At 73.2% G+C, this 46,659-nt stretch carries 49 protein-coding genes, 1 pseudogene and 1 riboswitch; of the genes and pseudogenes, 20 read left to right on the top strand and 30 right to left on the bottom strand.

Annotation, left to right across the window (positions count from 1 at the left end):
* Window positions 1–171: 171 nt before the first annotated feature.
* The 13 genes from ACWCYO_RS27995 to ACWCYO_RS27935 form a co-directional block, all read right to left on the bottom strand.
* Entirely contained in the window at window positions 172–483 is a 312-nt protein-coding gene (locus ACWCYO_RS27995) for a hypothetical protein (RefSeq protein WP_449785734.1), read from the bottom strand.
* A complete protein-coding gene (locus tag ACWCYO_RS27990; RefSeq protein WP_449785733.1) occupies window positions 467–1,987 on the bottom strand; it encodes a WXG100-like domain-containing protein in 1,521 nt (506 codons plus the stop codon). Before ACWCYO_RS27990 ends, ACWCYO_RS27995 begins: the two co-directional genes overlap by 17 nt.
* Window positions 1,988–2,020: 33 nt before the next feature.
* Window positions 2,021–2,350, bottom strand: a complete 330-nt coding sequence (locus tag ACWCYO_RS27985; protein ID WP_449785732.1) for a WXG100 family type VII secretion target — start codon at window positions 2,348–2,350, stop codon at window positions 2,021–2,023.
* Window positions 2,351–2,444: 94 nt separating this feature from the next.
* Entirely contained in the window at window positions 2,445–3,026 is a 582-nt protein-coding gene (locus ACWCYO_RS27980) for a hypothetical protein (protein WP_449785731.1), read from the bottom strand.
* A complete protein-coding gene (locus ACWCYO_RS27975) occupies window positions 3,023–3,700 on the bottom strand; it encodes a hypothetical protein (RefSeq protein ID WP_449785730.1) in 678 nt (225 codons plus the stop codon). Before ACWCYO_RS27975 ends, ACWCYO_RS27980 begins: the two co-directional genes overlap by 4 nt.
* Window positions 3,690–5,021, bottom strand: coding sequence for a putative T7SS-secreted protein (locus tag ACWCYO_RS27970; protein ID WP_449785729.1), 1,332 nt, complete (start codon window positions 5,019–5,021; stop codon window positions 3,690–3,692). The genes ACWCYO_RS27975 and ACWCYO_RS27970 overlap by 11 nt, the downstream gene beginning before the upstream one ends.
* Entirely contained in the window at window positions 5,018–5,317 is a 300-nt protein-coding gene (locus ACWCYO_RS27965; protein WP_449785728.1) for a hypothetical protein, read from the bottom strand. The genes ACWCYO_RS27970 and ACWCYO_RS27965 overlap by 4 nt, the downstream gene beginning before the upstream one ends.
* 175 nt (window positions 5,318–5,492) lie before the next feature.
* On the bottom strand, window positions 5,493–5,813 hold the full coding sequence (locus tag ACWCYO_RS27960) for a DMT family transporter (RefSeq protein WP_270143214.1): 321 nt from the start codon (window positions 5,811–5,813) through the stop codon (window positions 5,493–5,495).
* A 7-nt stretch (window positions 5,814–5,820) separates the two neighbouring features.
* Window positions 5,821–6,543: an HAD family hydrolase gene (locus ACWCYO_RS27955; RefSeq protein WP_449785727.1), complete on the bottom strand. Its 723-nt coding sequence runs from the start codon at window positions 6,541–6,543 to the stop codon at window positions 5,821–5,823.
* 45 nt (window positions 6,544–6,588) lie between these two features.
* Window positions 6,589–7,686: an ABC transporter ATP-binding protein gene (locus ACWCYO_RS27950; RefSeq protein ID WP_449785726.1), complete on the bottom strand. Its 1,098-nt coding sequence runs from the start codon at window positions 7,684–7,686 to the stop codon at window positions 6,589–6,591.
* 43 nt (window positions 7,687–7,729) lie between these two features.
* A complete protein-coding gene (locus ACWCYO_RS27945; RefSeq protein WP_449785725.1) occupies window positions 7,730–8,551 on the bottom strand; it encodes an ABC transporter permease in 822 nt (273 codons plus the stop codon).
* On the bottom strand, window positions 8,539–9,525 hold the full coding sequence (locus tag ACWCYO_RS27940; protein WP_449785724.1) for an ABC transporter permease: 987 nt from the start codon (window positions 9,523–9,525) through the stop codon (window positions 8,539–8,541). Before ACWCYO_RS27940 ends, ACWCYO_RS27945 begins: the two co-directional genes overlap by 13 nt.
* 6 nt (window positions 9,526–9,531) lie before the next feature.
* Complete coding sequence (locus ACWCYO_RS27935) at window positions 9,532–10,704, bottom strand: ABC transporter substrate-binding protein (RefSeq protein WP_449785723.1); 1,173 nt, start codon at window positions 10,702–10,704, stop codon at window positions 9,532–9,534.
* A gap of 340 nt (window positions 10,705–11,044) precedes the next feature.
* On the opposite strand from ACWCYO_RS27935, the gene ACWCYO_RS27930 reads away from it, so the two are divergent.
* A complete protein-coding gene (locus ACWCYO_RS27930) occupies window positions 11,045–11,830 on the top strand; it encodes a GntR family transcriptional regulator (protein ID WP_270143203.1) in 786 nt (261 codons plus the stop codon).
* A gap of 22 nt (window positions 11,831–11,852) precedes the next feature.
* Here ACWCYO_RS27930 and tmpA read toward each other — a convergent pair whose 3' ends face one another.
* From tmpA to ACWCYO_RS27910, 4 genes are all read right to left on the bottom strand, one after another.
* Complete coding sequence (gene tmpA, locus ACWCYO_RS27925; protein WP_270143201.1) at window positions 11,853–13,430, bottom strand: 2-trimethylaminoethylphosphonate dioxygenase; 1,578 nt, start codon at window positions 13,428–13,430, stop codon at window positions 11,853–11,855.
* A 168-nt stretch (window positions 13,431–13,598) separates the two neighbouring features.
* Window positions 13,599–13,808 carry a hypothetical protein gene (locus tag ACWCYO_RS27920; RefSeq protein ID WP_270143199.1) on the bottom strand — a complete coding sequence of 70 codons (210 nt, stop codon included), beginning with the start codon at window positions 13,806–13,808 and terminating at the stop codon, window positions 13,599–13,601.
* Window positions 13,808–14,011, bottom strand: a complete 204-nt coding sequence (locus tag ACWCYO_RS27915; protein ID WP_270143198.1) for a hypothetical protein — start codon at window positions 14,009–14,011, stop codon at window positions 13,808–13,810. Before ACWCYO_RS27915 ends, ACWCYO_RS27920 begins: the two co-directional genes overlap by 1 nt.
* Window positions 14,008–14,367 (bottom strand): hypothetical protein, encoded by a 360-nt coding sequence (locus ACWCYO_RS27910; RefSeq protein ID WP_270143196.1) that lies wholly within the window; start codon window positions 14,365–14,367, stop codon window positions 14,008–14,010. Before ACWCYO_RS27910 ends, ACWCYO_RS27915 begins: the two co-directional genes overlap by 4 nt.
* 105 nt (window positions 14,368–14,472) lie before the next feature.
* Between ACWCYO_RS27910 and ACWCYO_RS27905 the strand changes: the two genes are divergently transcribed.
* The 3 genes from ACWCYO_RS27905 to ACWCYO_RS27895 all read left to right on the top strand — a co-directional run bounded on the left by ACWCYO_RS27905 (window position 14,473) and on the right by ACWCYO_RS27895 (window position 17,320).
* Window positions 14,473–15,306, top strand: coding sequence for a helix-turn-helix domain-containing protein (locus ACWCYO_RS27905; protein WP_449785722.1), 834 nt, complete (start codon window positions 14,473–14,475; stop codon window positions 15,304–15,306).
* Window positions 15,293–15,502 carry a DUF397 domain-containing protein gene (locus tag ACWCYO_RS27900; protein ID WP_449785721.1) on the top strand — a complete coding sequence of 70 codons (210 nt, stop codon included), beginning with the start codon at window positions 15,293–15,295 and terminating at the stop codon, window positions 15,500–15,502. The genes ACWCYO_RS27905 and ACWCYO_RS27900 overlap by 14 nt, the downstream gene beginning before the upstream one ends.
* A gap of 177 nt (window positions 15,503–15,679) precedes the next feature.
* A complete protein-coding gene (locus tag ACWCYO_RS27895; protein ID WP_270143193.1) occupies window positions 15,680–17,320 on the top strand; it encodes an APC family permease in 1,641 nt (546 codons plus the stop codon).
* A gap of 55 nt (window positions 17,321–17,375) precedes the next feature.
* On the opposite strand, the gene ACWCYO_RS27890 is transcribed toward ACWCYO_RS27895, so the two are convergent.
* Window positions 17,376–18,455 carry a pyridoxal-phosphate-dependent aminotransferase family protein gene (locus ACWCYO_RS27890; RefSeq protein ID WP_270143191.1) on the bottom strand — a complete coding sequence of 360 codons (1,080 nt, stop codon included), beginning with the start codon at window positions 18,453–18,455 and terminating at the stop codon, window positions 17,376–17,378.
* Between the two features lie 329 nt (window positions 18,456–18,784).
* Here ACWCYO_RS27890 and ACWCYO_RS27885 point away from each other — a divergent pair, with 329 nt between their 5' ends.
* From ACWCYO_RS27885 to ACWCYO_RS27860, 6 genes and pseudogenes are all read left to right on the top strand, one after another.
* On the top strand, window positions 18,785–19,876 hold the full coding sequence (locus ACWCYO_RS27885; protein WP_270143189.1) for an amidohydrolase family protein: 1,092 nt from the start codon (window positions 18,785–18,787) through the stop codon (window positions 19,874–19,876).
* Window positions 19,877–19,996: 120 nt separating this feature from the next.
* Window positions 19,997–20,674: a uracil-DNA glycosylase gene (locus tag ACWCYO_RS27880; protein WP_270143187.1), complete on the top strand. Its 678-nt coding sequence runs from the start codon at window positions 19,997–19,999 to the stop codon at window positions 20,672–20,674.
* 210 nt (window positions 20,675–20,884) lie between these two features.
* Complete coding sequence (locus tag ACWCYO_RS27875) at window positions 20,885–21,829, top strand: SCO1860 family LAETG-anchored protein (RefSeq protein ID WP_270143185.1); 945 nt, start codon at window positions 20,885–20,887, stop codon at window positions 21,827–21,829.
* 250 nt (window positions 21,830–22,079) lie between these two features.
* Complete coding sequence (gene glnII / locus ACWCYO_RS27870; protein WP_270143183.1) at window positions 22,080–23,102, top strand: glutamine synthetase; 1,023 nt, start codon at window positions 22,080–22,082, stop codon at window positions 23,100–23,102.
* A gap of 114 nt (window positions 23,103–23,216) precedes the next feature.
* Window positions 23,217–23,753, top strand: coding sequence for a hypothetical protein (locus ACWCYO_RS27865; protein ID WP_270143181.1), 537 nt, complete (start codon window positions 23,217–23,219; stop codon window positions 23,751–23,753).
* Window positions 23,747–23,848, top strand: a pseudogene (locus ACWCYO_RS27860) (MOSC domain-containing protein); the annotation flags it as partial. The gene ACWCYO_RS27865 and the pseudogene ACWCYO_RS27860, both read left to right, overlap by 7 nt.
* Window positions 23,849–24,094: 246 nt before the next feature.
* On the opposite strand, the gene cobC reads toward ACWCYO_RS27860, so the two are convergent.
* Both cobC and ACWCYO_RS27850 read right to left on the bottom strand, forming a co-directional pair.
* The gene (gene cobC, locus ACWCYO_RS27855) at window positions 24,095–25,141 is read right to left on the bottom strand and encodes an Rv2231c family pyridoxal phosphate-dependent protein CobC (protein WP_449785720.1); all 1,047 of its coding nucleotides are present in this window, start codon (window positions 25,139–25,141) and stop codon (window positions 24,095–24,097) included.
* Window positions 25,138–26,541 (bottom strand): cobalamin biosynthesis protein, encoded by a 1,404-nt coding sequence (locus ACWCYO_RS27850; RefSeq protein ID WP_449785719.1) that lies wholly within the window; start codon window positions 26,539–26,541, stop codon window positions 25,138–25,140. The genes cobC and ACWCYO_RS27850 overlap by 4 nt, the downstream gene beginning before the upstream one ends.
* A 242-nt stretch (window positions 26,542–26,783) precedes the next feature.
* Here ACWCYO_RS27850 and ACWCYO_RS27845 point away from each other — a divergent pair, with 242 nt between their 5' ends.
* The 4 genes from ACWCYO_RS27845 (at window position 26,784) to ACWCYO_RS27830 (ending at window position 31,032) form a co-directional block, all read left to right on the top strand.
* The gene (locus tag ACWCYO_RS27845; protein ID WP_449785718.1) at window positions 26,784–27,719 is read left to right on the top strand and encodes an alkaline phosphatase family protein; all 936 of its coding nucleotides are present in this window, start codon (window positions 26,784–26,786) and stop codon (window positions 27,717–27,719) included.
* Between the two features lie 5 nt (window positions 27,720–27,724).
* Window positions 27,725–29,053 carry an MFS transporter gene (locus ACWCYO_RS27840; protein WP_449785717.1) on the top strand — a complete coding sequence of 443 codons (1,329 nt, stop codon included), beginning with the start codon at window positions 27,725–27,727 and terminating at the stop codon, window positions 29,051–29,053.
* A gap of 2 nt (window positions 29,054–29,055) precedes the next feature.
* Window positions 29,056–30,081 carry a TolB family protein gene (locus ACWCYO_RS27835; protein WP_449785735.1) on the top strand — a complete coding sequence of 342 codons (1,026 nt, stop codon included), beginning with the start codon at window positions 29,056–29,058 and terminating at the stop codon, window positions 30,079–30,081.
* A 96-nt stretch (window positions 30,082–30,177) separates the two neighbouring features.
* Window positions 30,178–31,032 (top strand): hypothetical protein, encoded by an 855-nt coding sequence (locus tag ACWCYO_RS27830; RefSeq protein WP_270143171.1) that lies wholly within the window; start codon window positions 30,178–30,180, stop codon window positions 31,030–31,032.
* Between the two features lie 284 nt (window positions 31,033–31,316).
* Here ACWCYO_RS27830 and ACWCYO_RS27825 read toward each other — a convergent pair whose 3' ends face one another.
* Window positions 31,317–32,237 (bottom strand): EamA family transporter, encoded by a 921-nt coding sequence (locus tag ACWCYO_RS27825; RefSeq protein WP_449785716.1) that lies wholly within the window; start codon window positions 32,235–32,237, stop codon window positions 31,317–31,319.
* A gap of 129 nt (window positions 32,238–32,366) precedes the next feature.
* Between ACWCYO_RS27825 and ACWCYO_RS27820 the strand changes: the two genes are divergently transcribed.
* Window positions 32,367–32,879: a MarR family winged helix-turn-helix transcriptional regulator gene (locus tag ACWCYO_RS27820; RefSeq protein ID WP_270143167.1), complete on the top strand. Its 513-nt coding sequence runs from the start codon at window positions 32,367–32,369 to the stop codon at window positions 32,877–32,879.
* 177 nt (window positions 32,880–33,056) lie between these two features.
* Window positions 33,057–33,509 (top strand): hypothetical protein, encoded by a 453-nt coding sequence (locus ACWCYO_RS27815; protein ID WP_270143165.1) that lies wholly within the window; start codon window positions 33,057–33,059, stop codon window positions 33,507–33,509.
* A 7-nt stretch (window positions 33,510–33,516) separates the two neighbouring features.
* Here the strand turns inward: ACWCYO_RS27815 and ACWCYO_RS27810 are convergent, their stop codons facing one another.
* Window positions 33,517–34,179: a class I SAM-dependent methyltransferase gene (locus tag ACWCYO_RS27810; protein ID WP_449785715.1), complete on the bottom strand. Its 663-nt coding sequence runs from the start codon at window positions 34,177–34,179 to the stop codon at window positions 33,517–33,519.
* 75 nt (window positions 34,180–34,254) lie between these two features.
* On the opposite strand from ACWCYO_RS27810, the gene ACWCYO_RS27805 reads away from it, so the two are divergent.
* Entirely contained in the window at window positions 34,255–34,434 is a 180-nt protein-coding gene (locus ACWCYO_RS27805) for a hypothetical protein (RefSeq protein WP_270143162.1), read from the top strand.
* A gap of 249 nt (window positions 34,435–34,683) precedes the next feature.
* Here the strand turns inward: ACWCYO_RS27805 and ACWCYO_RS27800 are convergent, their stop codons facing one another.
* The gene (locus tag ACWCYO_RS27800; RefSeq protein WP_449785714.1) at window positions 34,684–35,859 is read right to left on the bottom strand and encodes an FAD-dependent monooxygenase; all 1,176 of its coding nucleotides are present in this window, start codon (window positions 35,857–35,859) and stop codon (window positions 34,684–34,686) included.
* Between the two features lie 149 nt (window positions 35,860–36,008).
* Between ACWCYO_RS27800 and ACWCYO_RS27795 the strand changes: the two genes are divergently transcribed.
* Window positions 36,009–36,602 carry a TetR/AcrR family transcriptional regulator gene (locus ACWCYO_RS27795; RefSeq protein ID WP_449785713.1) on the top strand — a complete coding sequence of 198 codons (594 nt, stop codon included), beginning with the start codon at window positions 36,009–36,011 and terminating at the stop codon, window positions 36,600–36,602.
* Between the two features lie 81 nt (window positions 36,603–36,683).
* Window positions 36,684–37,376: a serine/threonine-protein kinase gene (locus ACWCYO_RS27790; RefSeq protein WP_449785712.1), complete on the top strand. Its 693-nt coding sequence runs from the start codon at window positions 36,684–36,686 to the stop codon at window positions 37,374–37,376.
* 3 nt (window positions 37,377–37,379) lie between these two features.
* Here the strand turns inward: ACWCYO_RS27790 and ACWCYO_RS27785 are convergent, their stop codons facing one another.
* From ACWCYO_RS27785 to ACWCYO_RS27755, 7 genes are all read right to left on the bottom strand, one after another.
* Complete coding sequence (locus ACWCYO_RS27785; RefSeq protein ID WP_270143154.1) at window positions 37,380–37,850, bottom strand: OsmC family protein; 471 nt, start codon at window positions 37,848–37,850, stop codon at window positions 37,380–37,382.
* A gap of 66 nt (window positions 37,851–37,916) precedes the next feature.
* Window positions 37,917–38,459, bottom strand: a complete 543-nt coding sequence (locus ACWCYO_RS27780; RefSeq protein WP_270143152.1) for a chloramphenicol phosphotransferase CPT family protein — start codon at window positions 38,457–38,459, stop codon at window positions 37,917–37,919.
* Window positions 38,460–38,468: 9 nt separating this feature from the next.
* Window positions 38,469–39,872: a cobyrinate a,c-diamide synthase gene (locus tag ACWCYO_RS27775; protein ID WP_449785711.1), complete on the bottom strand. Its 1,404-nt coding sequence runs from the start codon at window positions 39,870–39,872 to the stop codon at window positions 38,469–38,471.
* A 4-nt stretch (window positions 39,873–39,876) separates the two neighbouring features.
* Entirely contained in the window at window positions 39,877–40,482 is a 606-nt protein-coding gene (cobO, locus tag ACWCYO_RS27770) for a cob(I)yrinic acid a,c-diamide adenosyltransferase (RefSeq protein ID WP_270143148.1), read from the bottom strand.
* Between the two features lie 5 nt (window positions 40,483–40,487).
* Window positions 40,488–42,575, bottom strand: a complete 2,088-nt coding sequence (locus ACWCYO_RS27765; RefSeq protein WP_449785710.1) for a putative cobaltochelatase — start codon at window positions 42,573–42,575, stop codon at window positions 40,488–40,490.
* On the bottom strand, window positions 42,572–44,110 hold the full coding sequence (locus tag ACWCYO_RS27760) for a cobyric acid synthase (protein ID WP_449785709.1): 1,539 nt from the start codon (window positions 44,108–44,110) through the stop codon (window positions 42,572–42,574). Before ACWCYO_RS27760 ends, ACWCYO_RS27765 begins: the two co-directional genes overlap by 4 nt.
* 150 nt (window positions 44,111–44,260) lie before the next feature.
* Window positions 44,261–45,370: a cobalamin biosynthesis protein gene (locus ACWCYO_RS27755; protein ID WP_449785708.1), complete on the bottom strand. Its 1,110-nt coding sequence runs from the start codon at window positions 45,368–45,370 to the stop codon at window positions 44,261–44,263.
* Between the two features lie 55 nt (window positions 45,371–45,425).
* Window positions 45,426–45,553, bottom strand: a riboswitch (cobalamin riboswitch).
* Between the two features lie 250 nt (window positions 45,554–45,803).
* On the opposite strand from ACWCYO_RS27755, the gene ACWCYO_RS27750 reads away from it, so the two are divergent.
* Window positions 45,804–46,457: a transcriptional regulator gene (locus ACWCYO_RS27750; RefSeq protein ID WP_449785707.1), complete on the top strand. Its 654-nt coding sequence runs from the start codon at window positions 45,804–45,806 to the stop codon at window positions 46,455–46,457.
* The last annotated feature ends 202 nt before the right edge of the window (window positions 46,458–46,659 follow it).

The following is a 46,659-nucleotide window of genomic DNA, read 5'->3' as shown; positions in this document are numbered from 1 at the left end:
CTGTGGGAACCACCTTGCACGGGGGTACTGACAACGCCGGACGGACAGTCAGCCGATGTCAGTACCCCCGCCTACCGTCGGTCGCATGGAGGGGCGTGGCCGGAGCCGCCCACCCGCGCTGAAACGTCTGTCCGCGGTTCCAGGAGTTCTCCCGTGTGCACGTGGAGGACGCTACCGGCCCGCATCGCGTTCGCTCGTCCTGCGCTGCATGTCCATCAGCATGGCCAGAGTCTCGGGGTGGACCGTGCTCTCCCCCGCGTCCAGATCGTCGTCCAGGTCGTCATCGTCGTCGGCGTCCTGCGGGTTCTGCCGTGCCTGCGGGAGCAGTTCGTCGTAGCGGGGGTCCCCGGGCTCGAACTTGTGCCACCCGTCGTAGTGGTACCCCTCCGGGGTCCTGCCGCCGTACTTCTGCCAGATGGTGACGCCGTCGGCGTCGAGCATCGGGTGCCCGGTGACCTCGTAGCTCTCAGAATGCTCGCTCAAAGTACTCCTCCAGAATCTTCGCCGCCTGGCGGTCGCCGAATGTGAATTTCTTCAGCTTGTTCGCGGTCCAGTGGTTGAACGCCTCCGCGAAGAACTCGTGCGGCTGGCGGGTGTAGGCGTCCAGTTTCGGATTGCCGCCGATCCGGTCGAGGACCTGCTGCTGCACATGCTGCCACTCCGGCTGGCGGCTCTTGAAGCCGTAGGCCTCGTCGACCGCGTGCCCGAACTCGTGGACGGCAACGCTGCTGGGCGTCTTGACGTTCGAGTTGATGAGGAGCCTGCGCTCCAGGGGCAGGTACATGCCTTCGACGAGTTCTGCCGGTCTGCTGCCTCCCACTGGTTTGACGCCGGCGAGGTGGAAACCGCCCGGAAGCTCGGTGATGGGCCTGGGACCGATGCTGATCCCGCCGCCAGGGACGGCCTTCAGGTAGTCCCAGACCCTGTTGAACACCTTGGGTGGCACGCGTGCCAGCTCCGTGGTCACCTTCGCGACGCTCGGGTGGGCCTCGACGTACTCGCGCGGGGGCTGCCTGCCGGGCATCGGCAGCTCGACCGGTTTGGCGTGCTTGGGCACGTACGGGGCGCTCTCGGTGGAGCGCGCGCGGGGCCCGGCGGCGCTGCCGACGGCGCCGAGGACGAGGTCGAGGGGCATGACGGGACCGGTCTTGAACGCGGCGTCGTAGCCGTAGCTGAGGCCTGCGCCGGTGATCATGCGGCCGGGGACGGTGTCGGCGGCGTTGGCGACCTTGGCGAGGCCGGCGAGGGCGACGGAGGCGCTCTCGGCGCCTTCGGCGGCGGTGGTCACGACGCGGGCGCCGGCGCCGAGGCCGCCGCCGGCGCCGCCCATGATGCCGCCGGTCTGGGCGGAGTCGACGGCTTCGGTGAGGCTGTAGCCGCCGTCGCCGAAGAGCTCGACGCGGATGGGCTGGGCGACGGCGAGGTCGACGGTGATGGCCTCGACGGCGCCGAAGGCGGCGCCGACCAGGACGGTGGCGGCGATGGTGGCGATGGCCTCGGAGACGGCGACGCCGACCGATGCGGCGGTGGCGACGATGCCCGCGGCGGTGGCGGCGGCGATGTCCGCCGAGATGCTGAAGGTGACGATGGCCAGGGCCGTGCCGACGACGAGGGTGCCGCCGACGATCGCGGCCTCCTCCTCCAGCTTCTTGACGGCCTTGTCGACCTCGTGGGCGAAGTCGCGCAGCGCCTTGGCCAGGGCACGGCAGGCGTCGGCGGTCTCGGGTAACCAGCCCTTGCCCTTGCCGGCGCTGTCCTTGCCGCCGTAGTACCGGCTCCAGAACTTGCCGAAGGCGTCGATCGCGGGGCCGTGGTTGTTGGCGACGATGGCGGCGGCGGCCTGGTTGGTGGGGACGGTGACGTTGTCGATGGCGGTGGCCATCGCCTCCCACGCGTCGGCGACCGTGCGGAGCTTGTCGGGGTCGGCGTCGGGCCACCACATGCCGGTGACCTTCTGGACGGCCTTCGCTGCCGCGGACTCACCCATGCGTCACCCCCGACCGGTACGGGCCGCCGGTCATCAGGTTAGGTCCTTTCGGGCCTTCGCGTCCGCGTCGGTGTGGTTGTCGGCGTGGGCGACCAGCCCGTCGTGGATGCTGGTGAGCCCCTGGACCAGGATGTCCAGCCCGGAGAGCACCGTGTCGTGCGGGCCGTTGTAGGCCGCCGCGAACTCGTTGCCCTGCTTGTCGCTTCCCCACGGACTGCCCGCGTCGGCGAGGCTGTGCCTGAGCTTGTCGAGCGCCTCCTTGAGCGCCTTGCTCTGGTTCTCGAAGGTCGGTGCGGCGTCCTTCAGTTGCCCCGGCCGGATCTTGAACTCCGGGCCGCCGGCTTTCGCTGCGTCATCGCCCATGGTGTCGTCCCCCGTACTGTCCGTCCATCAGGAAGCGCGAAGAATAGGACGGCAGGATAGCTGACGGAGCTTCAGGCCGGTGATGTGGCATGGATCATGTGCGGCGGGCGCGGAGGCCGATGCCGGTGACCGCGGCGGAGGAGGCGAGCAGGACGGCGGCGGCCCAGAGGAGGTCGGTGCTGAGGTCGATCTCGTCGGGGCGCTTGGGGCGGGCGGTGCCGTCGGGGTCGATGCGGACGGTGACCTGGTCGCCGATCCGCAGGGCCTGGGTGCGCTGGTTGAGGCGGCCGCCGGGGACGGGGGCGCCGTCGGCGGTGACCAGGCCGTAGTCCCAGGAGGGGTCGCGGTTGCCGGGGGTGCGTTCCACGTCGACGACCCGGGCCGTCACGGTGGGGCCGGCGCTCAGCACCACGTCGTCGCGCACGTTGCCCGACGCTGCGGCCGCGACGAGCAGGGCGAGCGGGGCGATCAGGGCCGCGAGGCAGCCGAGCGTGCCGCCGGCCATGCGGCCGAGGCCGGCCGACAGGACGGCGGTGCTGAGCACCAGCAAGCCCAGACCGGCCGGCCAGCCGTAGGAGCCGTAGGCCGCGGAGAGGCCGACGATGGAGAGCGGTGCGGCGAGCGCGAGGGCGATGGTCAGCGGGATCGAGCCACGGCGGGGAGCGGTGACGGTCATCCGAAGGCCTTTCGGACCGGGTCCCACTGGTCGGGCGGGAGGTGGTCGAGGCTCTCGTCGCGGGGCGGGTGGAAGGCGATGCCGCGGAAGGCGGTGGCGAGCAGGGGGAGCCACTCGTCCCAGTGGTCGATGTCCTCGGTGGTGAAGACGGCGGCGACCACGTGGGGGCTCCACGGGTGGGGGATGAGGAGTTCCAGCTGGCGCACGGTGCTGACGGTGGACTCGGGCACGCCCCACACCGCGCCGGGGACCGGGACGGTGAGGTCGCGGGCGGCGAGGGTGGCGCGGCCGAGGGGGTGGTCGACCACGCCGACGTCGGCGTCGGGCCAGGCTGCGGCCAGTTCCTCGGCGGTGCGGTCGGGGTAGCTGCCGCGGGGGTCGAGTTCCTGGGGGCGGACGAAGACGGCGAGCATGCCGTGGATCGGCTCGCCGTCCTCGGCCCGGACCAGGCAGCTGGACAAGTGGACGGCGCCCTCGCGCAGTTGGGCCTGGAGAGCGGTCTCGGCGGCGATCACGGCGCTGAGCTTCTGCTCGGGGAGGGTGTCCGGGAAGAGCGCGTCCAGGCTCTCGGCGGCGCGGGCCATCCGGTTGCCGAGGTCCTCGTCCAGGTCGACGGCGGTGAAGCCCGCGGGCAGGGTCAGCCAGAGCGTGGGAATGGCGGTCTCAGTGGGCATAGCCGGTCGCCCATCCCGTCACGCCGAACAGGTTGCCGAGGGTGGACACGGTGCCGACGATGGCGTTGGCCTTGCCGCCGCCGAACGCGACGCCGCCGGAGCCGAGGAGGTTGTTGGCGCCGGTGGTGTAGTTGACCGCGCTGGTGAGGCCGTCGCTCGGGTTGTCCTGGGTGAGGGCGTACGCGGTCGGGGCGTTGAGCCCGGCGGTGGTGACGGCCTGGACGCCGTCGGAGACGTCCATCGCGGTGGCCTTGGAGAGCCCGAGCTTGATCGCGGGCTTCTCGATCGCGGTGGTGAAGAGCGGGTTGGCCGGGTCGACGGCGCGGGCGGCGCTGCGGACCTCGGTGGTGCCGGCGGCGAGGGCTCCGCGCACGCCGGAACCGGCGGCGCTGGCCTCCCGTGCGGCGGTGACGCCCTTGGCGGCGACGCCCACCCCGGGGATGGCGCCGAGGACGTCGCCGCCCAGGGTCAGCCAGTTGCCGATGTTCTTCTGCGGGGGCCACAGTTGGCCCTTGGCGGCGTACTGGGTGGCGTGCGCGCCGGCGGCCGCGGCGCTCAGCAGGATCGCGGGCAGGGCGAAGGCCGGGAAGAAGATCGCCGCGACGCCGCAGACGCCCGCGGCCACCGTCAGCAGGTCGGCGCCGTGGTTCTTCAGCCAGTTGCCGACCTTGCTGAGCCAGCCCGGCTCCGGCGGGGCCTTGCTGTCGGCGGCCTTGCGGATGGCGGTGGCGGTGGTGTGGGCGTCGGACTTGTGGCCCGCGGCGAGTTCGTGGGCCTGATTGCGCAGGCCGGTGAGGGTGGTGGTGGCGCTGTTGACGAGTTCGGCGGCCGCGTCGAGGTGGGTCTTGGCGGCGGTGTAGCGCTTTTCGGCGGCGGCGAGGGAGACGTCGTCGGGGAAGCTCTTGCCGGCCAGTTGGAGGTCGGGGGCGGCGGCCGCGGTGGCGTGGGCCTGTTCGGCCTGGTCCATCTTCTGCTTGGCGGCGAGCGCGGCGTGGGCCAACTCGACGGCCTTGGGCTGGTGTTCGTTGAGTGACTTGTACCAGGAGTCGAGTGCCTGGTAGGCGGCGGTGATCGAGTCGGCGGCGTCCTGGAGGTAGCCGGGGAGCTTGCCGAACTGGGCGGCGAAGGCCTTGGCGGCGTCGCCGGTCCACTGGCCCTGGTTGTCGGAGATCTGGGACAGCGTGGTGTGGACGCCGGTCAGGTGCTGGGAGACCCGGCGCAGGCTGCTGCTGAGGCCGGCCACGGCGGTGGGGTCGCCGGGGGCCGGGTTGAAGCCGAGGCCGGACCAGTCGGGCTCGGGCTTGGACTTGGGGTCGGTCATGACTGCCCCTGCGCGGGAGTGAGGGCCTTGGTGATGTTCTGCTCGGCGCCCGCGTAGGACTGCTGCACCTTCTCCAGGCCCTCGTCGAGCACCTTGACGCACTCGCGGACCTTCTTCAGGCCGTACTCCCACTTCTCCTGGAAGTGCTGGCCGGCCTCCTCCAGGAAGTCGAAGCCGAGCCCGTCGCGGCTCGCTCCCTTGAGCGCCTGCAGCCCCTGGTCGAGTTCGTCGCCGCAGCCCTTGAGGTCCTTGGCCAGTTTGGCGAGGAATTCGGGACTGACCGTGAAATCGGCCACTTTCTCCCCCGATGCGTCGGTTGTCGGACCGGGCGAGCATAACCCCGGTTCACAGCCGGACGATCCGGGAGGTCCGGGTGCCTTCGGGGAGGACAGGGTAGCGAACGGGCCGGAGCGGGTCGTCGGCGCGTCCGACGTCCCACTCCGGCCCGGGGCCTGGAGAACTGACGAGGCGTTAGTGACTGCCCTTGAGGTTGAGCACGACCACCCCGACGATGATCAGCGCGATCCCCAGGACCTGCAGCTTTCCCAGCGACTCGCCGAAGGCGACCACGCCGATCCCGGCGACGGCCGCCGTTCCGGCCCCCGACCAGACCGCGTACGCGACCGAGACCGGTATGTGCTTGAGCGCGCGGCCGAGCAGGAAGAAGGACAGCGCGTAGCCGATGCCCACCCCCAGGCTGGGCCAGAGACGGGTGAACCCCTCGGTGAGTTTGAGGCAGCTGGTGGCGCAGACCTCGCTCAGGATGGCGAGGGTGAGCAGAACGTAGGGCATGTCGCTGTCAAACGGCCGGGGCGGCGCAGAGCTTCCCCAGCAGCGCGAGGTCGGCCCGTTCCAGGCTGTCCAGCAGGGTGATCCGCTCGCCGTCGGGCATCGGGACGGCGGTGGACGGCACGGCGAGCACCGCGCACCCGGCCGCGGCGGCGGAGGCGACCCCGGTCGGGGTGTCCTCGACGGCGACGCAGACGGCCGGGTCCAGGCCGAGCCGCTCGGCGGCGGCCAGGTACGGGTCCGGCGCGGGCTTGGTGCGGGCGGTGTCCTCGGCGGCCAGGGTGACGGCGAACCAGTCGCGGCCGATCGAGGCGAGGACGAGGTCCACCACCTGGCGCGGGGAGGCGGAGACCAGCGCGGTGGGCACCCGGGCCTCGCGCAGGGCGGCCAGCAGGGCGAGCGCGCCGGGGCGGGGCACCGTCTCGGCGGCGACCTTGCCGGCGAAGGACTCGCCCAGCCGGGCGGCGAGTTCGGCCTCGGGGCGGGTGGTGCCGCTGACCCTGTGGAGGTGGGCGGCGGTGTGCTCGACGGCCTGGCCGAGCACCTCGGGGGCGTCCCGGTCGGTGAGCGGGTGGTCCAGCTCCTCGGCGAGTTCGGCGGCGGCCTGCCACCACAGTTGCTCGGTGTCGACCAGGGTGCCGTCCATGTCGAAGAGGACGGCGGAGGGGAGCAGGGGGGAGGGGAGTACGGCGGGTTCGGGCACGGCGGATTCAGGCATGGCGGATTCAGGCATGGCGGTACCTTCGGTGGTTCTTCGGTCGGTGCGGGGAAGAGGTTCTCAGGCGGCGCGGCGGTCCACCAACACCGGGCGCTCCGGCAGCGTGAGCGCGGCGCGGGAGCCGGCCGGCAGAGCGGCGGCGGCCTCGGTGGGCAGGTCGGCCTTGACCTCGGTGCCGTCGTCCAGGCGGACGGTGAGCCGGGTGACGGCGCCCAGGAAGGACGCGGTGACCACCAGCGCGGGGCCGGCCTCGTCCGGGCTGAGCAGGACGTTCTCCGGGCGGACCAGCACCTGCAGCTCGCCGTCGGCCGGAACCTCGCCGTCGACCGCGTGCCGGCGGCCGAGCACCTCGACGCCGTCCGAGCTACGGGTGCACGGGATGCGGCTCATGGTGCCGACGAACTCGGCGACGAACGCGGTGGCCGGCCGGCCGTACAGCTCGGACGGGGTGGCGCACTGCTCCAGCTTCCCGGCCCGCAGCACGGCGACCCGGTCGGCCATCGACAGCGCCTCCTCCTGGTCGTGGGTGACGAACAGGGTGGTGATGCCCAGCTCCTGCTGCAGTCGGCGGATCTCCTCGCGCAGCTGGAGGCGGACCTTGGCGTCCAGCGCGGACAGCGGCTCGTCCAGCAGCAGCACGCGCGGCTGCAGGGCGAGCGCGCGGGCGAGCGCGATGCGCTGCTGCTGGCCGCCGGACATCTGGTGCGGGTAGTGCTCGGCGCGGTGCGGCAGGCCGACCAGCTCGAGCAGCTCGTGGGCGCGCTTGCGGCGCTCGGCCTTGCCGGTGCCGCGCATCCGCAGCCCGAAGGCGACGTTGTCCAGCGCGGTCAGGTGCGGGAAGAGGCTGTACGACTGGAACACCATGCCCGCGTCGCGCTTGTGGGCGGGGATCGCGGTGATGTCCTGGCCGTCGACCAGCACCTCGCCGGAGTCGTGCTGCTCGAAGCCGGCCAGGATGCGCAGCGCGGTGGTCTTGCCGCAGCCGGACGGGCCGAGCAGGGCGAGCAGCTCACCGGGCTGGACGGTCAGGTCCAGGCCGTCGAGGGCGGTGGTGGCGCCGAACGCGCGGCGCAGCGAGCGGAACTCGACGGTGGCGCTGCCCGAGGTGCTTCCGGGGGCGAGCGGGGGGCCGTCGACGAGGGCGGTGGCCGTGGTCATGGCTGGTAACTCCTGGAAAGCGTTGGGTGGTTCAGGACCGGGTTCAGGGCCGGACGGCCTTGCGGCCGCGGCCGACGGCGGACATCAGCAGCAGGACGAGCCAGACGATCAGCAGGCTGAGCATCGAGACCGCGACGGACATCTGGCCGTCGCTCTTGCCGTTGGAGTTGATCCACACCGAGAAGGGGGAGAAGCCGAGGATGGAGGCGGTGGTGAACTCGCCGAGCACCAGGGCGACGGTGAGCACGGCGGCGTTCAGCAGCGAGCTGCGCAGGTTGGGCAGGACGACGGTGAACACCGCGCGCAGCCAGCCGGCCCCGCAGTTGCGGGCGGCCTCGACCAGGGTGACCACGTCCACGCCGCGCAGGCCGGCGTCGATCGCCCGGTAGGCGAACGGCAGCGCCATCAGCACGTACGCGATGACCAGGACGATCGGGAAGTTCGGGTCCTGGATGGCCACGATGGTCTGGAAGAAGGGGGTGTCCTGGAGGTGGTCCGGGCCCCAGCGCAGCACGCCGATGATGCCGGTGGTGAGCGCGACGACCGGGACGACCAGCGGCATCGAGCACATGATCTCGATCACCGGCCGCAGCTTCGGCGCGCCGAGCCGGGCGGCGAGCACCGCCGGGACGAGCAGGAGCAGCAGCACGACCACGGTGACGACGGCCAGTTCGAGGCTCAGCACCAGGCTGTCGGTGAAGCCGGGGGCGTTCAGCAGCTCGGTGTAGGCACGGAAGGTGGTGCCGCCCTTGTTGTCGTCGACGCTGAACCACAGCGAGGCGGCCAGCGGCACCGCGAAGTAGGTCCCGCAGATCAGCAGGACCAGGCCGCGGCCGAAACGGATGCGATCGATCAGGCGAGCCACTTGGCACTCCGGCGCTGAAGGGGCAGGTACAGGGCCATCACCAGGCAGGCGACCACGATCATGTCGAGGCCGAGGGCGAGGGCGAGGTTGCCCTGGCCGACCAGGACGTTGCCGGACAGCGCGTCGCCGATCTGCATCGAGATCAGCGGCACCGAACTGCCCACCATGGCCTCGGCGGTGGCGTACGCGGCGAAGGAGGCGCCGAACAGCAGCACGAAGCCGCCGAGCAGCGAGGGCAGCAGGACGGGCAGGGCCACGTGCCGCCAGTACTGCGGCGAGGTGGCGCCGTTGTTGGCGGCGGCCTCGCGCCACTGGGCCTTCAGGCCCTCCAGGGCCGGGGTGATGGTGATGACCATCAGCGGCACCAGGAAGTAGAGGTAGACCACCGACAGGCCGGAGAAGGTGTAGAGGTTCCAGCCGTGCTTGGTCAGGCCGAGCTTCTTGGTGACCTCGCCGGAGTTGCCGAGGGTGGCGACGAACATGAAGGCCAGCGGGACGCCGCCGAAGTTGGCGAGCACGCCGGAGGCGGACATCACGGCCTCGCGGAAGGCCCGGAACCGGGAGGTCGCCACGGCCTGGGCCAGCGGCAGGCCGACCACGGTGGCGATCAGCGCGGTCAGCAGGGAGAGCTTCACGCTGCCCCACAGGGCCGTCCAGTACGCGCCCTGGAGGGAGCCGGTGAGGTTGTCGGTGGTGAAGGTGCCGCCGCCGTCGGGGGCGTCCGAGGAGGTGGTGAAGGCGCCGATGGCGATCGCGACGGCGGGCAGGCCGAAGCCGATCACGAAGAAGAGCACCAGGGGGAGGGCGGCGAGCCAGGCGCGGCTGCCGCGGGCCCGGCGCCCGGCCGGGCGGGGGGCCTCGGTCCGCGCAGCCGTGACGGCCGGGGCGGTGGGGGAGAAGACGGGGCCGGGGGCGCCCCCGCCGCGCTGGGCGGCGGAGGCGGTGGCCGGCACCGGGGTGGGAGCCGTGGTCATCTCAGGTCAGCCCGCGATCGCCTTGGCCCAGTTCTCGGTCACGACCTTCTTGGCCGCCGTGGTCTGGTCGTCGGTCGGGAAGGTGGTGAAGGGCTTCTCGACGGCCGGCAGCTTGGCGGCGGTGGCCGCGTCCAGGGTGCCGGCGGTCTTCATGGCGTCGAACAGGGCCGGGGTGGCGTAGCCGCCCAGGAAGCCGTTCTGGCCCTCCGCGCTGTAGAGGTACTCCTCCCACAGGCGGGCGGCGGCCGGGTGCGGCGCGTCCTTGTTGATGGCCTGGTTGTAGAAGTTGGCGTAGATGCCGTCGGACGGGATGCTGACCTGCCAGTCGATGCCCTTGTCCTTGAACTTCTCGGCGTAGCCGGCGTTCAGGTAGGACCAGTCGATGGTGATCGGGGTCTCGCCCTTCTCGATGGTCGCCGGGGTGACCTCGACCGGGTTGAAGTTGCCGGCCTGCTTCAGCTTGCCGAAGAAGTCGATGCCGGGCTGGATGTTGTCCAGCGAACCGCCGTTGGCCAGGGAGGCGGCCATGACGGCGCTGTACGCGGCGTTCGCCTTGGTCGGGTTGCCGTTGAGCGCGACCATGCCCTTGTACTCGGGCTTCATCAGGTCGGCGAAGGTCTTCGGGCAGGCCGAGACCTTCTTGGTGTCGCAGGCGATCGAGATGTAGCCGCCGTAGTCGTTGTAGCGCAGACCATCGGCGTCCTTCATGGTGTCCGGGATCTTGGCGAAGTCGGCGACCTTGTACGGGGCGAACAGGCCCTGCTTGGCGCCGGAGGTGGCGAACGCGGCACCGAGGTCGACGACGTCGGGGGCGCGGTCCTGGCCCTTGCGGGAGGTGATCGCGTTGATCTCGTCCTGGCTGGAGCCGTCCGGGTTCTCGTCCTCGATGTCGATGCCGTACTTCGCCTTGAAGTCGTCCATCAGCTTGCCGTAGTTCGCCCAGTCGCGCGGCAGCGTGATGGCGTGCAGCTTGCCCTCCTTCTTGGCGGCGGCGACCAGCGCGTCCATGCCGCCGAAGTCGGCGACCGAGGTGGCGGTCTTGGCGCTCTTGCCGCCCGGGAGGTCGTTGCTGCCGGCCTTCGCGGCCGAGGAGCCGGCGGAACCGCAGGCGGTGAGGGAGAGCGCGGCGGCGGTCAGGACGGCCGCGAAGGCGGCGGAGCGGGCGCGGTGCACGGACACGGGTCAGTCTCCTGAGACGGGGGAACTGCAAGCGGGTGTCTTGAACGGGTCTTGAACGGGGGATCAGACGAGTGGCGGTCCGGAGCCGTCCGGGAGGAGTCCGGAATGAGTTCGGAACCGTCCGAGTTGACTAGCCAACTTCGCTGACGGGGGTAAGTAACCCGAAGTTCGGTGACGGGAAGGTGAACGGACGGCCCAGAGCCGGGGTCGGCTGCGGGAACGGTCGAATCCGGCCATCGGAGCGTGATCCGTTCGGTGCGATGCTCGAATCGCGCAGCGGGATAAGGTCGGGCTGTCCGCGCCGGTACGGCTGCGCAGGACTACGCCCCAGGAGGGATCGATGACGGACGTGGCGGTAGAGCCGGAGCGACCGGTCGAGCGTGCCGGCGCCCTGTACCGCAAGGTGGCCGCCGATCTGCGCGAGGCCATCACCACCGGCGCGTACGGCGAGGCGGGCCGACTGCCGGCCGAGGGCGCGCTGGCCGAGCAGTACGGGGTCTCCCGCGGCACCGTCCGCCAGGCGCTCGCCGTGCTGCGCTCGGACGGACTGGTCACCTCCCGCCGCGGCACCCGCCGGGTGGTGCTCGGCGGCGCCCGGGTGCAGAGCTTCTCCGAACTGCTCAGCTTCACCCACTGGGCGTACTCGATGGGCGAGGAGCCCGGCGGCATCCTGGACTCCCTGGTGCGCCGCCCGGCCGACGCCGCCGAGCGCGAGCAACTGCGCCTGGAGCCGGGCGCGGAGGTGTACGTGACGGTCCGCCTGCGGACCCTGTCCGGCACCCCGGTGATGGTCGAGCGCACCATCTACCCGCCGCGGGTCGGCGAGATCGTCGCCGAACTGCCGCCGGACGTGGTCTCCCACACCGAGGTGCTGCGCGAGCACGGCATCCTGTTCACCGACGCCGACCACACCATCGACATCGTCGCGGCCAACGCCGAGGACGCCCGGCTGCTCGGCTGTCGCCGCGGCGGCCCGCTGCTGCGCGAGCGGCGGCGGACGACCGATCCGACCGGCACGCCGGTGGAGTGGTCCCAGGACCGCTACCTGCCCGGGACGGTGGCCTTCAGCGTCCACAACTCGCTGGCCACGTCGGCGCTTTCGCGGCACGCCCGGGAGCTGGACTGAACTCCCGGGCGCTGTTCGGGTACTAACGCATCAGCGAGGCGAGCAGCGGGCGGTAGTGCTCGAAGTCCGGCGTCTGCGCGCCGGGCTCCTTCGCCTGCTCGTCCCAGCGGCGGACGGCCACCGCGTCGGCGGCGCCCGGGAGTTGGGCGAAGGCGGCGGCCTCGCGCTCGTCCATCGGGCCGCCCTGGACGGTGAGGGTGTACTCGGAGGCGGCGGAGAGTCCGGCGCGGTAGTCGGGCTCGACGGTGCACAGGTAGCGCTTGGCGGCGACGTGCAGCCGGACCGGCTCGGTGACCTCCGGGCCGAACCAGCGGGCCAGCCAGGCGGCGCCGGTGTCGCTGTGGCGGTTGTCCTGACCTTGCATCAGATCTCGCCCGTGCAGGGCGCCCTGGAAGTGGCCGACGTCGTGCAGCAGCGCGGCGGCGACGAGGTGGCCGGGGGCTCCGGCCGCCTCGGCAGCGGCGGCGGCCTGCAGCATGTGCTCGGCCATGGTGACCGCCTCGCCCAGGTACTCCCCGGCGCCCTCGCCCGCGAACAGCTCGGCGAGCTCGTCCAGGGCGGCCGTGCGGCGGTGCAGCACGGCGAGGGTGGAGGCGAGGGAGTCCAGGTCGGCGTAGCAGCCCTGGAGGTGGCGGTGGCCGTCCTGCTCGAAGGCGGTGCGGGCGTGCAGGAGGCGGGTGTTGTCGAAGATCAGACAGTCGCCGGGGTTCAGGCGGAAGGTGAGCTGGAGCTCGGGGCGCAGGGTGATCGCGGCGAAGCGGCGGTAGGCGGCGTAGAAGGCCTCGCGGTTGGTTCCCCGCAGGGTGGCGATCGAGCGGTTGTTGCACCTGACCTCGCGGATGCGGTCCAGCGGGTCCAGGCCGATCAGCGGACGGTCGGCGCGCAGTTCGGTGCGGCGGTCGCGGAAGACGAAGGGGACGGGGGTGCGAGTGAGGGTCTCGAAGTCTTCGGGGGACTCGTCGCGGAGGATTGCGGCGGCTTTGAAGCCGTCCACGAGGCCGGAGTCGCCGCCGGTCGCCGAGTTCTCCAGGCAGTGCAGCAACTGGAGGGTGGGCACCGGGTCCCGGTACGGGTTGTCGGTGTGCGGGGCGATGGCTCTGTCGGTGAACGCGAGGTTGTTCGGGTCGGGCTCGACCCGGACGTCGAACAGCTCGCCGTAGTTGGTGACCCGGACGTAGCCGAAGCTCTCGGCCACCCGCAGCACCTGGCGCTCCACGGCCGGCACCCCGCGCAGCACCGCGAAGCCGCTGCGGCGTACGGCGGCGAGGACGGCGGTCTGCTCGGACGGGTCGGTGAGGTAGGCCTCCCAGTCGGCCTCGGGGAGGCCGCGCGCGAAGTCGGCTGCTGTCCAGAGCCGCTTGCCCTGTTCGGTGCGTCCGTCGCCCTCGTCGGTGTCGAGCAGCCAGGCGAGCGGGTAGCGGGAGCGGTGCCCGTCCGACCAGAGCACCTCCAGGTTGCCGTCCAGCTCGCACTGCGCGGCGATGGTGAGGTCCGGCGGCAGGTCGCCGATCTGGAACCGCTTCTGCCCGTTGCGCGGGTCCCGGCACTCGGCGCACGGGCAGTTGTCGCGCAGCCAGTAGGGCGGCGGTTGCTCGGTCATGGGTCTCCTCCTCGGCGCGAGTTGTCTAGCCAACTTCAGCTCTGGGCGGAGCTTGCCGGTCCGTGGTGAGTTCCCGGTGCCGGGCAGGTGAATGCTGCGGGAACTGTGCCGGGAGCCGGTGGCCGAACACGTGGCCCCGTCCCACCCGGCGGGACGGGGCCACGCCGGCTATAGGGGGCTGCCGGGCGTGGTGCGGAGGTAGGCCTCGGCGGCGGCGCGGGTGTAGAAGCGTCTGATCCTGCCCGAGGTGCCTCGCACGCGGAGGTACCGGTGCTGGCTCGGGTCCCACAGGCCCCAGCTCTCGACGAGGAGGAAGTGCGGGCTGCGGGCGCTGATCAGGCGGATCTCGTACGGCTTGCGGGAGAGGGCGGTGGTCATCAGGCACCCTCCGGGGTCGGGGGCGGCTGCTCGTTGGCGCTCACCCAGCGCTCGGCCCGGTCGTACGAGTAGAAGCGGAGCGGTTCGGGGCGGGGCGGGAGCGCCTTCACCAGGTGGCCGGTTTCGTGGTCCCGGATGACCCAGACCGGGTATCCGGCGCCGCTGGGGGCCTCGGCGGGGACGATGCCGTAGCGGCCGCTCATCGGCGGGCCACCTGGAGGAAGCCGCCGGCCTTCTCGACCTGGGCGGCGAAGTCGTCGAACTCGCCGTCGAGGGGGGAGATGGCGGCCTTGGAGGGGATCAGGATCGATCCTGCGGTCTTGTCGCTGATGGACTGCAACGCGGCCAGGAGCAGGGGGCGCTGCTCCGGGGGCTTCTCGGTTTCGTCGTCCAGGATGGTGAGGGTGACGTCCCAGTTGTGGGCGAGCGCGTAGTCCTCGCAGGCGCGCATCTCCAACTCGGGGAAGGCGGGGCTGGGTTTGGCCAGGTAGATCACCACCTGGAAGCACTCGGTGGGGATCTGGGGCGAAGGGGGCGGTGGGGTGTGGTGCAGCTTCAAGGCCCGCTCCTCTCAGTAGTGATGTGACTACCCGGAGTCCCAACTCTGGTCTAGGATTTGGAGTACTTCAACCTTTCCCTCGGGAAGGAAGGGTCTCCAACGATCATGAATCGCAAGGAACTTGATCCAGATGCCTCGCCCGCTGCCAAGTTTGGTGCGGAAGTTCGCGCGTTGAGAGAGGCGAGGGGCTGGACGCAGGAACATCTCGCGGAGCTCACTGGCTACTCGGCCGTTCATGTGTCCGCCGTTGAAACTGGTCGCAAGCCTCCAACTCAGCGATTCGCAAGAAGACTTGATGTTGCGTTCGAGACACCCGAGCGTTTCGAACGAGAGTGGCGCAAGGCGGGGCAGAGAGTTCTGTTCGAGGGATTCGGTGAGTACCTGCGCTGTGAGGCGGACGCTGTGGCTCTGCGGTTGTTCGAGATCAACATCATTCCAAGCCTCTTCCAGACTCCTGCCTACGCGAGGGTGTACCAGGAGGCGCGAGTCCGCCGAGGGTGGGCAACTCAACAGCAGGCTGAAGAACGACTCTCGCTGCTGCTGCATCGACAACAACGCCTGAGCCAGCATCCGGCGCCTCGAGTTCACGCGGTGATAGACGAGGGTTGCCTGCGCCGAGCCATCGGTGGCCGGGATGTCATGGTGGAGCAGCTCGTTCATCTGGAGCAGCTGTCCGTCCAGCCCCAGATGGTTGTGCAGATCAGCCCCTTCTCAGTCGGTGAGGACAGGCCTTTCGGGCTTCCAATTACCTTGCTGAAGCTGCCCAACAGGACCATCGTGGGATATGCCGAGACACAGCGACGGGGCTTCCTTGAGCGGGAACCAGACATCTTGGCCGAGTGGGCTGGTGAGTACGATCAACTGCAAGTCGAGGCGTTGTCCCGCTCGGAGAGCCGAGAGTTCATCCGGCAAGTTCGGAGAGGTTATGAGGATGGATGACCTGACAGGCGCCGCATGGCGTACGAGTAGTTACAGCGTCCAGGAAGGGCAGTGCGTGGAGGTCGCGGACGGGTTCCTCGGCCGGGTGCCCGTAAGGGACAGCAAGGATCCCCACGGCCCTGCCCTGGTCTTCCCGGCCGATGCCTGGTCGGCCTTCGTCTCCGCCGTGCGCAGCGGGGAGTTCGGCACCGTCTGAGCCAAATGAGTGACGGGCCCGCCCCGGGGGTCCTTCGGGGCGGGCCCGTACGGCGTGCGGCCCTGCGACCGTTCGGGTGAGGGCGCAGGACGGTGGGTGTTTCGGGGCGAGGGGACCCGCCGGGGCTGCGGCACTGTCGGGGGGATTTCTCCCCCCGATTCGAGAGGCGGTTGCGCCATGGCCCATCCCGACACGACGTCATCGCCTCCCACGGGGCACACCGGGCTCAAGCGTGAGGTCGGCCTCGCCGGGCTGCTCTGGGCGTCGGTGGGTGCGATCATCGGGTCCGGCTGGCTGTTCGGGGCGCAGGTGGCGGCGGTGGCGGCCGGGCCGGCCGCCCTGCTGTCCTGGGGTATCGGTGCGGTGGCCATCATCCTGCTGGCGTTGATCCACGCCGAACTGGGCGGGCTGTTCCCGGTCGCGGGCGGTACGGCGCGCTACCCCCACTACGCCTTCGGCGGCTTCGCCGGGATGTCCTTCGGCTGGTTCACCTGGCTGCAGGCGGCGACCATCGCACCGATCGAGGTGCAGGCGATGATCAACTACGCCCGGCACTGGACCTGGGCGGACGGTTTCCTCAACCCGGACCTGACGCTGACCGGCTCCGGTTTCGTCGTGGCGGCCGTGCTGCTCGGTGTCTTCGTCGCGATCAACTTCCTCGGCGTCCGGCTGCTCGCCCACACCAACAGCGCGGCCACGGTGTGGAAGGTCGCCATCCCGATCCTGACCATCTTCGCCCTCGGGTTCACCGAGTTCCACGGCTCCAACTTCACTGCCCACGGCTTCGCGCCGGACGGCGCCAAGGGCGTGCTGGCGGCGATCAGCACCAGCGGCGTGATCTTCGCGCTGCTCGGCTTCGAGCAGGCCATCCAGTGGGCGGGGGAGAGCCGCAACCCCCGCAAGGACATCCCCCGGGCGGTGCTCGGCTCGGTGCTGGTCGGCACGATCATCTACCTGATGCTCCAGGTGGTGTTCATCGGCGCCCTGCCGCCGGAGACCTTCGCGGGGGGCTGGAGCAAGCTCACCTACCCCGGCGTCAGTGGCCCGTTCGCGGGCCTGGCGACCCTGATCGGCCTGGGCTGGCTGGCCACCGTCCTGTTCATCGACGCCGTGGTCTCGCCGGCCGGCACCGGGCTGGTCTACATCACCTCCAGCTCGCGGGTCACCTACGGCCTCAGCCGCAACGGCTACGCGCCGCCCGCCCTGCAGTACACCGACCGCAACTCGGTGCCCTGGCTCGGCCTGCTCATCGCCTGGGTCGCCGGGGTGATCTGCTTCCTGCCGTTCCCGAGCTGGCAGCGGCTGGTCGGCTTCATCACCTCGGCCGTGGTGCTGATGTACGCGGGGGCGCCGCTGGCCTTCGGGGTGCTGCGCAAGCGGCTGCCGGGGATGGAGCGCTCGTACCACCTGCCCGGCGGCACGATCATCTCGCCCATCGCCTTCGTGGTGGCGAGCCTGGTCATCTACTGGGCCGGCTGGGACACCCTGTGGCGCCTCGGCCTGGCGATCGTGATCGGGTACCTGCTCCTCGGCGGGTACTCCGCGTACGCCGCCTCGAAGGGGGTGCCGAACGCGCCGCGGATGGACTTCAAGGCGGGGCAGTGGCTGCCGGTCTACCTGGTCGGGATGGGGGTCATCTCCTGGCAGGGCACCTTCGGCGTGGGCGCGCGGGGGAACCTGCCGCTGTGGTGGGACATCCTGGTCGTGGTGGTGTTCTCGCTGATCGTCTACTACTGGGCGCTGGCTGTCGCGCTGTCGGCGGAGGAGATCGAGCGGAACATCCGCGGCGTCGAGGTGGTGGACGCGGGCGGGCACTGAGTCCAGTAGGGAGAACGGCCCCCGAACAATCGTTTCGGGGGCCGTTCGGCGTTTCCTAGACGGTCGCGTTCCAGGCCGCCTCGGCGGCCGTCAGCGCCGCCTCGGCGTCGGCCTTGGTCGCGCCGGCGAGCGCGGTCAGGCAGGCGCGGACGGTGTCCAGCGAGGCCGCCTGGCCGTAGTGGTTCACCCGGAGCATGGAGGCCGCCAGTGCCCCGCCGCCGGGCTGGACGGGCAGCGCCGGGTCGAGGGTGGCGGCGAGTTCGGCGGCGTGCAGGCCGGCCGGGGTGCGCAGGGTGGTGGCGACCGGGGCCGCGTGGGCGTCCTGGTGGACGTACGGGCTGAGCGTACTGAGTGCCCGCACGCCGGCCCGGGTGGCGGCGGAGGCGGCGCGGTGGCGGGCGATCACGGCGGGCAGGCCGTCGGCGGTGATCCGGTCCAGGCAGGCGCCGAGCGCCAGCATCTCCAACTGGGCCGGGGCGTGCGGGAGTACGGTGCGACCGGCGTCGGTCCAGCGCTCCTTCCAGTCGAGCAGGGAGAGGTAGGAGCGGCGCGGGGCGGCCGGGTTGGCGGCGATCCGCTCCCAGGCGCGCTCGGAGACGGAGACGGCGGAGACCCCGGCCGGGCCGCCCATCGCCTTCTGGCCGCCGATCACGCAAAGGTCGATGCCCCACTCGTCGGTGAGCAGCGGCTCGGCGGCGACCGAGGCGACCGCGTCGACCATCAGCAGGGCGCCGTGCTCGCGGACCACGGCGGCGATCTCGGCGACCGGGTTGGTGTTGCCGGTGGCGGCCTCGGCGTGCACCAGGGAGACGAAGTCGATCTGCGGGTGGCTTTCGAGCGCCTCGGCGACCTGTCCGGCGCTCACCGCGCTGTCGAAGGGCACGGCGAGGTCGACGACGGTCGCCCCGCAGGAGCGCAGCCAGTTGCCGAAGGTCTGCCCGTACGGGCCGGTGACGATGTTGAGCGCGGTGGAGCCGGGGTGGGCGGCGCCGCGGATCGCGGCCTCCAGCGGGAGCAGGGCCTCACCCTGCGTGACGATGACATCGGCTTCGGTGTGCAGCAGCGCGGCCACCTGGTCCTCGATCGCGGCGAACCCGGCGGCGCTGAGCGGGGGGAGGTCGAGGAACGGACTCATGCGCCCGCCTCGCTTCGCTCGGCAGGGGCATTCGCCCACGCACGCCTCTTGATGGCTCGCTCGCTGCGCTCGCTCATGCGCCCGCCTCGCTTCGCTCGGCAGGGGCATTCGCCCACGCACGCCTCTTGATGGTTCGCTCGCTGCGCTCGCTCACGCGCCCGCCTCGCTTCGCTCGGCAGGGGCATTCGCCCACGCACGCCTCTTGATGGTTCGCTCGCTGCGCTCGCTCACGGTCGGAAAGCCTTTCGCGGGGCGGATGGTGGGTGCGGCAACGAGTCTGCCGCATTCTCACTGCTTACACGGAACCCGCCCGTCGGTAGAGTGCGGCCATGAGTGATGGCGCGGTGCTGCACGTCCGGGGTCGGGTGCTGGTCGGTCCGGAGGAGGTCCGGGACGAACTCTGGGTGGTGGACGGCCGGGTGAGCTTCACCCGCCCGCCGACCGCCGGGGACGTCCGGACGGTGACCGGCTGGGTGCTGCCCGGCCTGGTGGACGCGCACTGCCACGTCGGCCTGGACGCGCACGGCGCGGTGGACGCCGAGACCAGCGAGAAGCAGGCGCTCACCGACCGTGACGCCGGCACCCTGCTGATCCGCGACGCCGGTTCGGCTGCCGACACCCGCTGGATCGACGAGCGCGAGGACCTGCCCCGGATCATCCGGGCCGGGCGGCACATCGCCCGCACCCGCCGCTACATCCGCAACTACGCCCACGAGATCGAGCCCGGCGACCTCGCCGCGTACGTGCGGGCCGAGGCCCGGCGCGGCGACGGCTGGGTGAAGCTGGTCGGCGACTGGATCGACCGCGAGCGCGGCGACCTCGCCGCCTGCTGGCCCGGCGACGCGCTGGCCGAGGCGATCGCGGCGGCCCACGAGGAGGGCGCCCGGGTCACCGCGCACTGCTTCTCGGCCGAGTCGCTGCCGGACCTGCTGGCGGCCGGGATCGACTGCGTCGAGCACGCCACCGGGCTGACCGAGGAGCTGATCCCGGCCTTCGCCGAGCGCGGCGTGGCCATCGTCCCGACGCTGGTCAACATCGCCACCTTCCCGGAGCTGGCGGCCGGCGGGGAGACCAAGTTCCCGGCCTGGTCGGCGCACATGCGGCGGCTGCACGAGCGCCGCTACGACACCGTCGGCGCCGCGCACGACGCGGGGATCCCGGTGTTCGTCGGCACGGACGCGGGCGGCTCGCTGGCGCACGGGCTGGTCGCGGACGAGGTGGCGGAGCTGGTGAAGGCGGGGCTGAGCCCGGCGGAGGCGCTGTCGGCGGCGAGTTGGGGCGCGCGGGCGTGGCTCGGGCGGCCGGGGCTGGAGGAGGGTGCGCCGGCCGACTTCGTGGTGTACCGGGAGGATCCGCGGGCGGACGTCCGGGTGCTCGCGGACCCGCTGCTGGTGGTGCTGCGGGGGCGGCCGGTGGGGTGAGCGGTCGGGTGCCCTGTGAGCGGTCGTTCGCGGTGGTCGTTCGCGGTGGTCGTTCGCGTGATCGTTTAGGTGATCGTGCGAGGTGACGCCCTGTCGGTATCGGCCGATAGGGTGACGCCCATGGCACCGCGTCCACTGAACGAGATCGTCGAGCCCGGCTGGGCCACCGCCCTGGAACCCGTCGCCGGACGGGTCGCCGCCATGGGCGACTTCCTGCGCGCCGAACTGGCCGCCGGCCGCACCTACCTGCCCTCCGGCCCGAACGTGCTGCGGGCCTTCCAGCAGCCCCTCGCCGACGTGCGGGTGCTGATCGTCGGGCAGGACCCGTACCCCACGCCCGGTCACGCCGTCGGGCTCAGTTTCTCGGTGGGGCCGGAGGTGCGGCCGATCCCGGCGAGCCTGATCAACATCTTCCAGGAGTACGGCACCGACCTCGGCCTGCCGCAGCCGTCCAACGGGGACCTCACCCCGTGGACGAACCAGGGCGTGCTGCTGCTCAACCGGGCGCTGACCACCGCCCCGCGCAAGCCCGCCGCGCACCGGGGCAAGGGCTGGGAGGAGGTCACCGAGCAGGCGATCCGGGCACTGGTGGCGCGCGGCGGCCCGTTGGTGGCGATCCTGTGGGGCCGCGACGCCCGTAACCTGCGGCCGCTGCTCGGGGACGTCCCGGCGATCGAGTCGGCGCACCCGAGCCCGTACTCGGCCAGTAGCGGCTTCTTCGGCTCGCGGCCGTTCAGCCGGGCGAACGAGCTGCTGGTGCGCCAGGGCGCGCAGCCGGTGGACTGGCGGCTGCCGTAGCGGAGTTGACGCGTCCGGGCGGCGCCGGGCGGCCCGTAGCAGATCGGGATCGGTGCGGAACGCCAATCTCACTCCTACGGGTGAAATGACGTTCCGTGTTGCTCATGTGACGGATCGTTCGAGAAGACTGGCGGCTCATCGTTTCATCTGTGTGGGGGTCCCGCCATGTCCTCTCGGCCGTCTCGCCGAACCGTTTCCGCATCCGCCGCCGTGGTGGTGAGCACACTGCTCACCGCCGGGCCCGTCCAGGCGGCTCCGGCCCCCGCTGCCGCGCCCTCACCCGGCAAGGCGCGCGCCGTCACCGCCGAACTCGCCCTGGACGTCAAGCTGTTGAACAACGCCGTGGACGTCCCGGTGGACCTCGCGCTCAACAAGGTGGAGACACCCGCGCAGCGATGGGGGTCCCCCCAGCCGGAGGCTGGGGGAGGCTCCGTCCTCACCGCCAAGGTGGACGGCGTCGACCAGCGCGGCCCGGTCGAGCTGGTCAAGGCCGACATCGGCAAGTCCGTCACCCGCGCCGACGCCAAGGGCACCGCCGCCTCCGTCAAGCTGGTCAACGCCGACGTGCACGCCCCCGGTCTGCCCGCCACCGCGCTGCTCGGCCTGGAGGCGATGAGCGCCGAGGTCACCTGTCCGGTCGACGGGCAGCCGACCGCGGACGTGGTCGCACCGGCCAAGCTGACCGTGCTGGGCAAGCCCGTCACGGTCGGCCTGTACGGCCCGACCAAGGTGGACGTGCCGCTGGTCGGCAGTGTGTCGGTGGAGTTCTCCAAGAAGACCACCACCACGACCACCGCCGCCGCCTCGGCGCTGGAGGTGCAGGTGGAGGTGAACCCGCTGAACCTGAACGTCGCCAAGGTCACCGGTACGGTCACCGTCGCCTCGGTGAGCTGCGAGAAGCCCGTCGCCCCCGCTCCCACGGACACCCCGAGCACGGCGCCCACCGCCCAGCCGGTCGTCGACGCCACCACCTCGCGGGCCGCGGTGCCCCAGGCGGCGGTGGACAGGACCGACAAGCCCGAGAAGCTCGCCAGCACCGGCGGCAGCAGCGCCACCGGCCCGCTGGCCGCCGGCGCGGCCGCACTGGTCGCGGGCGGCGCGGCCGCCCTGTGGGCCACCCGGCGCCGCCGGGCCGCGCACGCCCGCCGGCACTGAGGCCGCGCACGCCTGCCGGCACTGAGGCCGGGTACGCCCTCCCAGGCGTTGAGGCCGCGGACGCCCGCCGGCGCTGAGCGCGCCCGGCCACCGGAAGCGGTGCGGGGTGCCGCGCCCGGCACTCCCGCACCGTAACCGTGCCACTGCGGACGGTTGGTTCACATGCGCGTTACATGAGAGGAACAACCGGGAAACGGCGGCTTGCGACGCTACGCGGGCACCCACCACCCAGCACTGCGAGGGACCAGCCGTGGCAATCAAGGCCGAGTACATCTGGATCGACGGCACCAAGCCGACCGCGAAGCTCCGCTCCAAGACTCGCGTCCTGCCGAACGCCGACAAGATCCCCACCTGGGGCTTCGACGGTTCCTCGACCAACCAGGCCGAGGGTCACGCCTCGGACCGCGTGCTGGAGCCGGTGAAGGTCGTCAAGGACCCGATCCGCGGCGGCGACCACATCCTGGTCCTCTGCGAGGTCCTGGAGACGGACGGCACCCCGCACGAGTCCAACACCCGCGCCCTGCTGCGCGAGGTCGACGAGAAGTACGCCGCGCAGGAGTCGATCTTCGGCATCGAGCAGGAGTACACCTTCTTCAAGGGCTCCCGCCCGCTCGGCTTCCCGGAGGGCGGCTACCCGGCCCCGCAGGGCGGCTACTACTGCGGCGTCGGCGCCGAGGAGGTCTTCGGCCGCGAGATCGTCGAGCTGCACCTGGACCGCTGCCTCGACGCCGGCCTGGCCATCTGCGGCATCAACGCCGAGGTCATGCCCGGCCAGTGGGAGTTCCAGATCGGCCCGGTCGACGCGCTGACCGTCTCGGACGACCTGTGGATCGCCCGCTACCTGCTCTACCGCACCGCCGAGGAGTTCGGCATCGACGCCACCCTGGACGCCAAGCCGGCCCGTGGCGACTGGAACGGCGCGGGTGCGCACACCAACTTCTCCACCAAGGCGATGCGCGAGGGCTACGACGCCATCATCACCGCCTGCGAGTCGCTCGGCGCCTCCCAGGAGAAGGTGCTGGAGCACGTCAACCAGTACGGTGACGACATCCAGTCCCGCCTGACCGGCAAGCACGAGACCGCCCCGTGGAACGTCTACAGCTACGGCGTCTCCAACCGCGGCGCCTCGGTCCGCATCCCGTGGCAGGTCGAGGTGGAGCAGAAGGGCTACATCGAGGACCGCCGCCCGAACGCCAACGTCGACCCCTACGTCGTCACCCGCCTCCTGATCAACACCTGCTGCGAGGCCCTGGAGAAGGCCGGCCAGGTCTGATCCCCGAGTTCCGCTCACCCGCAGGCCCTTCCCCGCTCGGGGAAGGGCCTGCGGGCGTTGGGTCATGGGGCAAATCACTGGTCAATCCCGGTCGCCCAGTCGACAATTCACGGCATGACCGAACAGCCGCTGCTCCTGCTCGACGTGGACGGACCGCTCAATCCCTATGCCGCGCCGAGGCTCCGGCGGCCGGCCGGGTACCGCAGCCACCAGCTGATGCCCACCTGGTGGGCGGAGCGGCAGAGCCGGCGGGCGAACGGCGAGGCGAAGCCGTTGCGGGTGTGGCTGAACCCGGAGCACGGGACGGAGTTGCTGGCGCTGCCGTACCAGCTGGTGTGGGCGACCACCTGGATGGACGAGGCGAACGCCCTCATCGGCCCGAACCTCGGGCTGCCCGAACTCCCCTACATCTCCTGGACGGAGCTGTTCGGGGAGGATCCGGACGGGTTGCACTGGAAGACCAGGGACGTCGTCGCCTGGGCGGACGGGCGGCCGTTCGTGTGGCTGGACGACGAACTCGGGCCGCAGGACATCGAGTGGATCGCGGCGAACCATCCGGGGGAGGCGCTGCCGCTCTGGGTCGATCCCCGGGCGGGACTGCAGGAGCTGCACTTCGCGGCGCTGCGGGAGTGGGCGGAGGACGAATGCTGATCGGCCAGGTGGAGCGGCTGCGCCGCTATCCGGTCAAGTCGCTGCTGGGGGAGGAGCTTTCGGCGGCCGAGGTGTCCGGACGGGGCCTGGCGGGGGACCGGGAGCGGGCGCTGCTGGACCTGGCGACCGGACGGGTGGCCAGTGCGAAGAACCACGCTGCGCCGTCCCCACCCTGCGGCACGGCCCGCTGCCCCGCCGGGCGGAGGCGCTGCGGGTACCGGCCGAGCGCAACCGGCTGGTCCCGTTGGAGGGGATGCCGGCACTGCCCTGCGCGGGGGTCTACGCGCAGGTGCTGGCGCCCGGCCGGATCGAGGCCGGTGCCGAGGTCAGGCTGACCGACCTCAGGTCGAACTGAGCACCGTCTCCAGGGCGTTGAGGAAGCGGTCGGTGGTCTGCTCGTCCCGTACGGCGATCCGCAGCCAGTCCTCGCCGAGGCCGGGGAAGGTGTCCCCGCGCCGGACGGCGAAGCCGTGCTCGCGCAGCCGCTCGCGGACCGCGGCCGCGCCCGGCAGTCGGACCAGGACGAAGGAGGCGGCCGGCTCGCCGGACATCCGCAGCGTCGGGAAGGTGGCCAGGCCCTTCACCAAGTACCCGCGCCGGATGGCGAGTTCGGCGGCGGCCTGGTCCGCCTCGGCCAGTGCCGGCGACCCGCTGCACAGCTCGGCGGCGACCAGGGCCGGGGTGGAGACCGGCCAGAGCGGCTGCGCGGCGCCGAGGGCGGCGATCAGCGGCGCCGGTCCGAGCACGTAGCCGATCCGCAGCCCGGCCAGGCCCCAGGTCTTGGTGAGGCTGCGCAGCACGACGACCTGGCCGGGCAGGTCCCGGACCGGGGCGAGGGACTCCCGCTCGCCGGGCACGGTGTCCATGAACGCCTCGTCCACCACCAGGGTGCGCCCGGGCCGGGCGAGCCCGGCGACGGCCTCGGCGGGGTGCAGGACGGAGGTCGGGTTGGTCGGGTTGCCGAGGACGACCAGGTCCGCCTCCTCGGGGACGGCGCCCAGTCGGAAGCCGTCCTCGGGGGAGAGCAGCACCCGGTGCACCCGGTGCCCGGCGTCCCGCAGTGCGGCCTCCGGTTCGGTGAACTGGGGGTGCACGACGACGATGTGACGAGAAGTCAGCACGCGCGCGAGCAGCACGAAGGCCTCCGCCGCCCCCGAGGTGAGCAGCACCTCCTGGACCGGGCGCCCGTGCCGGGCGGCCACCGCGGCGCGGGCGGCGCTCTGGTCGGGGTAGGCGGCGAGGTCGCCGAGGCTGGCGGCCAGGCGCTCGCGCAGCCAGCTCGGGGGCGTGCCGGTGCGGACGTTGACGGCGAGGTCGACCAGGCCGCGTCCGTCGGCCCGCACCTCGGCGTCGCCGTGGTGGCGCAGGTCGGGTTCGTGGGCGGTCATGCGGAAGCCCCCTCGTCAGGCAGCGCGGGCAGGGTGGGCGAGGCGGGCAGCCCGGGCACCCGTAGGACGTCGTACGCGCCGGGCGGCACGGTGAGCTCCGCGCCGTCGCCGAGGGCGACCAGGGCGACGGCGTGCCCGTGCGCGGCCAGGGTGACGGCCGCCCCGGTGTGGTCGACGACCTGTCCGGTGCCGTCCGTCGCCACTCCGGCCCAGTCCAGTACCGCTCCGCGCTTGTTCCGTATCGTCCCGGGCTCCGGTACCGCGACCTGCCGGGTGCCCGGGCGGAGCAGCTCGGCCACCGCCTCGACCGCCGCCGGCCGACCCACCACCACCGAGGCGCGCCGCAGTTCCGCCAGTGCGCGCGGCACCAGCAGGTCGTGCGACCCCGGTCCGAGGCCGACCAGCGCCAGCCGTCCGCGCACCGCGGTCCGGGCGATCGCCACCGTGGCCGTCGCCGACTTCCGCTTGGCGACCACGAGTTGACCGCCGCTTTGACCACTGTTGGCGCTCGCCAGCGCCGCCGCCTCGGCGACGCTCGCGGTGCCGACCGCCGCACCGACGGCCTCGGACGGGTTCGGCACCGTGAGCCGCGCCAGCTCCTCCGCCGGGTGCTCGTCCACCGGCACGTTCAGGCATCGCGCGGCCCAGCGCACCGCGGGGTGGTCCGCCTTGCCGGCCACGGTGGCCAGCCGGGCGATCGCCGAGCGCAGGTGGCCGGTCTCCTTGAGCACGGCCATCAGCAGCTTCATCGCGTCGGCCGCCTCGGTGCCGCTGCCCGCCCCGATGCCGACGACCAGGGTGCGCGGGACGACCAGGAGGTCGCTGCCGTCCGGGTCCTCCTGGTCGGTGATCCGCAGGACGGGGGCGTCCTCGGGCGCGTCCGGCCGGACGTTCGGGGGCAGCGCGGGCAGCGGGTACGGCACCTCGGTGACCAGCCGGACGGGGCGTCCGTCCGCCGCCGCCTCGGCGGTCGCGGTGGCACCGGCCCGGTAGTGGCGCACGGCGTGCGGGGTCAGGACGTCGAGCGGGTCCTCGGGGGCGGGCAGCGGGCCGGTGAACACCGGGGTGACGCCGAGGGCGGCCGCCACCTCCCGGGCCAGCTCCTCGGCCGAGTCGGTGTGGGTCAGCGGGATCACCCAGCGCCGCCCCGGGTCCACGCAGAGCACGTCGGCGCCGCGCGGGATGTCGATGCGGTGGTCGGTCAGCAGTCCGACGACGGCGGCGAGCGAGCCGACGGCGATCACCTGCCGGTGCCGGCTGAGGGCGAAGTGCATCGCCTCCGGCCCCTGGAAGCAGTTGCCGCGCGAGGCCTGGTAGAGGTGGCTGCTCTCCGGCCAGAGGGCCTGCAGTTCGTTGGCCAGCGGGCGGCCCGGCCCGTAGATGGCGACCAGTCCGATCACGTACCGCACTCCTTGCCGTCCCCGGCCCTACGCTGGCGGGCCCCCGTGATCCCACCACGCGCGGCCGAAAGGGGTCAATCGCGGCGCGTGTGACATCCGCCGCCGACGCGGGTTGCTCCGTATCAGGACCGCCTCGCAGCTGTTCTTCTGTTCTTCACTTCTCTTGTGCGGTACACGACACCGCCGTAATCCTACTGTTCTCGGCGCTCCCGCCCGGGAAGCCCCGACACACGGAGGACCCCATGGCCTTCGCACGACTCCGCACCCCCGGCACCCCCACCGCCGGCCCGCGCCCCGCCCGTCGCCGCAGGCTCCGCCCGTTCACCGCCCTCGCCACCGGCCTCGGCCTGGTCGCCGGCTCGCTCGGACTGTGGGCCGCCGGCGGCAGCGCGGCCGCCGACACCGCGGCCGGTCTGCCCTCGCCCGACCACGTCGTCGTCGTGGTCCTGGAGAACCACGCGTACTCGCAGGTCATCGGCCGCTCCAGCGCGCCGTACATCAACGGCACCCTGGTCGCCGGCGGCGCGACGCTGACCCAGTCGTACGCGCTCACCCACCCCAGCCAGCCGAACTACTACATGCTGTTCTCCGGCAGCTCGCAGGGCGTCACGGACGACAGCTGCGTGGACGTCGGCGCGCTGCAGCAGCCCAACCTGGCCTCCGAGCTGCTCGCCGCCAACCAGACCTGGGCCAGCTACAACGAGGGCCTGCCCGCCGTCGGCGCCACCGACTGCAGCAGCGGCAACTACGCCCAGAAGCACAACCCGTGGTTCGGCTTCGGCAACGTGCCCACCTCCAGCGCCTACGGCATGGACGCCTTCCCGAGCGACTTCACCACCCTGCCCAAGGTCTCCTTCGTCATCCCGGACCTGTGCGACGACATGCACGACTGTTCGGTGGGCACCGGCGACTCCTGGCTGCAGACCAACCTCGACGCGTACGCCCAGTGGGCCAAGAGCAACAACAGCCTGCTGGTGGTGACCTTCGACGAGGACAACCGCCTCTCCGGCAACCGCATCCCGACCCTCCTCTACGGCGCCCACGTCGCCCCCGGCAGCTCCACCGCCACCACCTACAACCACTACGACGTGCTGCACACCCTGGAGGACCTGGCCGGCGTCAACGCCCACGCCGGCAACTCCGCCAACGCCACCGACATCACCGGCATCTGGAACTGACGCCGGTGTACGTCGCGGACTCCCGCAGCTCCAAGGCCCCCGTCGCACCGGCCGTCGGCCCGGTGCGGCGGGGCGCCGCCCTGCGCTCCGTGCCGGGGGCGGTCCTCGCCCTCGGCGCCGTCAGCATGGTCACCGACATCTCCTCCGAGATGGTCAACGCCGTGCTCCCGCTCTACCTGCTCACCGGACTCGGCCTCTCCCCACTCGGCTTCGGCCTGCTCGACGGCATCCAGAACGGCTTCAGCGCCCTGGTCCGGCTCGCCGGCGGCCACCTCGCCGACCGCCGCGGCCGCGACGGGTCCGCCCGCCACAAGGCCGTCGCCGCCGTCGGCTACGGGCTGTCCGCGCTGTGCCGGCCGCTGCTGCTGTTCGTCCACACCGTGCCGCTGATCGGGGCCGTCATCGCCGTCGACCGCACCGGCAAGGGCCTGCGCACCGCGCCCCGGGACGCGATGATCTCGCTGGCCACCGAACCCGCCCACCGGGGACGGGCGTTCGGCGTGCACCGGGCGATGGACACGGCCGGCGCGCTGCTCGGCCCGCTCACCGCCTTCCTGGTGCTGCGCCTGGCCGGCGGCCCGATGCTCGCCGACGGCGGCGAACGGCACGGCTACGACGCGGTGTTCACGGTCAGCGCCTGCGTCGCCGCACTGGGCGTGCTGATCCTGCTGCTGTTCGTGCCGAACCGACAGAATGGTGATGATCCGTCAACTTGGGCTCCCTCGCTGCGCGATGGCCTCACCCTGCTGCGATTGCCCGGGCTTCGCCGACTCACCCTGTGCGCCGTGCTGCTCGGCCTCACCACCGTCAGCGACTCCTTCCTCTACCTGCTGATCCAGCGCCGCCTCGGCCTGTCCGTCAACCTGTTCCCGCTGCTGCCGCTCGGCACCGCGGCCGCCTTCCTGCTGCTGGCCGTGCCGCTCGGCTCGCTCGCCGACCGGATCGGGCGCCGCCGGCTCTTCCTGCTCGGGCACGGGGTGCTGCTGCTCGCGTACGGGCTGCTGCTCTCACCGCTGCGCGGACTGCCCGTGGTGATCTGCGTCCTGGTGCTGCACGGCTCGTTCTACGCCGCCACCGACGGCGTGCTGGCCGCCGCCGCGGCCGACACCGTACCCGCCGAGCAGCGCGGCGCCGGACTCGCCCTGGTCGGCACCGGGCAGGCGCTGGCCCGGTTCGCCTGCTCGCTGCTGTTCGGCGCGCTGTGGAGCGCGGTGGGCGGCCCGACCGCGCTCGCCTGGTCGGCGGGGGCGCTGGCGCTGTGCGTGGCCGGCGCGGCGGTGGTGCTGCGTCCGTCCGAGGCCGTCGCCACCGGTGTCTCCGAGGAGAGCGCGTGAACCTGCAGAGCCGCACCAGGGTGATCGTGCTGCTGGTCGCCGTCCTGGTGCTCGGCGCGGTCGGCACCGGGGCCGTCCTCTACGCGTCCGACCGCACCGCCGAGCGCGACCGCACCCAGGCCGGCGGGCCGGCCGTCAACCCGGGGTCAGTGTCACTCCAAGTCCCCCCGAACGGACGACAGTTGCTGTTCCGCAACATGGCCTGGGGTCCGCACCGGGACGAGATCACCACCGTCCCCGCCGACCATCCCGACGGCCCGCGCACCGCCTCCGGCACCCAGTGCCTGCGCTTCCACGCCGCCGCCGGAACCGGCATCTGCCTCCAGGCCCAGCACGGCGCGCTGGAGGACACCTACCGCGCCGTCGTCCTGGACGACCACCTGCACGAACGGCGCTCCTTCCCCGCCGCCGGCATCCCCACCCGCTCCCGGGTCTCCCCGTCCGGACACCTCGCCGCCTGGACGGTCTTCGTCAGCGGCGACTCCTACGCGGGCACCGACTTCTCCACCCGCACCTCCATCGTGGACGTGCGGGACTGGAACCTGCGGGAGAACCTCGAGGACTTCACCGTCATCAAGGACGGCCACCCGTACCAGGCGCACGACGTCAACATCTGGGGCGTCACCTTCGCCGACGACAACACCTTCTACGCCACCGTGGCCACCTCCGGACAGACCCACCTCGCCCGCGGCGACCTCGCCGCCCGTACCCTCACCACCCTGCACGACAACGTCGAATGCCCCTCGCTCTCCCCGGACGGCACCCGCATCGCCTACAAGAAGCGCGTCCCCGGCCTGTCGCCCGACGCCCCCTGGCGGCTGTACGTGCTCGACCTCGCGACCGGGACCGAGACCGCCACCGCCGAGCAGCGCAACATCGACGACCAGGCGCTCTGGTCCGACGACGGCACCCTGCTCTACGCCCTGCCCGGGGACTACGGCGCCGACCTGTGGACCGTCCCGGCGGACGGCTCCGGCGCCGCACGGCTGGTCACCAGGGCCGCCGTCGCCCCCGCCTACCTGGGCTGAGGAACTCTCCGCTACCGTCCCACGTCGAGCAGAGTGTGGCGGCTGGCCGAACGTTCCGGTCGGACGTCCTGATCGAAACGGGGGAGCGAGACAACCGTGGACGGCATCCCACCCGAGCGCATGGTCACCGACTCCTGGCCGGCCCTGCACGGCCGCCCGGTCCTGCGGCGCACCGTGGCCGTCGGACTGGTGCTCGGCGTGTCCGTCGGCGCCGCCCTGGTGGTGCGCGGCGTCAACGCGCTCACCATGGGAGGGGTCGGCCGGGAGACCGACCGCGACCGTGCCGAGCGCCTGGCCGGCCTCCACCCCTCCCAGCACCCCGGCGCCGGCCGCTACTACGTCCCGGTCGGCGCCGTCTACACCCGCACCTCCGACGGCGCGCCCATCGCCTACCTGCACTACCGCCTCGGCGGCGGCAAGGAACCGGGCCTCGGCGACTTCCTGCGCACCTACGACCTCCCCGCGCCCGGGCCCGCCGCCCCGCTGCCGCCGGACCTCGCCGCCGCCCTCGGCGGCGACGAGCCGGCGGAGGCGCCGGAGCTGCCGGAGGGGCCGGAGCTGCCGGAGGGGGGGCCTTCGGCATCTCCGTCCGCGGCCGCCGCCACTGCCGCCGCCGTGCCCGGGAGCACCTCCGCGCCCGTCGCCATCGCGGCGCAGCCGGCGGCGGGCGAGCCCACCCCGGACGCCTCCGTCGAGCCTTCCGCGGACCCCTCCGTCGACGCCTCCGTCGAGCCGGACGGCGAGCCCTCCGTCGAGCCGGACGCCGGGGCAGCGGAGGGCGGTTACGCGCCGACGCCCTCCCCGCCCCCGGCCTGGGCGCCCACGCCGAGCCCCACCTGGACCCCGTCGGCCGTCCCCACCCACGCCGCCAGAACGCGCCGCATCTACGTCGCGACGATCCCCGGGGGCCTCTCCGGCGCCGCCGACATCTACGTCCGCGCCACCGGCTGACCACGCGGCCCGCCGCCGGAGCCGTTGTCGGAGCCTTGTCGGGGGGCAGGACGACCCTCGTGCTGACCGCCTGCGGGCCGGACGACAGCGATCCGTCCGCCGCGCCCACGTCCGCCGCGCCCGCTGCGGGGGCGCCCGCTTCGGCCCGGCCGCGAGGGACGTCTCCCGGCCGCCCGCCCTGAAGGCCCCGGCGGACGTGACCGAGAGCACCACCCGCTGACAAGCCTCCGCGTGACGAACCTCCGCCCCGCCGACCACCGGTCGGCGGGGCGGAGGCGTGACGGTCAGCGGGTGGCTGCCGGGGCGAGGTCGCGGGTCGGTGCGGGAGCCGGGCTCGCGGTGGCGCCGCGCCGGGCCGGGGCCTGGCCGACGAGCATGGCGCCCAGCGCCAGTACCAGGCCCAGCACCTGCCACGGGGTGAGCGTCTGGCCGAGCACGACCAGGCCGCCGACGGTGGCCACCACCGGGTTGATCAGTCCCAGGAAGGACGCCGGCCCGGCGCCGAGGCGGTCGATGCCGCGGAACCACAGGACGTACCCGAGCGCGGTGCTGAACAGTCCGAGGTAGGCGAAGCCCGCCAGGTTGGAGGCGCTCAGGGCCGGCGGCGCGCCCTCGACCAGCGCCGCGAGCGGGACCAGGAAGACCGAGCCGGCCAGGAGCTGCCATGCCGTGAGGTCCACCATGGTGGCGCCGTCCGGGCGGCCCCAGCGGCGGGTGAGGACGGTGCCCATGGCCATCAGGCCGATCGCGGTGACCATCGCGGCGATCCCGACGCCGTCCAACTCGGCCCCGCTCTTGAGCACCAGCAGCGCCACTCCACCGACCCCGGCCAGCCCGGCGATCAGTGCCCGGCGCCCGGGCCGGACCCGGAGCACGCCGATCGAGAACCCGGCGACCAGCAGCGGCTGGATCGCCCCGATGGTGGCCGCGACACCGCCGGGCAGGCGGTAGGCGCCGACGAAGGTGAGCGGGAAGAACAACCCGATGTTGAGCATCCCGAGCACCGCCGCGCGCCCCCACCAGCGCCCCTTGGGCAGTTTGCGCCCGATCAGCAACAGCAGGAGCCCGGCCGGCAGCGCCCGCAGCGCGGCGAGCAGCAGCGGGCGGCCTTCGGGCAGCAGCTGGGTGGTGACCAGGTAGGTGGTGCCCCAGGCGGCCGGGGCGAGTGCGGCGGTGACGGCGATCCCTGCGCGCTTGCGGTCCATGACGATCCCGATCCCCTCAACGTTGATTATCTGAACGTTGAGATATTTCTACGCCCGAGATCGGCGAACGTCAAGTATGTGAATGTTAAGATATCTGGACCGGCAGCACCGAGAGGGAGATGACAGGTCATGCAGCAGCGCGACACCGTCGACGACATCGCCGAGCAGTGGGCCAGGAACCGCCCCGACCTGGACCGCGAGGCCATGGCCCTGATCGGTCGGCTCCGGCGGCTGAACGTCCGGGTCGACAACGCCCTGCGCGAGTACTTCACCAGCTGTGGCCTGGACTCCTCCGAGTTCGACGTCCTCGCCACCCTCCGCCGCTCCGGCGAACCCTACGAGCTCAACGCGCGCGCCCTGCTCAAGTCCGCCATGGTCACCTCCGGCGCGATCACCAACCGCGTCGACAAGCTCTCCGCCAAGGGCCTGGTCGAACGCAACCCCTGCCCGGACGACCGCCGCGCCGTCCTGGTCCGCCTCACCCCGGCCGGCAAGGAACTGATCGACGCCATCCTGCCCGGCCACATCCAGAACGAGGAGCGCATCATCGCCACCCTCGACGCCGACGAGCGCGCCCAGCTCGACACCCTGCTGCGCAAGCTCCTCATCGCCCACGGCGACACCGAACCGCTGATCGGCTGACGCAGCCGTCTGCGCTGAGGCGCTCGCCCGGGCCGCCCGCCTCGGCCACGGCACGACGCCGGCGACGCGATACGCCCGCGCTTCGGCTGAACCGGAGTAACGGTGCGGTCGTTCGCGTGTCCACCGCCTCCCCGGCCGCGTTATCCCATCGGGACCCCGCACCGGAGGAGAGGCCCGATGCAGCGCAAGACCCCCAGGGACATCGCCGTCGACGACCAGCTGCGGGCGGCCGGCGCCGAGGGCGCCCAATGGCTCGCCGCCGCCGGGTGGGGCCCGCCGGTGAAGGTGCCGCTGCAGAACGCGGCCAGGTGGCAGCGGGAGACCCGGGACCGGATGCTGGCGGCGCAGCAGGACGAGACCTGCACCTGGTGCGACCACCTGCTGTACGGCGGACCGCAGCCCGTCGTCGTGCACGCCGAGCACCCGACCCACCTGGTCTGCCGGGCCTGCTCCGTCGCCGCCCGGCCGCACCGCCCGTGCCTGGAGTGCGGGAAACCGGCCGACTCGGCGACCCCGCTGGACGGCCGCGAGGACGTCTGCATGGGCGCGGTGGCGATCTACACCCGCCTCCGCTGCGCCGCCTGCTGCCGGCGCGACCCGCTCAACGGCACCTTCGGCGTCGGCACGTGACCTCCCGCTACAGGTCCGCGACCACCGCGTAGCGCTCGTCGTTCACCGGCCCGCCCCACAGGGCGGCGTCCCCGCTGAGCGGCTCGATCCGCAGCTCCGCGACCAACGGCCGTACCGCCGCCGCGAGTTCCTCCGCGCCGACGCCGCCGGCCCACGGCAGCCGCTCCGCCCCGGCGACGTACGGCACCGCCGGCTCGCCCGCTTCGCGCCACCGTCCCTCGACCAACACCAGCCGCCCGCCGGGCCGCAGGAGCCGCACCCAGGCACGCAGCGCCCGCTGCGGATCGGGAAGCGTCCAGATCACGTGTCGGCAGAGCAGCACGTCGAAACCGCCCTCCCGCACCGGCGGCGCGCCCGCATCCCCGACCAGGAACCGTCCCGCCACCGCGGCCGCCGCCAGCTTCGCCCTGGCCCGCGCCACCATCCGCGGCGCAAGGTCCACCCCGGTCACCCGATGCCCACCCGCCGCGACCAGCTCCGCCAACGAGCCCGTCCCGCACCCGACATCCAGCACATCCACCGGCCCCGCCGGCAGCCACCCCCGCACCCGCCGCGCCCACGCCTCCCGCGTCACCGCCGCCCGCAACCCGTGATCCGGCTCGTCATCGAAGCGCGACGCGGCCGCGTCCCAGTAATCAGCGATGGCCCTACCGGGCGCGGAGTCACTCATGCCGCCCATCATCCCCACCACCACTGACACTGACCGGGCCTTGCGGGCCCGAGCGATCACGCGGGTGCAGCAGGCGTGATTGACGACCTGGTCGATGCGACCCGCGAGGCCGTGGAGCTCGACGTGCACGCCAATCTGCACCGCGTGATAACGGAATGGCGCGCCACGGCCGGAATCCTCGCGGACCCGGATCTGGCCGCGGAGCTCACCGGGCCCCTTCCCGGTGACGACCACGGCGAGGTGGCCGCGCCGTGAGCCCCGAGGTGCGAGGTGACCGCCGGCGGCCGGGTGCGGTACCTGGTGGACGAGGTGGCGCGCACGGTGCACTTCGTTCACGCCTCGCCTCGGCACCCGAAGGACACTGACGCGTAGTGGGCGGCCCGGCTCGGGGTGATCGGGTGGACCCGGGCCGAGCGGGCGTTTTCGAGGGGCCGAGGTGAGGGCCGAGGTGGAGGACGCCCCTGGGCGTGACCGTTCCCATGGCCGCTGGATCCTGCCTCCTGATCACCGCTCGGCGGCCAGTGCCGGGGGCTGCCAGTTGTAGATCGGGGCGGAGCGGCTGAGGAGGGCGCGGGTGGGGAGGAGGCCGGCGAGGGTGAGGGCGGTGGTGCGGAGGAGGGTGGCGGCGGGGGTGCGGAGGGCGATGAGGGCGCCGGTGCGGCGGGAGGCGGTGACGACGGCGGTGGTGCGGGGGAGGCGGGCGGCGGTGTAGGCGGGGAGGGCGGTGGCGAGGTCGGCGGAGGGGGTGAGGAGGGAGGCGAGGACGACGGCGTCCTCGATGGCCTGGCAGGCGCCCTGGCCGAGGAAGGGGCACATGGCGTGGGCGGCGTCGCCGAGGAGGGCGACCCGGCCGTGGTGCTGGGCGGGCAGGGGGTCGGCGAGGTCCCAGACGTCGTTGCGGAGTATCCGGTCGGGTTCGGCCCTCGCGAAGAGCTGGGGGACGGGTGCGCACCAGTCGCCGTACAGCCGCTGGAGTTCGGCGTGTTCGCTGGCGGCCCGGGCGCCGGCCGGGGCGAGGGCGGCGCCGTAGACGTAGATCCGGTCGTCGGCGAGCGGGACGATCCCGGCGAGGCGGCCGGGGCCCCAGACCTCGCCGGCGGAGGCCGGACGGCGGCCCGGGGTGACGATGGAGCGCCAGGTGGTGAAGCCGCTGTAGCGCGGGCCGGGGTGGTCGGGGAAGAGCCGGGCGCGGGTGGCGGAGCGGATGCCGTCGGCGGCGACGACCAGTCCGGCCGGCTGGTCCCCGTCGGTGGTGCGGACGACGGCGGGCTGCCGGTGGTCGCCCGGGTCGATGACGGTGGCGGGGGAGTCGGTGCGGACCGTCCCCTCGGGCAGGGCGTCGACCAGGGCGGCGATGACGTCCGCGCGGGCGACGGCGGCGATCGGGTCGCCGAAGTGGGCCTCGACGGCGGCGGTGCTGGTGCGGGCGAGCCAGCGGCCGGAGGGGTGGCGCACGCCGACGGCGGGGTGCGGGGTGGCGAGGGCGCGCAGCCGGGGGCCGACGCCGAGCCGGTCGAGGGCGCGCAGCGCGTTGGGGGCGAGGGCGAGTCCGGCGCCGACCGGTTCCAGTGCGGCGGCGCGTTCGTGGACGGTGACGGGGATGCCCTGTCGGTGGAGGGCGAGGGCGGCGGCGAGGCCGCCGATGCCACCGCCGATGACGATCGCCTGGTGCAGGGCCATGAGGGGCTCCTCTTCTCACACGATCACGATCTGGTCACTACAGGTGTAGTTGCAGGCTTGCTCCAGCACCGTACTACATGTGTAGTGTCCCGTAAACTACGGCTGTAGTGAGTTGGGGGAGCCCCACCGGAAGGGCCATGATCGGACCCATGACACCCCCGCGACCGACCCTGATCGCCGACGCCGCCATCGACCTGATCGCCGACGCCGGCCTGCGCGGGCTCACCCACCGCGCCGTGGACGACGCCGCCGGCCTGCCCGCCGGCTCGACCTCCAACCTGGCCCGGACCAGGGCCGCCCTGCTCGAACTCGTGCTCACCCGGATCGTCGAGCGGGAGACCGCCGACTACCCGGTCTTCGCCGAGGGCGAGCTGCCGGGGGCCACCCTCCCGCCGCGCGCCTTGCTGGTCGAGGTCGGCGCCGAGGTGCTCTTCCAGGCGCTCACCAGCGGCCGCAGGCTCACCCTGGCCCGCCTGGAGCTCGCCCTGGAGGCCACTCGCAGGCCCGAACTGCGCGCCGTCTACGACCGCCTGGGCGCCCGCTTCGCCGAGCTCGGCGCCGAGCTGCTCGCCGCCGCCGGCTCCACCGACCCGGAGGCGGACGCCCGTCGGCTGATCCGCTGGTGCGACGGCGTGCTGTTCAACGCGACGGCCGGCAGCGGGCACTGGCACGTGCCGATGCCGGAGGAACTGCGCGCCGAGATCGACCGCTACCTCGCCGCACTGCTCGATGGGGAGGCGTAGGGCGCGTCCACCTATAGACCTCGAACTCCTCGACGACGCCGACCCGTTGCGCCGCTTCCAGCGCAGTCCGAGGTGCTGGCCGTGGTCCCCGGCGCCTACACCGCCCGGGTGCTCGACACCGGCGTGGACGCCGGACGCCCGTACCTGGCCATGGAGTTGCTGGACGGCCGCCCGCTGGACGTCCACCTGCGCGAGCAGGGCCCGATCCGCGCCGCCGAGGCGCTGCGCGCCCTGGCGCTGGCCCTGGCCGTGGCGCTGTCCGGGGTGCACCGGCTGGGGCTCGTCCACCGGGACCTCAAGCCGGCCAACATCATGCTGACCACGGCGGGCCCGCGGCCGCTGGACTTCGGCATCGCGGCGATCGTGGACGGCACCCGGCTGACCGCCACCGGCGGCGGCCCGGGCACCCTGACGTACATGGCGCCGGAGCAGTTCGGCGAGGAGCGGGTCGGTCCGGCGGCCGACGTGTGGGCCTGGGCGTGCTGCGTGGTGTGCGCGGCGCACGGCGCCAGCCCGTTCACGGCGACCAACGCGGGCGGGGTGATCCGCCGGATCGTGGAGACCGGGCCCGAACCCGCGGCGCTGGCAGCGGTCCAGGCCCTCGACCCGGCGCTCGCCGCCGTCGTCGTACGTGCGCTGGCCATCGACCCGGCGCAGCGCCCGGCGGACGGTACGGCCCTGCTGGGGGCGCTGGCGGCGGCCCGGTCGACGGGGCAGGACCCGGCGGCCGTCCACGACCAGATCACCCGCGGCTGGCAGACCCTGGCCCTGTAGCCATCAGCCGCCGACCGCCACCTCGGGCTCGTGCCGCACCGGGAAGTTGACCGAGTTGGCGATGAAGCAGGCCCGGTGCGCCTGAGCGTGCAGGTCGAGCGCCTGCTCCGCCATTCCCGCCTCGGCGACCTCGACCGCGGGGTGCAGCACCACCGAGGTGAAGTGCCCGCCCTCCGGGGACACGGCCATGGTGCCCACCGGCCGGTCGGCGTACGAGGTCACCACGACCCCGTTCGCCGCGCACAGGTGCAGGTACGAGAGCAGGTGGCACTGGGCGAGCGAGACGAGCAGCAGCTGCTCCGGGTTCCAGCGGGCCGGGTCGCCCCGGAAGACGGGGTCGGCGGAGCCGGGGATGGTCGGCAGGCCCGCGGCGGACACCTCGACGTCGCGGGAGTAGGAACGGTGGTCGTTGGTGCCGGTGCCCCGGTTGCCGGTCCAGCTGATCTCGGCGGTGTACTCGTGCTGCCTGGCCATGGGGGTGCCTCCGTGGGAAGGGCGGTTCGCTGCGGACAGTCAACCGCAGGAGGCCACCCGCGGAGCTCAACGCGGCGTGGTCATCCGCGTGAGGATCGCGCCGGCGCAGTCGTCCACCGAGGCCCGCGAGGTGTCCACGACCAGGTCGTACCCGACCCCCTCGTGCACCGCCGAGGCCTGGGCGGCGGCCATCCCGGTGACCCGGTCGCCGCGCGCGGCCTCCCGGGCCGCGGCCACGGACGGGTCGCAGTGCACGCCGACCCAGAGCACGTCCAGGCCCGCCAGCGCCGTGCGCCACCGCTGCTGCGAGGCGGCCCCGCCGAGGAACACCTCGTCCACCACGACCGGCGCCCCGGCCCGGGCCATCGCCGCCACGCCGATGCTCCAGGCGGCGTCCAGCCGGGCGAAGACCGGTCCGACGGCCACCGTGCCGTCCCCGCCCTCCAGGCCGCCGATGCCGCCGTCACCGCCGAGCAGCCACGGCGGCAGCGCCTCCACCATGGTGTCCGCGCCGAGGTGCAGCCACGGCTCCGGCAACAGCTCCTGCAGGCGCCGGGCGATGCTCGACTTGCCGGAACTGGAGCCGCCGTTGAGGACGATCACGTGCATGCGCCCACCCTACGGTCGCGTGCCCGACCCCGTCGCGGAATCGAACGCCGCCGCGGCGGCCGCGAACGAGGAGGCCAGCGCGGGCGCCCCGGCCCAGTGCAGGTGCAGGTACGAGGCGTGCACGGTGCCGCCGGCGAAGCCCTCCGTGCGCGGCCCGGTCGGCAAGTGCCAGCCCCAGGCGGGGTGTTCGCCCGCGCCCGGCTCGCAGACCGTGCGGTGGAACTCGTGCCCGCGCACCCGGGTGCCGGCCGGGGCGAGCGGGGAGTCGTGCAGGGCGGCGGCCTCCCGGTAGCCGAGGGTGAGCCGTTCGGTCATCCGGGCGGTGGCGTCCAGCACCCCGCACATCGGCAGGCCGTCCAACTCCCGCCCCAGGTACAGCAGTCCGGCGCACTCGGCGGCGATCGGCCCGCCCGCGGCGGCGAATCCGGAGATCGCCGAGCGCAGCGCGGCGTTCCCGCTCAACTCCCGTACGTACAGCTCCGGGAAGCCGCCGCCGATGACCAGTCCGGCGGTGCCCTCCGGCAGCGCCGAGGCGTGCAGCGGGTCGAAGGGGACGACCTCCGCGCCCGCAGCGCCCAGCAGTTCGGCGTTCTCGGCGTACGAGAACGAGAACGCCGCGCCGCCTGCCACCGCGATCCGCGGCCGCCCGGGGACGGGCACGACCTCGGTCGACGGGTCCCACGGTTCGGCGTCCAACTCCGGTGCCGTGTGAGCGAGTTCCAGCAACGCGTCCAGGTCCACCGAGGAGGCGACCAGGGCGCCCATGTCCGCGACCGCCTTGACCGCCTCCGCCGAGCGTTCCACCGCCGGGATCAGCCCGAGGTGCCGGGACGGCGTGGCGACCGCCGCCGAGCGGCGCAGCGCGCCCAGCACGGGCACCCCGGAGCCCTCCTCCAGGGCCTCCCGCAGGAGTTGCTCGTGCCGGTCGGAGGCGACCCGGTTGAGGATCACCCCGGCGAGCCGCACCTGCGGGTCCCAGGACGCGAAGCCGTGCACCAGCGCGGCCACCGAGCGGGACTGCGAGGAGCCGTCCACCACCAGCACCACGGGCGCCCGCAGCAGCTTGGCGACGTGCGCGGTGGACGCCAACTCCCCGCGCCCGGACGCCCCGTCGAACAGGCCCATGACGCCCTCGACCACCGCCACGTCCGCCCCCGCCGCGCCGTGCAGGAACAGCGGGGCGATCCGCTCCGGCCCGCACATGAAGGCGTCCAGGTTGCGGCCCGGACGCCCGGCGGCGAGCGCGTGGTAGCCCGGGTCGATGTAGTCCGGGCCGACCTTGTGCGGCGACACCGCCAGTCCACGCGCGGCGAGCGCCGCGATCAGGCCGGTGGCGACGGTGGTCTTGCCGGCGCCGGAGGAGGGGGCGGCGACGACCAGGCGGGGGACGCCCCGCAACGGGCTGGTGCTCAAGGGGTCACCACTCGATGCCGCGCTGGCCCTTGCGGCCGGCGTCCATGGGGTGCTTGACCTTGGTCATCTCGGTGACCAGGTCGGCGAATCCGGTCAGCGCCTCGGGCGCGTACCGGCCGGTGATGACGACGTGCTGGCTGCCCGGGCGGTCCTTGAGCACGGACACCACCTCGTCCGGGTCGATCCACCCCCAGTGCATCGGGTAGGTGAACTCGTCCAGCACGTAGAAGCGGTAGGTCTCGGCCGCGAGGTCCCGCTTGACCTGCTCCCAGCCCTCCTTGGCCGCCTCCTCGCTGGACATCTCCTGCTCGGCGGAGCGCTGGATCCAGGACCAGCCGGAGCCCATCTTGTGCCAGTCGACGGTGCCGCCCTCGCCGGAGGCGCCGAGCACGCGCAGCGCGTTCTCCTCGCCGACCTTCCACTTGGCGGACTTCACGAACTGGAACACCCCGACCGACCAGCCCTGGTTCCAGGCCCGCAGCGCCATGCCGAAGGCGGCCGTGGACTTGCCCTTCCCGGGGCCGGTGTGCACGGCGGTGATCGGCTGGGTGCGCCGCTGGCGGGTCGTCAGTCCGTCGTCGGGAACGCTCTCGGGGACGCCCTTGGGCATGTCGGTCAGGCCGCCTTTCGCATCGAAGTGGTGGTCGCACGAGTGGTCGCACGGTTCTCGCGGACGAGCGAGGCCACGCCCTCGGCGCGCAGCTCGTCCAGGCTGACGGCGCTGCCGCCGAGCAGCCCGGCCAGGGTACGGGCCAGGCCCAGCCGGACCGGTCCGGACTCGCAGTCCAGCACCACGCTCGCGGTGCCCTGGGCGGCGAACAGCGCGGCCGCGCGGTGCGAGCGGGCGAGCGCGTCCCGCCCGCCGGTGGCCCGGCCGTCGGTGACCACGACCAGCAGCGGGCGCCGGTTCGGGTCGCGCAGCCGCTCCACCCGCAGCACCTCGTGGGCGCGCAGCAGGCCGGCGGCCAGCGGGGTCCGCCCGCCGGTGGGCAGCGACTCGAGGCGGGCCGCACCGACCTCCACCGAGGAGGTCGGCGGCAGCGCCAGTTCGGCGTCCGCACCCCGGAAGGTGATCATGCCGATCTTGTCCCGGCGCTGGTAGGCGTCCATCAGCAGCGACAGCACCGCGCCCTTGACCGCGGTCATCCGCTGCCGGGCGGCCATCGATCCGGAGGCGTCCACCACGAACAGCACCAGGTTGGACTCCCGTCCCTGGCGCACCTGTTCGCGGAAGTCGTCCTTGTGCAGCACCAGCGCCCGGCCGGCCCGCCCGCGCGCCACCTGGTGCGGCGCGGCGGCCTGCAGGGTCGCGGTCAGGTGCAGCCGGCTCAGGGTGCCCTGCGGCCGCCGGGCCCGGACGGTGTGCCCGCCGGTGGTCTCGGCGGGGGAGCGGCGGCCCTGGGCGCCGTGGCCGGTGCCCTGCACGGTGAACAGTCGGGTGCGGTACGGGTCCCCGGCCGCGACCGGCGCCGACTCCCGGGCGGGGGAGGGGTGTTGGGCCGGGACGGGCTGCGGCGTGGGTGCCTCGGCGTCCGAGGCACCGCTCTCGGGGGCGGACGCCTCCGGGATGCCGCCGTCGGACGGCTCCGGAGCGCCACCGCCGTCGGGGCCGCCGCCCTCCGGACCGCCGCCGTCGGGGTCGCTCCCGTCCGGACCCGGCCCGTCGCCCTCGGGCTCCGGGTCCTCCGGCTGGGAGTGCTCCTCCAGCGTCCGGTCCAGCTGCTCCTCGTCCAGCCCCGGAGCGTCGAACGGGTTGCGCCGGCGCCGGTGCGGCAGGGCCAGCTGGGCGGCCTTGCGGACGTCCTCCTCCAGCACCTCCACCCGCCCCGCCCAGGCGGCCAGCGCGACCGCGGTCCGGGCCATCACGATGTCCGCGCGCAGCCCGTCCACCTCGAAGGCCGCGCACACGGCCGTGATCTGACGCAGTGCCACATCCGTCAGCTCGACCTTGGGCAGCAACTCCCGGGCGGCGGTGATGTGTTCGGCGAGCTCCCGCTCCTGTGCCGCGAACCGCGCCGCGAAGCCGGCCGGGTCGGTGTCGTAGGCGAGCCGGCGCCGGACCACCTCGGCCCGCTCGGCCGGGTCCCGGGTGGCGGCGATCTCGACGGTCAGGCCGAAGCGGTCGAGCAGCTGCGGCCGCAGCTCGCCCTCCTCCGGGTTCATCGTGCCGACCAGCAGGAACCGCGCCGCGTGCCGCACCGACACGCCCTCGCGCTCGACGTACGAGCGCCCCATCGCGGCGGCGTCCAGCAGCAGGTCCACCACGTGGTCCTGGAGCAGGTTCACCTCGTCGATGTACAGCACGCCGCGGTGCGCCTTGGCCAGCAGTCCGGGCTCGTACGCCTTGACGCCCTCGGCCAGCGCGCGCTCCAGGTCGAGCGAGCCGACGATCCGGTCCTCCGCCACGCCGACCGGCAACTCGACCAGCTGGGACGGTCGTTCGTGACTCGCGACGGCGGCGTGCGGCCCGTCCGGGCACTGCGGGTCCGGCGCGGCCGGGTCGCAGGCGAAGCGGCAGCCGTCCACGGCGGCGATGGAGGGCAGCAGCCCGGCAAGCGCGCGCACCATGGTCGACTTCGCGGTGCCCTTCTCGCCGCGCACCAGCACACCGCCCACGGCCGGGGAGACCGCGTTCAGCAGCAGCCCGAGCCGCAGGTCGGCCATGCCGACGATCGCGGTGAACGGATAGCGGACGTCACTCATGCGTCACTCCCAGGTGCCCCGGGCGGGAGGAACGGCAGCGTTCCGGCCGCCGGCACCCCGCCCTCGATCAGCTTCCACAGCGCGTCGGTGTCCGCGTGCTCCTCGATCAGGTCGCCCAGCCGGTCCAGCCGGGCCTCGCGCGCCGCGGCGAAGGAGGTGTCCGGCGCCGGCACGAACGCCCGGCCCGCCAACTCGGCTACCTCGCACAGGAGTTCGCGGCGGAAGCCGTCGTTCTCCAGTGCGCCGTGCCAGGTCGTGCCCCAGACCGAGCCGACCCGGCAGCCGTCCAGCCCCTGCCCATCGTCATCAGAGATGAACGGTTCCCCTCCCTCGACCGACACCACCCCGTGGTGGATCTCGTAGCCCTCGACCCGCTGCCCGTACGCCTCGCCCACCGGCCGCGCCAGCACCTTCTCGGCACCGAAGCGGACGTCCGTCGGCAGCAGGCCCAGCCCGCCGACGAGCCCCGCCTTCGACTCCACCTCGTCCTCGATCGAGCGCGCCAGCATCTGGTAGCCGCCGCAGACCCCGAGGATCGGCAGCCCGGCCGCCGCCCGCGCCTTCAGCGCCGGCTCCAGGCCGCGCTCGCGCAGCCAGGCGAGGTCCGCCACCGTCGCCCGGGTGCCGGGCAGCACCACCAGGTCGGCGTCGGCCAGCTCCTCCGGCCGGGTGGCCCAGCGCACCAGCACGCCCGGCTCCTGCGCCAGCGCGTCCAGGTCGGTGAAGTTGGACAGCCGGGGGAAGCGCACCACGGCCACCCGCAGCACGTCCGCCCCGAGCGGCCCTGGCCCGTCCACCCGGTCCACCACCGTGGACAGGTCCAGCGAGTCCTCGGCGTCCAGCCACAGGCCGGGCAGCATCGGCAGGGTGCCCAGCACCGGACGGCCGGTCAGCTCGTGCAGCATCTCCAGCCCGGGCGCCAGCAGTTGGGCGTCACCGCGGAACTTGTTGACGAACCAGCCCGCGACGTGCCGCTGGTCCTCCGCGGACAGCAGCGCCAGCGTTCCGTACATCGCCGCGAAGACCCCGCCGCGGTCGATGTCCCCGACCACCACCACCGGCAGGGCGGCGGCCGTGGCCAGGCCCATGTTGGCGATGTCCCGGTCGCGCAGGTTGATCTCGGCGGGCGACCCGGCGCCCTCGCACACCACCACGTCGTAGCGCCGGCGCAGGTCCGCCAGGCACTCCAGGGCGCGCTCCAGCAGGACGGGCTTGCGCTCGCGGTAGTCCAGCGCGCCCACCTCGGCGACCGGCCGGCCGAGCAGCACCACCTGGCTGCGGCCGTCCGCGCCGGGCTTCAGCAACACCGGGTTCATCGCCGCCTCCGGCTCCACCCGGGCGGCCTGCGCCTGCATCGCCTGGGCGCGGCCGATCTCGGCACCGTCGGCGGTGACGAAGGAGTTCAACGACATGTTCTGCGCCTTGAACGGCGCGACCCGCACGCCCTGGCGAGCCAGCCAACGGCAGATCCCGGCCGTCACCACGCTCTTGCCCGCGTCCGAGGTCGTCCCGGCGACCAGCAGCGCGTTGCTCATGCGTCCACCTCGCTCCGCTCGGCAGGCGCTTCGCACAATGCGCACCTTCCGATGACGAGCTCGCTGCGCTCGCTCATGCGTCCACCTCGCTCCGCTCGGCAGGCGCTTCGCACGATGCGCACCTTCCGATGACGAGCTCGCTGCGCTCGCTCATGCCCCACCCCTCCTCTTGCCGAACAGCATCCGCAGCAGGACGTGCCCCGCGACCGTCGTACCCAGCGCCAGCGCGCCCACCCGCCGGGACAGCGTGCAGGCCCGCTCGATGTCGTCCACCGTCACCGGCCGCAACTCCCCGCCCAGCACGGGCCGGTGCTCCACGCGTTCACGTGGCTCCGCACTCGCCTCCGGGCGCTCCTGCCCCGGAGCCGACGGTCTCCCCCAACCTGGCGGCTGGGAGGTGCCCCCGCGCTCCGGCGCGCCCTTCGGCTCGTGCGGGTACCGGAGCGTCCCGCCCAGCCGCACTCCCACCGCACCCGCGAAGGCCGACTCGGCCTGGCCCGCGTTCGGGCTCGGGTGGGCGGAGCCGTCCCGGCGCCAGACCCGCCAGGCGGTCCGGGGCTCGGGCGCGGCGGCCACCGTCAGCAGCGCGGTGAGCCGGGCGCCCGGCCAGCCCGCGACGTCGTCCAGCCGGGCCGAGGCCCAGCCGAAGCGGGCGTAGCGCGGCGAGCGGTGGCCCACCATGGCGTCCAGGGTGTTCACGGCGCGGAAGGCCAGCAGCCCGGGCGTGCCCGCCAGGGTGCCCCAGGTCAGCGCGTTCACCACGGCGTCGGCGGTGTTCTCGGCCACCGACTCGACCACCGCCCGGGCGATCTGCTGCCCGTCCAGCGCGCTCGGATCCCGCCCGCACAGGTGCGGCAGCCGCTCCCGGGCGGCCGTCAGATCGCCCGCGGCCAGCGAGCGCCCGATGGTGCGCGCCTCCCTGGTCAGTGAGGTGCCGCCGAGCACCGTCCAGGTCGCGGCCGCCGCCAGCGCGGCCCGGCCCAGCGGACGGCGCCCGACCGTACGGTCCAGCGCCAGCGCGCCGGCCGCGACCGCGCCCACGCACAGCGCCGTGTACCCGGCCCCGGCGGTCCGGTCGTCGCGCCACACGCGCCGCTCCAGGCGGGTCGCGGCGCTGCCGAACAGGGCGACCGGATGGCCGCGGCGGGGGTCGGCGAAACGGGCGTCGGCGGCGTAGCCCGCGACGGCGCCCAGCGCGAAGGCGGCGGCGCGGGTCAGCGGGCGCACGGCGGCGGGCCGACGGGGCGGGGCAGCCTGCATCGCGTGGGTGTCCTCACTCAGGGTCCGCGCCCTGGATCGACGTACCGGGGGCGAGAGTCTCCTGGCTTCCGGGTCGGACGCACCCCCGGGCCTTCCAGCGGCTCCTGACGGCCCGCCGTGGCACTTCCGAGCGTGCTCCCCGGTGACAGTGGCGGGACCGCGCCGGACTCGCACCGGCTTCCTCTCCATGCCTCCGTTTGGCCCCAGGATCCCATCACGCGGCCGAACCGGGAGTCAACCGAGGTCGCGGAGGGGTTGGTCACACGACGGACCGGTACCGGCCACCGATACCGGCCTGTGCGATCGCCCAGCGCGGGGGAGGGCCCGTCAGCTCCACTTCGTGCGTTCGGCGGCTGGGACGGACCGAGGGCCGCACCTACGGTTCGGTGCCATGCGCCGCAGAAAGTCCCCCGCCACTGCCGCCCCTCCCCCCGTGCCGTTCTCACCCGAGGCAGCCCGCGCCCACCGGGCCGGCCTCGGCCTGACCCCCGAACAGGTCGCCGAAGGCATGGCCGCGCACGGCGTACGGCTGCTGGCCGGGCACGTCCTCGCCTGGGAGAACGGCGACCTGCGCCCCGGCGAGGCCGAGTTCGTCGCCCTGGCCCGCGCCCTCTGGTGCCCGGCCGACCAGCTGATGGGCGGCCGCCCGGTGAGCCTGCGCGACCACCGCCTCGCCCGGGAACTCAGCCCGGACCTCGTCGCCGAGCGGGTAGGCGTGCCGCTGCCCGCCTACCGGCAGGCCGAACTGACCGGCCACTGGGACGGCGACCCGGACCAGACCCACGCCCTCGCCCAGGTGCTCGGCCTGCGGCTGACCGAACTGATCGAGGCCACCGGGCGCGGCGAGGCCCTCGACCGCCTCCTACGCCAGTGCGTGGGCAGCCGCTGGCAGCCCCACCTGCGGCCACTCGCCCACCTGGTCCCCGTCCCGGAAGCCGACCTCGCCGCCGTCCTCCCCGTCCTCCATCAGGAACACCACGTCCCCTCCCACTGGGGCGCCACCGCCCAGCCCCGCACCCCCACCCCGCCCCTCACCCCCCGCTTCTGGCACCTCCTCAGCACCCACAACCCCGCCATTCCGGTCTGACCCCCCCCAATCGGGCTTCGCCTCGTGCGCCCACAACACCCCCGCCCCCTCGTGGGCGCGCGGGCTCCGCCTCGCACCCCCACGCCCCACCTCCCCCCACCACCCGACCAGGCGAGAGGGACGCGCTGCGGGAGGGGCGGTGGAGGGGGTGGCCCGGAGAGGGGCGTTGCGGGTGATTTTCAGACTGCCAACGGTCTCAACA

The organism is Kitasatospora sp. NPDC001683 (assembly GCF_053596495.1).
This window is presented reverse-complemented; position numbering and strand designations above follow the sequence as displayed.

Bases quoted from the DNA above. Each gene is read 5' to 3' on its own strand.
- ACWCYO_RS27785 (WP_270143154.1), bottom strand. From the start codon at position 37,850: ATGGCCAGGCAGCACGAGTACACCGCCGAGATCAGCTGGACCGGCAAC.
- ACWCYO_RS27825 (WP_449785716.1), bottom strand. From the start codon at position 32,237: ATGGACCGCAAGCGCGCAGGGATCGCCGTCACCGCCGCACTCGCCCCG.
- ACWCYO_RS27955 (WP_449785727.1), bottom strand. From the start codon at position 6,543: ATGCCTGAATCCGCCATGCCTGAATCCGCCGTGCCCGAACCCGCCGTA.
- tmpA (WP_270143201.1), bottom strand. From the start codon at position 13,430: ATGACCGAGCAACCGCCGCCCTACTGGCTGCGCGACAACTGCCCGTGC.
- ACWCYO_RS27950 (WP_449785726.1), bottom strand. From the start codon at position 7,686: ATGACCACGGCCACCGCCCTCGTCGACGGCCCCCCGCTCGCCCCCGGA.
- cobO (WP_270143148.1), bottom strand. From the start codon at position 40,482: ATGCCCAAGGGCGTCCCCGAGAGCGTTCCCGACGACGGACTGACGACC.
- ACWCYO_RS27895 (WP_270143193.1), top strand. From the start codon at position 15,680: ATGGCCCATCCCGACACGACGTCATCGCCTCCCACGGGGCACACCGGG.
- ACWCYO_RS27890 (WP_270143191.1), bottom strand. From the start codon at position 18,455: ATGAGTCCGTTCCTCGACCTCCCCCCGCTCAGCGCCGCCGGGTTCGCC.
- ACWCYO_RS27795 (WP_449785713.1), top strand. From the start codon at position 36,009: ATGACACCCCCGCGACCGACCCTGATCGCCGACGCCGCCATCGACCTG.
- cobC (WP_449785720.1), bottom strand. From the start codon at position 25,141: ATGACCGCCCACGAACCCGACCTGCGCCACCACGGCGACGCCGAGGTG.
- ACWCYO_RS27885 (WP_270143189.1), top strand. From the start codon at position 18,785: ATGAGTGATGGCGCGGTGCTGCACGTCCGGGGTCGGGTGCTGGTCGGT.
- ACWCYO_RS27980 (WP_449785731.1), bottom strand. From the start codon at position 3,026: ATGACCGTCACCGCTCCCCGCCGTGGCTCGATCCCGCTGACCATCGCC.
- ACWCYO_RS27900 (WP_449785721.1), top strand. From the start codon at position 15,293: ATGAGGATGGATGACCTGACAGGCGCCGCATGGCGTACGAGTAGTTAC.
- ACWCYO_RS27820 (WP_270143167.1), top strand. From the start codon at position 32,367: ATGCAGCAGCGCGACACCGTCGACGACATCGCCGAGCAGTGGGCCAGG.
- ACWCYO_RS27865 (WP_270143181.1), top strand. From the start codon at position 23,217: ATGACCGAACAGCCGCTGCTCCTGCTCGACGTGGACGGACCGCTCAAT.
- ACWCYO_RS27880 (WP_270143187.1), top strand. From the start codon at position 19,997: ATGGCACCGCGTCCACTGAACGAGATCGTCGAGCCCGGCTGGGCCACC.
- ACWCYO_RS27765 (WP_449785710.1), bottom strand. From the start codon at position 42,575: ATGAGTGACGTCCGCTATCCGTTCACCGCGATCGTCGGCATGGCCGAC.
- ACWCYO_RS27905 (WP_449785722.1), top strand. From the start codon at position 14,473: ATGAATCGCAAGGAACTTGATCCAGATGCCTCGCCCGCTGCCAAGTTT.
- ACWCYO_RS27970 (WP_449785729.1), bottom strand. From the start codon at position 5,021: ATGACCGACCCCAAGTCCAAGCCCGAGCCCGACTGGTCCGGCCTCGGC.
- ACWCYO_RS27990 (WP_449785733.1), bottom strand. From the start codon at position 1,987: ATGGGTGAGTCCGCGGCAGCGAAGGCCGTCCAGAAGGTCACCGGCATG.
- ACWCYO_RS27915 (WP_270143198.1), bottom strand. From the start codon at position 14,011: ATGAGCGGCCGCTACGGCATCGTCCCCGCCGAGGCCCCCAGCGGCGCC.
- ACWCYO_RS27985 (WP_449785732.1), bottom strand. From the start codon at position 2,350: ATGGGCGATGACGCAGCGAAAGCCGGCGGCCCGGAGTTCAAGATCCGG.
- ACWCYO_RS27845 (WP_449785718.1), top strand. From the start codon at position 26,784: ATGGCCTTCGCACGACTCCGCACCCCCGGCACCCCCACCGCCGGCCCG.
- ACWCYO_RS27920 (WP_270143199.1), bottom strand. From the start codon at position 13,808: ATGACCACCGCCCTCTCCCGCAAGCCGTACGAGATCCGCCTGATCAGC.
- ACWCYO_RS27800 (WP_449785714.1), bottom strand. From the start codon at position 35,859: ATGGCCCTGCACCAGGCGATCGTCATCGGCGGTGGCATCGGCGGCCTC.
- ACWCYO_RS27815 (WP_270143165.1), top strand. From the start codon at position 33,057: ATGCAGCGCAAGACCCCCAGGGACATCGCCGTCGACGACCAGCTGCGG.
- ACWCYO_RS27755 (WP_449785708.1), bottom strand. From the start codon at position 45,370: ATGCAGGCTGCCCCGCCCCGTCGGCCCGCCGCCGTGCGCCCGCTGACC.
- ACWCYO_RS27975 (WP_449785730.1), bottom strand. From the start codon at position 3,700: ATGCCCACTGAGACCGCCATTCCCACGCTCTGGCTGACCCTGCCCGCG.
- ACWCYO_RS27930 (WP_270143203.1), top strand. From the start codon at position 11,045: ATGACGGACGTGGCGGTAGAGCCGGAGCGACCGGTCGAGCGTGCCGGC.
- ACWCYO_RS27810 (WP_449785715.1), bottom strand. From the start codon at position 34,179: ATGAGTGACTCCGCGCCCGGTAGGGCCATCGCTGATTACTGGGACGCG.
- ACWCYO_RS27760 (WP_449785709.1), bottom strand. From the start codon at position 44,110: ATGAGCAACGCGCTGCTGGTCGCCGGGACGACCTCGGACGCGGGCAAG.
- ACWCYO_RS27780 (WP_270143152.1), bottom strand. From the start codon at position 38,459: ATGCACGTGATCGTCCTCAACGGCGGCTCCAGTTCCGGCAAGTCGAGC.
- ACWCYO_RS27940 (WP_449785724.1), bottom strand. From the start codon at position 9,525: ATGACCACGGCTCCCACCCCGGTGCCGGCCACCGCCTCCGCCGCCCAG.
- ACWCYO_RS27960 (WP_270143214.1), bottom strand. From the start codon at position 5,813: ATGCCCTACGTTCTGCTCACCCTCGCCATCCTGAGCGAGGTCTGCGCC.